This is a genomic window from Myxococcus sp. AB036A (assembly GCF_006547355.1).
GTDB lineage: Bacteria > Myxococcota > Myxococcia > Myxococcales > Myxococcaceae > Myxococcus > Myxococcus virescens.
This window is the reverse complement of sequence record NZ_VHLC01000071.1, coordinates 1-45,092: the sequence shown is the minus strand read 5'-3', so window position 1 is coordinate 45,092 and position 45,092 is coordinate 1. Positions and strand designations below refer to the sequence as shown.

Here is a 45,092-nt window from a genome sequence, read left to right as displayed (position 1 = left end):
GCCCACGCCCGCCCCCACCACCACGACGCGCCTGCCCTGTGTCGATGCACTCATGGCGTCCTCAGGCGGTGCGGTGGGCCAGCCGGGCGATGAGCGCGTCGAGCAGCTCTCTCACTCCGTTGGGATTGGGCAGCGACTGCAACGAGCGGCGGGCGGCCCGGGAGGCACGCACCACCATGCGCTCACATGCGGCCCGGCCTCCGCAGGACTCCACCAGCGCGCGGGCCCGCGCCAGCGCGGCGGCATCCTTCTGCTCCACCGGCAGCGCCCACAGCGCCTCCAGCTCCGTGCGCTCGGCCTCAGTGGCGCGCGCGAAGGCGGCCAGCACTGGAAAGGTTCGCTTGCCTTGGAGGAAGTCGCCGTCAGCGGCCTTGCCAGCGACGTTCGAATCACCAAAAAGGCCCAGCAAATCGTCCCGAAGCTGGTAGGCAAGACCGACGTGACGGCCCACGCGCTCCAACCCCTCCACCAAGCCGCTACTGGCACCGCCGAGCATGGCCCCGCACACCAGCGGGGCGCAGAAGCCGTAGCGCGCCGTCTTGAGATGCGCCACGCGCAGCGTCTGGAAGAGCGTCACCTCCGCCAGCGGCGCGCGGCCCAGGTCCAGGTCCAGGTACTGCCCGGCCGCCGTGTGACGGCACACGCCCAGGTAGTACTGCACCACGCCCGCGACGCACGTCAGCCCCGAGCCCAGCATGGCCTCCAGGGCCCGCGCGAAGAGGTGGTCTCCCACCACCACGGCCAGGTCCTCGCCCGCGCGTCCAGGCGCCAGCATCCGGTGCAGGGACGCGGCGCCCCGCCGCAGCTCCGCCTGATCCGCCACGTCGTCGTGGATGAGAAGGAAGGTGTGCAGCAGCTCCAGCCCCGCGGCGAAGCGCCACAACCCGGAGGGCACCACCGCGCTCCCACGCGCCAGGCAGTGGCCGGCCATCACCAGCGCGGGGCGGAGCCGCTTGGCGGGCCGCAGGGTATACGCCCGGGCCTGCGTCAGTGCCTGTGTCCAACGAACGTCCAGGCCGGCCTCGTCGGGAAGTTCGAACAACTCCGCCAGCGAGGTCTCCACCTCCGCCTGGACCAGTTGCAGCCAAGCCTGCTCCAGAGGAAGCAGGCCCGTCGGCGACTGCGCATCGGGAAGCGTGAGTGCCATGCTTCTTTCCTCCGAAGAACCCGTCCTTTGCTTCCTAGAGGTAGCGTTTGCGTCCAGAGCTTGTCAAGGGTATGTCTAAGGTTTGCGATAACCTTGTACACAGAGGTCCCCTCATGAAGGCGTGGATCGCAGGTGCGCTCTCCATCTCCCTGGCAGCGGGAAGCGCCCTGGGCGCGGCGCCGGCCCCGGAGCAGGTGGACGCGACGTTACGCACCTCCGCGGGAAAGGAGGTCCGGCTCTCCAAGTGGCGCGGAAAGCCGGTCATCCTTTTCTACGAGGACAAGGACTCGACCAAGCTCAACTCGACCCTGAAGAAGGAACTGTTCGCCCGGGGGCAGGAGCGCGGAATCCTGGATGCGGCCTGGGTGCTGGCGGTCGCAAACCTTCAGAATTTCGACTTTTTTCCGGCCCGGCAGATTGCCCTCTCCTTCGTCCGGGACGAGGAGAAGAAGGTGGGCGTGCCTATCCTGGTGGATATGGATGGAGCACTGGGAAAGGCGCCGTGGAAGCTGCCGCTGAAAACGTCCAACATCGTGCTGCTGGACGCCGAAGGGGCCCTGGTCTACCGGCACTCCGGCCGGATGAAGCCAGATGAGCTGAAGACCTTCTTCGCCGTCCTGAGCCGCCTGGTGGGCGTGGACCTGAACAGCCCGGCGCCCTCGGAGCCCTCCCCGTGAAGGTGGCCGTCACCGGCGCGACCGGCTTCCTGGGTCCAGGGCTTGTCCAAGGTTTGTTGGAGCGTGGACACCAGGTCCACGTCCTGGCCCGGAACGTTGAACAGGCCCTGGCCCGCCTGCCCACCGGTGTGACGGGAGCGCCCTTTACCGCCGGCTCGCCCCTGCCCCCGGAGGCGCTGGCGGACGCGGAGGCCGTCGTGCACCTGGCGGGCGAGCCGGTGGCCCAGCGCTGGACGCACGAAGGCAAGCACCGCATCCACGACAGCCGGGTGCTGGGCACGCGCGCGGTGGTGGCGGCGATGCGGGGCGCGGGGACGGTGCGGCGCTTCGTGTCGGTGTCCGCCATTGGCTACTACGGCGGCACGCGCGGCGCGGAGCCGCTGACGGAGGAGAGCCCTCCGGGTGACGACTTCCTGGCCCGCGTGTGCGTGGACTGGGAGGCGGAGGCGATGCAGGCGCGCGAGTCCAGCATCCCCACGGCGGTGGTGCGCATGGGCGTGGTGCTGCACCCGGAGGGGGGCGCCCTCCACAAGATGCTGCCCCCCTTCCGCGTGGGCGCGGGCGGCCCGGTGGGCAGCGGCGAGCAGTTCGTGAGCTGGGTGCACCGTGACGACGCCAGGGACTTGCTCCTCTTCCTGCTGGCCCATCCCCAGGTGGAGGGCATGGTGAACGCCACCGCGCCCACGCCGGTGACGAACGCCTTCTTCGCGCACACGCTGGGCCACGTGCTGGGCCGGCCGTCCGTGGTGCGGATGCCCGCGTTCATGCTCAAGGCGGCGCTGGGGGAGATGGCGAAGGTGGTGCTGGAGGGCCAGCGCGTGCTGCCCCAGCGCGCCCAGGAGGCGGGCTTCGTGTTCCGGTACCCGGAGTTGGAGGGCGCGCTGCGCGACCTGCTGGCCTAGGGTGCGCGGATGGACGCGAAGACACTGGAGGCGCGGGCCCGCGCCGAGGGAACGCCCGTCATCGAATCGGACACCGCCACCTTCGTGTGGCGAGGCCGGGGCCCCATCTGCCTCCAAGGTGACTTCCAGGACTGGCGCGGCAAGCCGCTGCCCTTCAAGCGCGTGGCGCCCGGACTGTGGGCTCGCACGCTGACGCTGCCCGCGGATGCCTACGTCGAATACGCGCTGGAGGACCCGCGCGGCCAGCGCGTGGAGGACCCGCTCAACCGCCACCCTTCCGACAACGGCTTTGGCGGCATCAACCACTCGTTCCACATGCCCCAGGCCCGCTCGTCCCTGCCCGCCCGGCACCCGCGCGGCGCGCCTCGGGGCCGCGTCACCCGGCACGTGGTGGACACAGGAGACGTGGACCTGCCGGGCCAGCGCCGGGTGTACCTGTACGCGCCGCCCACGGACGCGCCGGTGCCCTTGGTGGTGGTGTACGACGGCGAGGACTACCTGCGCCGCGTCCGCCTTCCGGAGCTGGTGGACACCCTGGTGGCCGAAGGCCGCATGCGCCCGGTGGCCCTGGCGCTCGTGTGCCATGGCGGTGAGACACGCAGCATGGAGTACGCCTGCAGCGAGTACACGGTGGGGCTGTTGAAGTGGAAGGTGCTGCCGCTGGCGCGCCAGAAGCTGTCGCTGGTGGACGAGCGGCGCAGCCCCGGTGCCCACGCGGTGCTGGGGGCCTCGCTGGGCGGGTTGATGGCGCTCTACACCGGCCTGCGCATGCCGGACGTCTTCGGCCGGGTGCTGTCGCAGTCCGGGGCCTTCACGGTGGAGGGCCATGACTTCGTCGTCTTCGACCTGGCGCGGCCTCCACCCCGCCGCCCGCTGGACATCTGGCTGGACTGCGGCCGCTTTGAAGGCTTGCTGGAGGGCAACCGCCGCATCGCTCCCGTACTCTCAGAAGCCGGGCATCAGGTGGAACTCCGGGAGTACAGCGGTGGGCACAACTACCCTGCGTGGCGTGAGGACCTGGTACACGGCCTGGAGCGCCACTTCCCTCCCCTGCCCGCCAAACGCCGGGAGTCATTGCGTTTTTCCGGGCGATGACGCGGGCGCGCCCGCCCTGCGGGGACACTCCGGCGGACGCACGTTAGAGGTGGGACGCAACTGGAGACACACCGCGCCCGATAACCTACATGGGAATTCCCGGAGCTCTGTCCGCGCCGGGCCCCATCCCTGGAGCCCCCATGTCTCGCATTGATGGTGGTAACCGCCCGTCCTCGCCCAAGGGCCCGGCGCACGAGCGCGCCAGCGCTCCGGAGCAGCGGCCGGCCTCCGGCACCGCCACCCAGGGGGCGAAGGGCGTCCAGGCGCACCGCACGGTGCAGACGTTCCAGGGCCGCAGCGACTTCGAGCCCGACCGGCGCCCCGCCCAGCGCGGCGTGACGGCGCCGCCTCCGGACGCCACCGCCATCGCGGGTGCCGACGCGGAGCTGGAGCTGCTCTCCGAGTTTCCCGACCAGGCGGATGCCCAGGGCGGGCTCGCCTCCGCCATGCTGCACGCGCACGCGAACGAGCCCGCCTCGCAGGCCCGCATCGTCGAGCGCCTGAAGCAGGACGGCCGCCTGGAGTCGCTCTTCGGCGAGGTGTTCCGCGAGGGCAATCCCTACGTCGAGCAGCCGCACCGCAACGCCGTCGTGCGCGCGCTGGGGACCGCCCTGGCGCGGGGCACGGTGACGTCCGATGACCTGCGCGCCTTCGCTCGCGGCGCCTACGCGCAGGAGTGGCGGCAGATCGGCTCCGAGCTGACGACGCCCCGCCCGCTCACGGAGAAGCCTTAGCGCACGCGCCGGATGCACCCATGAAAGCTCTTCGTCGACGCACCCCCGGCGCGGGCCGCAGGAAAACCATCAGCCGACGCTCCCGCTCGGCCCGGCGCGCGCATGGCACATACCGGGCCCGGCTCAGGACGCGCCCGCCCAAGAAGTACCGGGTGCGGCTGCGGACCGCCCGCCGCACCCTCTGACTGAACAGGCCCTGATGCCCGGCTCAGGGCAGCGCCACTTGCCCGGGTGACGAGCGGTGCCCCGTGGCGCCCAGGCCCAACGAGCCGTAGAGGCTGGAGCCCCAGCTCAGCACCGTGCCGTCGCGCTTCATGGCCAGGGAGAAATCCGCCCCGCCCGACACCACGGTGACGTCCGACAGCTCCCGCACGCGCTGGGGCTCCGTCCGGTTCGTGTTGTCCCCCAGCCCCAACTGGCCGTGCGAGTTGCGTCCCCACGTCCACACCGTGCCCTTGAGCGCCGCGGCGAACGTGTGGCGAGCCCCCGCGCCCACGGCGGACACCGAGGACAGGTTCGGCACCGGCCGGGGAACCAGGCGCATCCGCGTGCCGCTGGCGCCGTCCCCCAACTGACCGAACGCGTTGTCGCCCCACGTCCACACGGTGCCGTCGCCCCGCAGCGCCACCGTGTGCGTCGCGCCCGCGCGCACGTCCACCACGCCGTCCACGCCCTTCACCACCACGCGCGAATAGCGGGTGGTGCCGGTGCCGTCTCCCAACTGGCCCGACGCGTTGTTGCCCCACGCGGACAGGGTGCCGTCCGAGTGCAGCGCCAGCGAGTAGTGGTCTCCGCCCGCCACGGCCACCACGCCCTCCAGCCCCTCCACCCGGGTGGGCAGGGAGCGCGACTCCGCGGTGCCGTCACCCAGTTGGCCGAACGCGTTGTAGCCCCACGTCCACACCGAGCCATCCGAGCGCACCGCCAGCGCGTGGTAGCCCCCCGAGCCAATGGCCACCACGTCCCCCAGCCCTGCCACCTGCACCGGCCTGGTGCGCGGAGTGGACGTGCCATCCCCGAGCTGACCGAAGCCATTGGCGCCCCACGCCCAGACGGTGCCGTCACTGCGCAGCGCCAGCGAGTGCCAGGCGCCCGAGGACACGGCCACCACGCTCGCCAATCCATACACCGTCAAGGGCACCGCGCGGCGCGTGGTGGTGCCGTCTCCCAGTTGGCCGAACGTGTTGTCGCCCCACGTCTGCACGGTGCCGTCCGACATCAGCACCACCGCGTGCTGGCCCCAGGCGCGCACGGTGCGCACGGGCGGGCGGATTTTCGGCCCTTCGATTTTCACCGCCATCGGCGTCAACTGCGGGCCCGTCTTCCCATCACCGAGCTGGCCGTACTCGTTGCTTCCCCAGGCGCGGGCGGTACCGTCCAGCAGCACGGCCACGGTGAACTGCTCTCCCGCGGCCACCGCCTCCACGCCTCGCAGCTCCGGCACCTGCCGGGGCCACATCCCCGTCGGCGAGGACGAGCCATCCCCCAACTGCCCCAGCGTGTTGTCGCCCCACGTCCACACCGTGCCGTCGGTGCTCAGCGCCACCACGTGGTGGGCCCCCGCGGACATGGCGCGGATGCCCTTCAAGGTGGTCACCTGATTTGGCACGCTCCGCGCGAGGTTGGTGCCATCGCCCAGTTGGCCGGACGGGTTCGTGCCCCAGGCCCACGCGGTGCCGTCGTCGCGCACCGCCACCGAGAAGGCACGTCCGGCCGCCACGGACGCCACGCGCTCCAGCCCCTTCACGCGCACCGGCGTCAGGCTCGGTACGGTGCCACCATCTCCCAGTTGGCCCGAGCCATTCGCGCCCCAGGCCCACAGCGCGCCGTCCTCGCCCACCGCCAGGGCGTGCGTTTCGCCCAGGGCCACGGCCACCACGTTGGAGAGGTACTTGAGGTGGGTCGGCAGGGGGCGGTCCGTGAGGGTGCCGTCACCCAGTTGGCCGCTGGCGTTGCCGCCCCAGCTCCACACGGAGCCATCCGCGCGCAGCGCCACCGACGCGTCTCCACCCGCCGCCAGCGCCACCACGCCCCGAAGCCCCTCCACCAGCCCCGGCGTCACGCGCGGGGTGGTGGTGCCATCGCCCAGTTGCCCCCGCCCGTTCGCGCCCCAGGCCCAGACGGTGCCGTCACACGCCAGCGCCAGCGAGTGCTGTACGCCACTGGCGACAGAGCGGACACAGGGCACGCCGAGCACGGACACCGGACCCGTGCGGAGGGTGGAGGTGCCGTCGCCCAGTTGGCCCGAACCATTCTCGCCCCAGGCCATCACCGTGCCATCGGCGCGCACCATCAGCGTGTGCGCGCGGCCGACGGCCAACCGGTCCACGCGGCCAATGCCACGCACCTGCACTGGCACGGCGCTCCAACCCGCGGCACCCAGGCCCAGTTGGCCGAAGCGGTTGTAGCCCCACCCGCGCAACGTCCCATCCGCGTGCAGCGCGAGCACGTGCAGGTGGCTGGGGTGGAGCGCCTGGATGCCAGTCAGGCCGGGGATGAGTGCGGGCCGCACGCGCGAGGTGAGCGTTCCGTCTCCGAGCTGGCCGTAACCGTTGTAGCCCCACGCGCGCACCGTGCCATCGCCTTGCAACGCCATGGAGTGGGAGCGGCCACCGCTGACGGCGGTGATGCCCTGCAGCCCCGGCACCTGCACCGGACGGAAGCGGTCCGCCCAGGAGCCGTCCCCGAGCTGCCCTTCCCCGTTGTCGCCCCATGCCCACACCGTGCCGTCGCCGCGCACGGCCAGCGCATGCGCGGAGCCCGCCGCCACGCGGGTGACGTTCGCCAGTCCCTCCACGCGCACCGGACTCAGTCGCTGCACGCCACCGCCGTCCCCCAGCTGTCCCTCGAAGCCCTCGCCCCACGTCCACACCGTGCCGTCGGACTGCAGGGCCATGGAGAAGTACGAACCGGCGGCCACCGCCACCACCGCACCGAGCCCCGACACGCGCACCGGCGTCAACCGGTCCACCGTCGTGCCGTCCCCCAGCTGTCCCAGCGCGTTGTAGCCCCAGGCCCACACGCTGCCGTCGCTGCGCAGCGCCAGGACGTGACTGCCGCCCGCGGCCACCGCCGTCACCGACGTCAGGCCCGACACCGCGACGGGCCGGGCGCGGTCGCGCGTGGTGCCATCCCCCAACTGTCCGGCGGCGTTGCGCCCCCATGCCCAGACCGTCCCATCCATGCCCACGGCGAGCGAATGGTGGGCGGCCGAGGCGACACTGCGAACGCCGCCGAGCCCCTCCACGCGCACCGCGGCGTGGCGCTCGGCCGTGCTGCCATCACCCAGTTGCCCATAGGTGTTGCGGCCCCAGGCCCAGACGGAGCCATCCCCCAGCGCGGCCAGGGAGTGGAAGCTGCCCGTCGCCATCGACGTCACGCCCGCCAGGCGCATCACCGGCGCGGGCACCACGTGGCGCTCGGAGCCGCCGTGGCCCAGCTGGCCCGACATGCCTCCGCCCCAGGCCCAGAGCGTGCCGTCTTTTCGCAAGGCCAGCGCGTGCTGCGCGCCGCCCACCACCGAGGCCACCGCATTCAGCCCCGGCACCGGTCCCGGCGTGGCGCGGTCGGTGGTGTCTCCATCGCCCAGTTGGCCGGAGCCATTGGCCCCCCACGCGAACACGTCGCCCGTGTCGAGCAGCGCCAGCGAATCCGAGTCCATGGAAGCCACGGCCTTCACCCGCTCAAGCTCCGGCACCTGCATGGGAACGGCGCGGTCATTCCACGTGCCATCCCCGAGCTGTCCGGAGGCATTGCTGCCCCACGTCCACACGCCGCCGTCCTTGGCCAGCGCCAGCGCGTGGTAGGTGCCCGCCGTCACCTCGGTGATGCCGCTGAGCTCGGAGACCTTCACGGGAGACAGGCGCTGGGTGAAGGTACCGTCGCCCAGTTGGCCGGAGCCGTTGGAGCCCCACGCGCGCACCGTGCCGTCCTCCAGTACGGCCAGGGTGAAGTCGAAGCCCGCGGCGAGCGCGACCACGCCCTGCAACCCGGGAACCCGCTCGGGCGTGAGCCCCGGCTGCGTGTGTCCCCGGCCGAGCTGTCCGTGGAAGTTCGTCCCCCACGCCCACACCGTGCCGTCCTCGCGCAGCGCCAACGAGTGGAAGTCTCCGGCGGCCACCGCCACCACGCTGTCCAGGCCGGCCACCCGCATCGGCGTCGCGCGATCAGTGGTGGTGCCATCACCGAGCTGCCCGGAGCTGTTGCCGCCCCACGTCCACACCGAGCCATCCGCGCCCAGTGCAAGCGAGTGGGCGTCTCCGGACACCACCGACACGATGTCCCCCAGCGCCGCCAGCCGCACTGGCGCCAGTCCCTGGAGGGACGTCTCCGCCCCGCCAAGCTGGCCGGAGCCATTGCCGCCCCAGGCCCACACGTCGCCTCCGGGTGACAGATACAGCGAGTGCTGGGCACCCGCGGCGATGCGCATCGGCGGGGCCGTGACGACCACGCGCTGGGTGCGCGTGGCGTGTGGCGTCTCCGGCATGGCGAGCTCCCCCGAGGGCTCGCAGCCAACCATCAGCAAGGCGCTCAACAGGCACGTCAACAGGCGGCGCGTTCCCGCCATCAGGTCAGGGGGCATGGGGGTCTCCTCGAGGAGGTGGTGCATGCGCGTCAGCCAGGCGGTTCGCCGTTACACACGCGGCAACCCTTCAGTGGCTTTCGGGCAGGCCGGTGTATACGGCCAACACGCTGTCACTTGTATCGCGAGAACGGCTCAGGCGCTCTCTTGGCTGCATGCTGCAATCGCATGCGACGTGGGTTCGGGTCGCGATTGCCCCAGCTGCGAACACCCCACGCGGATTGATGCGATGTCCGTGTACGAGGTGTTCACACTTCTTCACGCGGATTGCATTGTAGCGCGTCGCGCACGGGTCAGGATGGCGCACTGCATGGACACCGCGCGCTTCATCCTCTTCGCCCTCGTCACCGGCATCGCCACGGTCGCCGTCCACGTCTACCTGTACCGGCGCCTCTTCGCGGCCACGTCGGAGCACCGCGCATGGCGGCGCGTGGGCATGAGCGTCATGACGGTGCTGGGCACACTGCTGGTGCTGTCGTGGTCCGTGACGCGCTTCCTTCCCATGGACTCCACCTTCGCCGTGGCCACGGCGGTGTGGACGTGGATGGGCATGGCCATCTACCTGATGCTCGCGCTCGGAGTGTTGGGCGCGGCGCGCAAGGTGGCGGCACGGAGGTGGGGTTCGCGCGGCGAGACGGCGGTGGTGGAGCTGCGCGGTGGCGAGTCGGCCTCGGTGTCCCATGCACATGCGGTGGGTGGCTCGGCACAGGGTGGCGGCACGCTGGCGGCGACGGGCACGGAGTCCGTGTCAGTGACTCCGAAAGCCCTGGCGACCAGTGGACACGGCGCGGCGGCGACGCACGCCGAAGCTCCTCCGGTGGCGATGACGGAAAGGCCCGGCGGCGCCACGTCCGAGGCTCCATCACCGGTGGATGTGGAACGCCGACGCTTCCTTGCTCGGGCGACAGCCGGCGGAGCAGTGCTGGCCGCGGGTGGCGTGACGGGCTTCGGGATGTGGAGCGCCTTCCATCCGCCCGTGGTGAACGAGGTGGCGGTGAAGCTGCCGGGGCTGCCCAAGTCGCTGGATGGCTTCAGCATTGTCCACTTGAGTGACATCCACGTGGGCCCGGTCATCCGGCGCCGCTTCATGGACGAGCTGGTGCGCCGCTGCAACGCATTGCGCCCCGACCTGGTGTGCATCACGGGCGACCTGGTGGACGGACACGTCGCATCGCTGGCCCCAGCGGTCTCTGCGCTGTCCGAGCTGAAGTCACGCCACGGCACCTACTTCGTCACGGGAAACCACGAGTACTACTGGAGCGACGCTGCCTGGGCTGAAGCGCTGGAGCGTATGAATGTGCATGTTCTGCGCAACCGTCACGTGCGCATTGGCGACACGGCCGCGTCATTCGACCTGGTGGGTGTGGACGACTGGTCGGCGGGCAAGATGGGGTTTTCGCAAGGCTATGACTTGGCGGCGGCGACGGCGGGCCGGGATGTCGAACGGGCCTCGGTGCTGCTCGCGCATCAGCCGTCGAACTGGAAGGTGGCGGCGCGGGAGGGAATGGGCTTGCAGCTCTCCGGACACACGCATGGGGGACAGTTCTTCCCCTTCACGCTGGCGGTCTCCGCCATCTGGGAGCACGACGCGGGCTTGTTTCACGAAGGAGACCGGCACCTGTATGTCAGCCGGGGAACAGGCTTCTGGGGTCCGCCGCTCCGCGTCGGAGCGCCGCCGGAGATCGTCCGGGTGACACTCCTGGCGTGATGCATAGATTCGGCGGGTATGGCCAGGGAACCCGCCCAACGAGAGCTGAAACAAGAGCGTGCTGCGCGCACGCGCATGGACATTCTGGAAGCGGCCATCCACCTCTTCGCGAAGCGAGGCTTCCTCGCCACGACGATGGCGGACCTATCCCGCGCCATCCGGATGACGCCCGGAGCGCTGTACTGGCACTTCCCCACCAAGGAAGACCTGCTGCTGGCTGCGATTGAAGAGTTGCACCAGCGCTGTCTGAGAGCCTTTCAACTGCCTGGAGACGACCGCGAGCTTCCGGCGCGGGAGCAATTCCAAGCCATCTGCGAGCGGACACACCTCCTCCTTCGCGAGCACCGCGAATACGGAATCTTCTTCGCGATGCTCGCAGCCGAGGCCGCCGACTCCAATGACCAGGTAGCGGAGGCCATCCGAGACAAGCTGGCCCTCTACGCGACGACGCTGGAGCGCCTCATCCGTCACGGGCAGCAGTTGGGGGAGTTCCGGCAGGACGTGGACGCACTCGCCGCCGCGCACAGCCTCCTGGGCGGGCTCCTGGGCATGCTCGTGCACCAGAACCTCTTCCGCGCCTCCGTGGATTACGACCCGCTGTACCGCGCCGTCATGCTGATACACCAAGCGGGACTCGTGCAGACCACAGGCTTCGACTGCGTCAATGCCAGCCAGTCCTGACATCTCTGACGCGGCAATGCCAGCCAGTGCCCGGGCACATGCCCAGCTCAAAATGAAACGGGCGGAACCCCATCTCAGGGTTCCGCCCGCTTGAAACCTTACGGAGACAGGGCCGGCACTTCAGCCCTGTCCCCTTGATGCCTGGCGGCTACGGCTGCTCCGCCGGGCTCTGCGAATTCTGCGGCTGACGCGCGGTGCGGACAATGAAGTCGCTCCCGTTGTCGTCCATGTCATGGCCGTTGCCAGCCAGGGCATCGGCGCCGCCCTCCGCCATGGTCTCCGCAGTGGAGTTCGGACGCGCCTTGCGCTCGAGGCTGCCACCCGCGCCCGGGTGGGCGGGGGCCGCGCTGCCTTCGGGCTGGTTCGCAGTGCCGTAGCCCACCTTGTCCACCGTGTTTGGGTCATCCAGGCTGTCCGCCTTGAGGTTCGGGCCGATGCGGACATGGCCGCCACCCGACGCCGAGGCCGACATGTCGAAGGGGTATCCCACGTCCTTCGTGACCGTCCCGGTGTAGCCCGAGTTGTGCGCGAGGAGCAGGTAGCCGTAGGCCTTGATGACCGTGCCGTCCGGGATGTCCACCGAACCGGAGTAGTTCGACGTGCTCGCCGCGCTCTTGTACTGGACCTTCCAGCCGTTCAGCGTGATGTCCGCGCCCGTCGGGTTGTACAGCTCGATGAACTCATCGTTCTGAGCCGTCGCGCCGCGCGCGGAGATTTCACTGATGACGATATGGCCGACGGCGGGCCGGTCCGCGATGGTGATGTCCACCCCGCGGGTGACGCCCGCGTAGGACGCAATCAGCCGCCCCTGGGCGTCCTCGTCGCCCGCGGTGAACGTCACGGTGCCCGTCGTCTGGCCTTCCGCGATGCTCACCGTCGAGCTCGACAGCTCGCCCATGCCCGTGGCCGGCTCCAGCGCCACGTCCACCGTGATGCCACCCGCAGGAGCCCGACGGTCCAGCGCCACCGTGAAGACCTGCTGCGTGCCGAAGTAGACGGTGGCCACCGACGGCGTCACCGCGCTGAGCGCGGGCGGAGGCGGAAGCACCGTGAGCTCGGTGGTCTGGGTGATGCCGTACAGCGAGGCGTACACCGTGCCCGTGCCCTCGCCCTGCGCGTCCGCCGTGAAGGTGAAGGTCACCTCCGTGGCGCCCGCCGGAATCGTGGCCGAGGCCGGCACCGTGCCGTAGTTCTGCACGCCCGCCCCCGGCACCACCGCCAGCTCGACAACCGTGTCCTGCGCGGCCGGACGGTCCACCGTCAGGGTGAACGTCTGCGTCCCGCCCGCCGGAATCGTCACCGCCGAGGACGGCGACAGGGCCGTCAGCCGCGGCGCATTCTGGTCCAGCGTCACGGTGCCGCTCGCGCTGCTCGCGCCGATGCTCGCCGTCACCGTGCCGGGCTCGGTGGCCGTGGCCGCCGCGTCCGTGATGAAGGAGAACACCGCCTCCGTGGCGTTCTCCGTCACGGTGAGCGTGCCGTTCGCCGGAACGAAGGTGCCGAAGCCCGTCGCCGGATTCACGCTCAGCGCCACGGTGGCGTTGGCGGGCGCCGGACGGTCCAGCTGCACGGTGAAGACCACCTCGCCGCCGGGCACCATCGTCACGTCACCCGGGGTGACGCCTACCACCTCGGGCTGCTCGTCGGCCCCCAGCACCCGGATGGTGGCCGTCTGCGCGGAGCCGCCCAGCGTGGCCGTCAGCGTCACGCTCTGCGCGGGCGCCACCGCGTTCACCTGCACCGTCGCGGACGTCTGACCCGCGGGGATGGTGATGCGGCCGTCCTGCACGCTCAGCGCGCTCTCGTTGGAGGAGGTGATGACGACGTCGAGCGCCTCCGCGTAGGCGGACGACAGCGTCAGCGTCAGCGCCTGCGGGAAGGTGTTCACCGGGCCCGTGCCACCCACGCGCGCATAGCCGTTCGGACCGAAGCCCGTCAGCGACGGCGGCGGCAGCGGCATGTCCGCCTGGAAGCGCGGCACCAGCTTGGAGTCATTGAAGTTGTACGTCAGCACGCCGCGCAGCGCGCCGAAGCGCGTGCCAATGGACGGGACCGGGAAGGCATAGGCCTGGTCGTCAATCATCAGACCCGGCTGACCGGCGTCACCCGCCTCGTTCACCAGGAACTGGCCGAACTCGTCCACCCCCGTGTTGACCGCCACGTCGCGGACCTCCACGAGCACGCCTTCCAGCGCGGCGGCACGCGGGCCACCGGTGCGGATGTCGGCCGTCGTGACCACCACCGGCGCGGGAACCTCGTTGCCGGAGCTGCGCTTGACGTACTTGACCTCGGTCAGCTCGGGCAGGCCGAAGTAGACGGTCAGCACGCCCGTGGTGATGTCGATGCGATCACCCGCGGCGAGGTCGCCCTTGGGCGAGTACACGTAGAGACCGGAGTTATCCACGCTCGTGCCCGAAGGCAGCGGATACGTCTGCACCCAGTAGCCCTGGGAGCTCGCGCCGCCCTTCACCACACCGGTGACGACGACGTCCAGGATGGACACCGGCTTGCCCACCAGCGGCAGGCTGCCGCCCACGGGCGTCTTCAGCTCGTGAATGGTGGCGGGGCAGCCCAGGTCGCCCGGGTTCGGAACGCTGGAGCACGCGTCACACGCATCACCCTTGCCGTCGCCGTCCGCGTCCGCCTGGTCCGGGTTGGCAACGAACGGGCAGTTGTCCTGCCACGTCACGATGCCGTCGTGGTCATCGTCGCCCACGGTGAACGACGTGCAGGCGTCACCCGCCTCCAGCGGGCAGGGGTCGCACGCGTCGCCAATCCCGTCGCCATCCGAGTCCGCCTGCTTGCCATTGTCCATGGGGCGGATGGGGTTGAAGATGGCAGGGCAGTTGTCGACGGAGTCCACCAGCCCGTCCCCGTCCTTGTCCGCGGCGCGAACCTCACCGGTGTAGCTGGTGGAGTTGTTCACGACGGCCGGCCAGCGCGAATCCAGCGAGGCACGGCGGGGCGAGCACGTCGGCTCGTTCTCCGGCGTACCGCACGCGAACAGCGGGTACTTCGCCGTGGCGCCCGACGTCAGCGCCGCCAAGTTCTTGCCAATCTCGGACTGGAGGCAGACTTCCTTCGAGGCGCCGCACACGTCCAGCGTGTCGCAGGTGTCCGCGCCGCGGAGCCCGGCCATCAGCGCCTGGTCACCGTAGAGCGCCTTGCCACCCCGCATCGTGAGCACCACGTGCTCGGGGTTCGAGGTGATGACCGCGCGGTGCGGCGAGCGGGTGAAGGTCCGCAGCTGGAAGATGGCCAGGTCAGCCACCTTGCCCTCGGCGATGCGGCCCGTCTTCTCGAACGTGTCCACCAGGTCCGACGCGTTCGACGTCACCATGCGCCAGAGGTCCTGGTCGCTGAAGGTCCGCGCGTAGTGCGAAGTGTTGAGGTAGTCCGCGCACTGGAGCTCGCGCAGCAGGTTCATGGAACCGGAGCGCAGCCAGTCGGTGCCCAGCGCGATGGTGACGCCCTGGTTCTTGTAGGCCGACACCATGGCCGTGTCGCCGTACAGCGAGATGTTCGAGCGGGGCGACCAGATGAGGCCGGTGCCGTTCTCCGCCATGACGCGGATTTCCTTCGCCGTCAGGCCGATGCCGTGGATGACGGCGGTGCGCGGCTGCATCACGTTGTTCGGGCCCGTGGACAGGCAGAGGAACTCGTTCTGCGCCGCGGCGGAGATGCCCTCGGAGACGTGCGGCAGGTACGCGGCCGAACGCGGCAGCGAGCTCGTCGTCGGCATCGAGCCGTAACCACAGCCCGACGCAATCATGTTGCCGCTGGTGTCACCCAGCGGGAAGGTGTCGGAGTTCACCACACCCTCGCCCAGACCCTCCTGGAGCGCGGTGTTGTTCACGTCCACGTTGCGCAGCAGACCGGCCTGGCCACCCGCGCCCGCCATGGAGGTGGCGCCCGCCATCATCTGCCGCAGCTCGCCCCAGCGAACGTTGTCCGCGGCGCTGGCCGCGGGGCTGTTGATGCGCGTGTGGCCGTTGCGGCCCGTGCGCCACTCGTGGCGGTGCTCGTAGCGCTCCTCGGTGCCGACGTACGGCTCCATCGGATACGTGATGTGCTCGTGCGGATTCACCAGGCCCGGGGAGATGACACCACCGGGGCAGGACACCTGCGTGGCCTCGGCGGCGCCCGCCGTGGCGGAGCAGTCACAGGCGGCGCACTGGATGATGCCCTGTGCATCCACCAGCACCTGGCCGCCCACCAGCGTCTCGCCGTCCTTCAGCACCACGCCCGTGAAGAGGCGCGCGGCGGAGCCCTGCTGCGTCACCGCGCAGGTGGCGCCGTCGGGAAGCGCGGGCGCGTTGGCCGCGGGGCATTGGGTCAGCGTCAGCGAGCAGTCCGCCTGACAGCCATCACCGTCCGCCGTGTTGCCGTCGTCACAGACCTCTTCGCCTTCCAGCTGGCCGTTGCCACATACCGCGGCCGGCGCGGGCGTCCGCGTACAGTCGGACTCACAGCCGTCGCCGTCCACCTTGTTGCCATCGTCGCACTGCTCGCCCTGCTCCACGGTGTTGTTGCCGCAGACCGCTTGCGGGTTGCAGCTCGCACCCTCACAGCCAGGCTCGTCGCCGCATCCGGCGTGGAAGAGGAGGACCGCGCCTAGCGCGGCGAGTAATAAACGTGGGGACATTCGCATCTCGTGGGTCTCCCGGCGGAGCCGGCCGGAGGGAAGGTGACAGGTCCTTGGCACGCGAAGAGCGTACCCCTTGAAACATTTCAGCGACACCTGACCGCACAGGTCCAGTTCCCAAGCATCCGCGCACGCGAATGTGCCGTGGAGTACGCCGCTCACCTCACCTCAAGTACGGGGTGTTCAACGCCTACCTGTCGGACTGGCCCGCACCCTGCCCTTGACGCACCGCGAGGGCCCTGCGCGCAGGTGCCGCACGCGCTACAAGCCGCCGCACGTTTCAACACCGGGAGCCCACGTCATGGACGTCGCTGTCCTCACCTTCGAAGGCTTGCCTCAACTCGATGCCTTTGACGCATCGCTGCTGCCCGCGCTCGCGGCCCTGGGCGTGGAGGCCCGGCCCGTCGTCTGGGATGACCCGGCCATGGACTGGAAGACGGTGCGGCTGGCCCTGGTGCGCAACACGTGGGACAGCCACCTGCGCCGCGACGCCTTCGTCGCCTGGGCGGACAAGGTGGGCCGCCTCACGCAGCTCCACAATCCCGCGCCCGTGCTGCGCTGGAACACGCACAAGCACTACCTGCGCGAGCTGGAGGAGAAGGGCGTGTTGGTGACGCCCACCACCTGGGTGCGCAGGGGCGACACGCTCGATGTGGGCGAGCTGGCGCGCAGGCACGGCTGGGACGCGGTGGTGCTCAAGCCCGCCGTGTCCGCGGGAGCGCTCAAGACGCACGTCTTCCCGCGCGCGGAGGCCCACGCCGCCACCGCCCGGCTGGCCGAGCTGACCTGCGAGGGCGACGTCATGGTGCAGCCCTACCTCACCGCCTTCGAAACGGAGGGCGAGCGCAGCTACGTCTTCTTCGACGGCGTCCTCAGCCACGCGGTGCGCCGGCCCCCCACGCGGCTGGACGCGCCGCGCGGCTTCTCCGAGCCCACCGCCTTCACGCCCGAGGACGCAGCCGAGCTGCGGCTGGCGGAGTCCGTGCTGGAAGCGGTGGGCCGCCCCCTGCTCTACGCCCGCGTGGACGTGGCCACCGACAACGCGGGCCAGTCGCGGCTGCAAGAGCTGGAGGCCACAGAGCCGCGCCTGTTCCTGTCGCTCGACGCGGGGGCCGCGGACCGGCTGGCCCGCGCCATCGTCGCGAAGCTGTGAGGCCGGACTACAGGCCGCACACCGCCGGGGCCGCGTTGCGGAAGTGGCACAGCAGCTTCGGCAAGCGCCGCTTCCAGAAGGCCCAGTCGTGCTCGGCGCCGGGCTCGTTCCAGTGGGCCACGCCGTAGCCGCGGCCGCGCAGCGCCTCCACGAACTGCAGGTTGGACTGGCAGTCGTCCCCACCCTCCTCGCCGTCCCGCGTGCAGCCCGCCACGGGCGAGCCGTGGTCCACGTAGAAGCGCACCGGCACCACCGGCTCCTGGCTCGCGCGGACAATCATCGCGTTGCCGTCGTCGCGGTCCACCACGCCGTCATGGGGCCAGAACAGCGTGCCGGACTGGGAGCCCACGAAGCCGAACGTCTCCGGCATCTGGAAGCCCGCGTACACGGAGATGAGGCCGCCCAGCGACGCGCCGGCGATGCCCGTCTCCTGCGGGCCCGTCTTCACGCGGAAGGACGCCTCCACGCGCGGCATCAGGTCGTCGCGGATGAAGGCCAGGTAGTCATCCCCGCGCGGCGTGGGCCAGCCCGGCGCGCGCGCGGGCGGGAAGGTGTACTGCGCCAGACGCACGGACTGGTCCGGCAGCGCCACGAAGACGAGCACCGCCGAGTCCGCCGGCCGCGCCGCGTAGTGCGTGTCCGCCGCTTCCGCGAAGGACTCGCGCGTCAGGCTCTCGTTGCCGTCGTGGAGGTACATCACCGGCAGGGACGGGCACTCCGGCCCGTCATACGCCGCCGGCATGTAGACGAAGACGTCGCGCGCATCCCCCAACACCGTGGCGGGCACGCCGTACCACGCGGTGAGCCGGCCCTTCGCGGCGTCCTGGAGCTCTGGGTAGATGAGCGAGTTGAACTGCCCTACGTCGTGCCGGTTGAAGTCGTCCCACGCGACGTGGCGCGCGCCCGGGTCCGCGATGAAGTCGCCGTCCTTCACCAGCTTGTAGGGCTGCGGGCCGGTGCGCGGCACCTCCACCTCCGCCACGTACAGGTCGGTGTCCCGCACCTGCACCAGCGGCGTGGCCGTGGCGGACCAGCCGTTGAAGTCGCCGGCGACGAAGGTGTCCCGGCCCGCCTCGCCTCGCACGAAGAAGGCCACGCGAGGACGACCCGCGTTGACGTCACTCACCAGGGGCCGGCCGCCCTGCTCCTCCACCTCCGCCACGAAGCGGTCGATGGCCTCCGTGCGCTGCGCGGAGGACGTGGCGCGGCTCATCTCCAGTTGCAGCCGGGTGAGCAGCCTCATGGGCGCGTTGTGCACCGTCGTGCTCCGCTGGCAGGCCCAGGGCTCCTGGGTGCCCGCGTCCGGGCGCGTGCCCGCGTCCGGGTACGTCTCCGTGGAGGGAGGCGGCGGCGTGGGAGGCGGTGGGGAATCGTCTTCACAAGCCGCCAGCACGACGGCGGCGCAGAACACGGCGGCGAGCAGGCGACGCATCGAATCTTCCAGGAGGCGGGAATGCCTTGTCCGGGGGACAGGAGGCGGTCGCGGGTGTACTACAGGGGTCGGCCCGGGCGCGAGTGGGGCATCCCACCCGCATCTGGCCATTCGTTGACATCCCATGGCCCCCCACGCGCACCTTCTCGGGCCGCGACGGGGGAGGAAGGTTATTCAACCCGCATGGCTCGCGCACTGCTGCTCTCGCTGCTCGTGAGGCAGCACATGGCTCTCAAAGAGAAGTTTCGCGCCAAGTACCCACACCCGTGGCTGGTGTGGGAGGCGGGCGCTTGGAATGTCCCCGAAGTGGTGGAGGGCAACGTGGCCGCCACGCGGCTGCCGCTGACGGACCTGCGGGACTGCCTGCCCGCCGGAGATGCCCTGTGCTTCGAACTGGTGGGCCAGACGGACGGCAGCCCGCTGCGGCTGGGCCGGGCATCGAACAATGCGCTGGTCGTCAATGACGCCACCGTGTCGCGCGAGCAGTTCCACCTGTCCCCCACCCTGGAAGGACGCTGGACGGTGACGCGCGTGGCCGCTTCCCGGACGGTGACGCTGGGCGGCACGGCCCTGGAGCCGGAGCAGCCCACCGTGCTCCAGCCCGGCGTGCAGCTTCACGTGGGCGACGTGCGTCTCACCTTCCACGAGGCGGAGGACTTCGACGAGCGCATTGGCCGCATCGCCGCCCAGGTGCTCGCCCAGACGGCGCCGCCCCGCTGAGTGGGCGCAGGCCCCGCCTCCCAGGGCGGGGCCACCGCGACACCTAGTGCGCGACAGGGCGCTCGCGGCTCTTCTTGCCTGTGTCGCGCTGCGTCCCGGCTGCGGGCTTCTGCCGGGGCGAAGGCAGCGCCTTCACCAGCGGCACCTCCAACTCGGCGTGCTTGTCCAGGTCCACCATCCGCTCCAGCGGGGCATAGCCGGCCAGCTCCACACGCAGGCGCAGCGGCGCGGACTCACCGGACACCTGCTTCACCAGCGGCGTCACGCCCAGCAGCTCGCCCGTGTCCAGGCGCAGCACCTGCGCGCCCTCCGGGAAGGAGCGCACCGTGAGCGTGACGGGCGGAAGCAGTTGGGGCGCGGCGGCGGGCCGGCCCACGACTTCGGCCACCTGGGCCACTGGGGCCTCAGCAGGGGCGGGCTCCGGCTCCGGCTGCATGCCGGACCAGGTGACCACCGCGGCCACCACCACCAACGCCGCCGTCCCCACAGACACCACCGCCCGGCGGTGCCAGCGCCCCGTCACCGCCACCCGCACCTTGTGCGTGGGCCGCTCGGAGGCCTCCAGCGCCAGCTCGGCGGGCGCGGGCGTCAGCGCCTGGGCGGACGCGGGCAACAGGAGGAGCGCCGTCGTCACCTCCGCCAGGCTCTGCGGCCGGGCCTCGGGCTCCTTCGACAGGCAGCGCATCACCAGCTCCGCAAGCTGCGGCGGCACGGGCTCGCCGGACGGCAGGTGCGAGGGCAACGGCGGCGGCGGCTGGGTGATGATCTGCACCACCAGATGGCCGAAGGCCGGCGCCTGGAAGGGCGGCTTGCCGGAGATGAGTTCGTAGAGGATGTTGCCCACCGCGTAGATGTCGGAGCGCGCATCCACCGGAAGGCCCGCGGCCTGCTCCGGCGCCATGTACGCGGGCGTCCCGATGATGGTGCCGTCCACCGTCCCGGTGGTGCCCCCCTCGGCGGTGAGCAGCTTCGCCACACCGAAGTCCAACACCTTCACGAAGTCCGGCTGGCCCGCGCGGTGGATGACGAAGAGGTTGTCCGGCTTCACGTCCCGGTGCACCACGCCCACCTGATGGGCCGCACCGAGCGCCGCGCACACCTGCACCACGAAGCGCTGGATGCGCGCCAGCGTCAGCGGCTCCGCCTGCGCCAGTGAGCTCAGGCTCTGTCCGCGCAGCAGCTCCATCACGCAGTAGACGTGCCCGCCCGTCGCGCTCTCGTCGACGAAGTCGAAAATCTCCACGATGTGCTCGTGGTTGATTTGATTGACGGTGCGGGCCTCCTGGAAGAAGCGCCGCACGAAGCCGCCGTCCCGCGCGTGCTCCGGCCGCAGGACCTTGAGCGCCACCTGGCGCCCCAGCCGCGTGTGCCGCGCCTGGAACACCCGGCCCATGGACCCTTCGCCCAGGAGCTGCTCCAGCTGGTAGTTCCCCAGCGTGGAGCCCTCCTGGAGTTCGTCACTGGCTCGGGGCTCCGCGTCACTCACGGGGGCCTCGGCACTGGACTGCACGGTCTGCATGAAGGCGTCATCGGAGCCCATGATGAGAAGAAATTTCCATGTCCGAGGCAAACAGCAACCCTGGATCTGCACTCTGTCTTCCCAGGGACGCCACCCACCCTCGGTGAGTGCGGGATGGCGGACATTGACGCACGGGAGCCGATTTCATCACAGACAGACTCCGTTCGCCTGGCAGCGCGGATAATCGTTTTCGTCATTCGACCTGAGAGGCCCGCACTGTGTATTCGTGGGGCAGTCCACACGGTCCTGGCAGTCCGTGAAGCCGTCCCCGTCGTCGTCCTGGCCGTTGGCGCAGTCCCGCTCCTGACGGCGCACACACTCGCCATTCACGCAGTCCTGGAGGAAGGAACAATCGTTGTTGCAGGCGCCGCAGTGGCCCGGGTCCGTCTTCAGGTCGAAGTCCTCGTCCGCTGTCCCGTCGCAGTCATCATCCAGGCCATTGCAGATTTCAGTGCCGGGCAGCACCTGCCCCACACACGCGATGCTCGTCTCCCGGGTACAGATGGACTCACCGGCGTGACAGAGACCCACGTCGCGTGTGCCTTCCGGCCCCGTATAGCAGGCGGTCTCCAGGTTATCGACCAGGCCGTCGCAGTCGTCGTCCAGGCCGTTGCAGACCTCCGCGGGGTCCGGCAGGCAGCAGTACCGCGGCCCGTTGTCCGGCAGAGACGTGCAGACGTAGCCGTCACCGCCGCAGTCAGCGGTCTCCGTGCACGTGTAGGGCACGTCGTCCGGGAAATTCACCGTACAGCCCACCGCGCCCGCGACGAGCAACAGGCCACACCACACGCGCAGCCGGGATTCGAAGGTCTTCATAGGCTCTAGAAACTCCCGCCGACCATGATGTGCAGGGACGTGGAGGCGCCACCGCCGCTTCCGGGCGCCACGGACGTCGATGCGGGCGCGCTGCGCGCGGGCACCAGCACCAGCCACGCCACGCTGCCCGCCGTCACCGCGCCTCCGCCCACCAGCAGCGCCGTGGCCAGATTGGCCTGGGACTGCGCGTCCAGCCGCTCCTTGCGAGTGACGTCGAACATGCCGTCCCCATCCGCGTCGCCCCCGCGCTTCTCCACGTCCTTGGCGGCCATGCCCATCACCACACCCGCCCCCACCGCGGCCAGTCCCACCAGCGCGGTGTAGAGCGCGGGCCGCTTGAAGAGGGACTTGCGAGGCGCCTTCTGGGAAGACGCCACGCCGACCACGGAATCATCGGGAGGTCCATCCGGCGCCGGACCGGAAATCTCCAGCATGACGTCCACGGTCTCGCGCGCGCCGGGCATGAGGTCCAGGGTGCGCGTCTGGGTGCCGTACTCGTCCGCGGACACCTCCACCACCACCGCGCCGGGCGCCTGGCGCACCTCCACGCTGCCCACGCCCACGATGCGCTCGCCCACCTTCACCACCGACTGCGGCACGTTGACGTTCACCGTCAGCATCGCGCGCGGCCGGGCCAACGCCGCCAGGCGCTTGGACAGCATCGCGGCGGCTTCGTTCACGAAGTCCTCGTCGCGCGGGCTGCGCCCCGTCACGAAGTCCTCGTGCACCACGCGGAGGTCCCTGTCGTAGGTCCACGTCCGCAGCGTCCAGCCCGCATCCTCCAAAGACAGACGCGCGGTGGTCAGCAGGTCCGCGTCCAGCAACTCCGCGGGCTCGGCGAAGCACGCGGCCTCCGCGCAGCGCACCGCCGCGTCGTGGCCCTCCGCCAGCCGCTCACGCGTCTCCACCAGGTCCGACGCCTGCGCCACCATGGCGGAGGACAGCGCCCCGCGCGCCAGGGCCTCCAACCAGTTCGACGCCTGCTGCGCACCCGCGCGCTCCGTCGCGTACAGCCCCACCAACGCGAAGCGAGGCAGGAGGTCCGCGTTGGGGTTGCTGGGACGCAGGTCCAACCCCATGTCCATTCCCTGCTGCTCGGCGGGGGCGTCCGAGGTGAGGTCCAGGCCCAGCCCACCCTGTTCCTGAGCCCACGAGGGAGCAGCCAGCAGCGCGAGCGCCAGCAGGGCAGTGACGGGAGCAACGGAAATACGCATGGCTCCCTCTTGTATCGCGACGCTCCGCGCAACGGAATGCGGCGCCCGGGGCGCCCCCAGTCCCCGCAAAACCCGTCAACGATGCGCGGCCTGGCTGCCTGCCCTGCGCTCGGCGTGCGTGCGGCTCGTCTGGGGAAGCTTGCCTTGGCCCGGAGGGGTCCGCATCTCCCACTCTATAGCGCAAGGAGACGCACGACATGGCGAATGGGACGCTCTGGATTCTGGTGGGGAACGCAAGCCGGGCCCGCCTCTTCGCGACGGACGCGAAGGCGGAAGAGGACTGGCGGCTGGTGGAGGAGTTCCACCACGACGAGAGTCGGGCCCGTCAGGCAGAGCTGATTGAGCAGGCGGACAACCCCAATGCCGGCACCCTGCACGGCCCGCCGGCGGAGAACGAGCCCAATGGACGAAGGGAGCTGGAGCACGACCGCTTCGCCCGCGAGCTGTCCGTGTTCCTGGACAAGGCGCATGACCGGCACGACTTCGACAAGCTGGTCATCGCGGCGCCGCCGGGATTCCTGGGGAGGATTCGCCGCTTGCTGAGCGCCCGGGTCCGGCAGCGCGTCCTCCTGGACGTGGACTCGGACTACTCCAACGTCCCGGCGAAGGAGCTGCCCAACCGAGTGCCTGTCATCTGAACAGGCAGGCGCGGGGGTGCCCTGGAGACGCGGGGCTCTGGTATAGGACGAGGGCCGACCTTTCTGGGAGGCCCCCGCACGCTGCCCGCCGCGCCACATGGCCCTTTCTCTTCCTGGAACCAAGTCCCTTCGTGGACGCCTCACGCTCTACGCGACGCTGCTGTCGGTCGTCCCGCTGCTGACGCTGACCTGGCTCCATGCCCGCAGCGCGCGGCAGGTGATGGAAGAGCAGATTCACGCGTCGCTGCTGAGCGAGGCCGAAGGCGTGAAGGACCTGCTGGAGTCGACGCTGGCCGAACGGGAGGCGAGCGCCCGCGGCTGGGCCGAGGACCCCGCGGTCCGTGCCGCGCTGCGAGGTGACGTGTCGCCCGCCGACGCCATGCTCGGCGTGCTCCAGAGCCGCTACCTCACCCTCAACGGCATCGTCATCTTCGACGACACCGGCCGCGCCATCTCCGCCAATACTCCGGCCTTGCGCGACGAATACCTGCGCCGGCAGGACGAGGTGCGGCGCAGTCCCTGGTTCACGGAGGCCCAGCAGGGGCGCACCAGCAGCGAGGGCATCACCGAGGAGCACCCCATCTTCACCGGCCACGTGCTGTCGCTGGCCTTCCCGGTGCTGGACCCCATCTCCAAGCACCGGATGGGCGTGCTGCTCGCCGCCTTCGACTGGGCGCACGTGGACCAGTTGGTGCAGCCGGCGCTGGCCCGTGCCCATCAGCGCGCCCTGAAGAGCTTCGCGATCACCCTCCAGCGGCCGGACGGCACGCTGCTGTACGACTCGCGCGGCGCGAACGCCCAGGGCAATGACGCGCTGCTGGCCGTCACGGCCGTCAACGGCACGGACGTGCGCGACGTGGCCGACGGCTGGCACTTCGTGGCGCGCGTGGACCCGGCGGAGGCCTACGCCCCGGTGGTGCGCGTGAACCGGGTGGCGCTGCTGATGGCGGTGTGCTTCATCGTGCTGGCCGTCGTAGGCGCGTGGCTGCTGTCGCACCGCATCTCCGGTCCCGTGCTGGCCCTGCGCGCGGCGGTGACGCGGCTGGTGAGCGAGGGCGACCTCACGCAGACGCTGGACGTGAAGGCCGGAAACGACGAGGTGGGCGAGCTGGCCGGCGCCTTCGGCCTGCTGGTGTTCCAGTTGCGGGAGACGGCGCAGAGCCTGCACACCGGCACGCGCGTGCTCAGTGAGACGGTGGCGGAGCTGCAGACGGCGTCGACGCAGCAGGAGCGCAACGTGGCCCGTCAGGCCGCGGCCCTCCAGCAGACGCAGGTGACGGCGCAGGAAATCAAGCAGACGTCGATGCTGGCCTCGGAGAAGGCGGAGGACGTGCTCAATCGCGCCTCCGTGGCCGAAGAGGTGGGACGCGCGGGCGAAGGGGCCATCCGGGACAGCCTGGGCGGCTTCTCCGAAATCCTGTCCCAGGCCGAGCAGATGACGGAGCGCATCGCCCAGCTCAACGAGCGCACGCAGCAGATTGGCGGAATCACCCAGACAGTGAAGGACCTGGCGGACCAGTCCAACATGCTGGCGCTCAACGCCGCCATCGAGTCCGTCCGCTCCGGCGAGCACGGCAAGGGCTTTGGCGTGGTGGCGCGCGAGATTCGCAGCCTGGCGGACCAGTCCATCCAGGCCACGGACCGGGTGCGCGAAATCCTGGGCGATTTGAGCAGCGCCATCCTCTCCACCGCGAAGATGACGGAGCAGGGCTACACGCATATGGAGAACGGCCTGGAGCAGGTGCGCGGCACCGGAGAGCGGCTGAAGGAGCTGGCCGCCATCATCCAGGACAACGCCACCGCGGTGCGGCAGATTGCCGGCGCGGTGAGCCAGCAGAACGCGGGCATCGCCCAGATTTTCAGCGCGGTCACGGACCTGTCCTCCATGATGAACGACACCCAGGAGAGCCTGGCGGCCACCACCCGGGCGGCGAAGCTGCTCCAGGATGTGTCCGAGCAGATGCAGGACGTGGCCCGCGCTTATCGCATCTGAAGGAGCATGCATGGCGCAGGTGAAGGCAGTGCTGCTGGACCTGGGCAACGTCCTCGTCTTCCACGACAACACCCTGCTCTTCTCCCGGCTGGGCGCCCGCGCGGGCCTGGAGGCCGCGGAGGTGGCCCGGCGGCTGACGGGCGCGGGGTGGACGGACGCCAACCGGGGCGTGCTGGGCGCGGAGGGCATCCGCCAGGACGTGTGCCGCGCGCTGGACGTGGACCTGCCCATGGCGGAGTTCGCCCCGCTGTGGAGCAGCCACTTCACGCTGCATGATGCCGTGCTGCCGCGCATCGAGTCGCTGGTGGGCCGGGTGCGTTTGGGGCTGGTGTCCAACACCAACGCGCTGCACGTCGCCTACCTGCGTCCGCTGCTGCCGGTGCTCCAGCGCTTCGACAGCGTGGTGATGAGCTGCGAGGTGGGCCACGTGAAGCCGGAGCCGGACATCTTCCGGCTCGCGCTGGCGGGCGTGGGCTGCGCCCCGGAGGAGGCCGTCTTCTTCGACGACCTGGCCGAGTTCGTCCAGGCCGCCGAGGCCGTGGGGATTCAAGGCCGGCTCTTCACCACCGCTGACGCCTTCGACGCGCAGCTCAAGGCCCTGGGTCTATGAAGCTGGGCGGCTACGTCCTCCACCGGAACAACCGGGACACGTTGGAGCCGTGCCTGCGCGGGCTGCTGGCGCTCTGCGATGACGTGGTGGCGCTGGACTCCGGGGCCACGGATGGCTCGGCGGAGCTGGTGCGTTCGCTGGGCGCGCGCTCCGTGCCCCATGCGTGGCGAGGCTACGGCGCCGCGCGCGAGGCCGCGGTGAACGCCCTGGCGCCCTGTGACTACGTCTTCTTCCTCGACTCGGACGAGCTGCTGGGCCCCGAGGCAGTGGAGACACTGCGCGCGTGGAAGACCTCGTCGCCCACGGAGGCCGTGTACCGGCTGCCCCGCCGCGACTGGGCCGAGCTGGGGGCACACCGCTTCCGCTACCGCACGCAGTGGCGAGCGCGGCTGGTGCGCCGGGACAAGGCCGTGTGGCGGCCGGAGCAGATTGTCCACGAGGCCCTGCCGAAGCTGGCGGGCGGACGCGTCCGCGCCTTCATCGAGCACCGCTTCGCCACGTCGGTGGAGTTCCGCGCGCAGAAGGAGGACCGCTATGCCCTGCTGTGGGCCCTGCGCGCCCATGCCGAGCAGCGCGGCCTCAAGCCCGTGGGCGTGCAGCGCCTGGCGTCCTGGGCGCGCGACTGTCTGCTGAAGGGCGCGCTGTGGCGCGGCGGCGCGGAGGCCTCCCGCCTGGCCTGGGCGGTGGCGGGCTACCACGCCACGAAGTACGCGTACCTGCGCGAGCTGCGCCAGGGCCGCTACCCGGAGCTGGTGCAGCTCTACGCGGAAGGCCGCTACGACGCGCTGTTCGCGCGCGTGCGCGACGGCGCGCTGAGCTGACGGCCATGACCAAAGCGTGACGAAATGACCGCACCGCCATGGCCCTGGCGGTGCGCGGGTTCCCTACGGTGGCGTCCTCTCCTCGACGTCCTCCGAAAGGTCTGCTCGTGATGTCCCCTTCCCGTCTCCCCCGGCTGTCGATGTGGGCGGCTTGCTCCGCCCTGGGTCTGCTCGGCGCGTGCACCAGCGTGAACACCGCCCCCGCTGCCGCGTCGCTGTCCGTGCGTGAGCTGAACATCGTCGACGAGCACGGACAGGCGCGCATCCGCATCGCGGCGCCCATGCCCGACCCCAAGGGCCTCAAGCGCGCGGTGAAGGCCTACGGCATCCAGTTCATGAATGCGTCCGGGCAGGAGGTCGGCGGGCTCGGGATGCTCGACAGCATCGGCATCAACGGCCTCTGCTTCGACAGCGAGGAAGGCTACGAGGCGATGTGCATGGGGCTCATCCAGGGCAAGCCCAACATCACCTTCCGGCACGACTGGAAGGAGCGCATCGTCATCGGCGTGGAGGAGGGCGTGGCGAGCATCGTCCTGCATGATGCGAAGGGCACGCCCCACCTGAAGCTCGCGGTGGACAAGGACGGCGCCACCCGGGTCGAAGAGGTGAAGCCGGCCCCCGCGAGCAAGTAGCGCGCTGGGAGGAGGGCTCAGTCGTACTTCGGGATGCTGGGCTCGCTCCGCCCTTCCTCGGTCCACTTCTGGAGCGCGGGCAGCGCGAGCACCGCGTCGCGGTAGGCCGCGCTCACCGCGTCCAGCGCCACGTCATAGGTGACGAAGCGGGTGACGACGGGCGCGTAGAAGGCGTCCGCGATGGAGAAGCGGCCGAAGAGGAAGGGCCCTCCCTGGCCGAAGCGCCCGCGACAGTCATTCCAGAGGGCCTGGACGCGGGCGATGTCCTCCGCCACACCGGGCGCGCGGCCCTTGCCCGGGCTGCGCGCGCGCAGGTTCATGTTCATGTGCTGCCGGAGCGCGCCGAAGCCGGAGTGCATCTCCGCGGTGACGGCGCGGGCCACCGCGCGAGCCGCCATGTCCTGGGGCCACAGCTGGGCCTGGGGGAAGGCCTCCGCCAGGTACTCGCAGATGGCCAGCGAGTCCCAGATGGTCAGGTCGCCGTGCTGGAGCACCGGCACGCGCTTGCTGGGGGAGTACCGGGCAATCCGGTCCTCGGTGTCCGGAACAGCCAGCGGAATCACCACCTCCTGGAAGGGCTGTCCCGTGTGGGCCAGCGCGAGGTAGGGCCGCAGGGACCAGGATGAGTAGTTCTTCGAACCGACGACGAGTGTGAGCTGGGGCATGGGGCGGCCTCTATAACGCCGCTCGCCCAGGCCCGCCCGCGCTTGTGCGCGTCAGTTCGCCGCGCTCCGGCGCCCCCAGAAGGAGCGCATGCGCGACAGCAGCGGCATCCGGCGGCGGTGCTCGGGCGGGTCGATTCGGTAGACGGCCACGGGCAACCGGATGTTCTTCATCTCGCCACGGCCCAGGCGAACCGGCGGTGAAGCCAGGCGGCCTTCCACCTGACGCGCCACCGTCTCGCTGACATAGAGCGTGCCGGGGCGGGCCAGCGCCTCGATGCGCGCGGCCAGGTTGACGCCTTCTCCAAACACGTCCCCGTCGCGGTGGACCACCATCCCCAGGTGGACACCCACGCGCAAGATGACCCGGCGCTCGGCGGACACGTCTCCGTTGCGGGCATCCAGGACGCGCTGCAATTCCAGACCGAAGTCCACCGCCGAGGGGCCTCCCTCGAACTCCAGGAGGAAGCCATCCTCCAGCCGCTTCACCTCGCGCCCTCCATGGCGCGGCAACAACTCACGGACGAGCAGCGCATGCTCATCCCGCATGTCGTTCTGGAGCGATTCGTCACGCCATGAGAGCCCATCAGGGCCTTCAATGCCCGTGAAGAGAATCGCCGATAGTTTCCCGGGTTCTGGAGCCTCCACCACCATCGCGCATCTCCCCTTTCCCCCCGGCACTGTCAGCGATGCTACATCACACAGGGCCCCCGGTCCCAGCCGAGCCCCCCTCTCGGCTGGAACCGGGCCCTGGACGGCCGTCCGCCCCGGGGGGACGCGGCCGCACACGGTGGGTCCACCGGCGATGACAGGCTCCCCCCGAGGGCCCCTTGCCCTCCCTGTGCCCACATACGCTCGGTGTTGGACATGACATGAACCAGCGTGTCAGTCCTCATCAGGATACGTATTCCCTGACGCGCCGCACCAACGCCCTGTTGCGTCCTGTCCGGGCGTGTCGGGCCTCGAACTCAGCAGGTCGGGTTCGGTCCGAGTCCTGACAGGGCACGGCCCCACGGTCCTGTCAGGCTGTGACGCCCGCGAGGCCATCCTGCTGGCCAGGAGGCTCGGCTGGTCGCCCGAGGGGCGAGGCACGTTCTGGATTCAGTCCGAGCACGGCCTCGAGCTCGAGGCCCTCTCGCTCATCGCGCCTGACGCCTCCACGTAAGGAGGACGCTACTCCGCGCCAGCAGCGGGCGCGGCGTGCTTTCGGGACGCCTCCACGCGTGGATCCGGCCGTGGCCACACGGCGAAGGCCACGGCGGCGACGAGCGCCACCATCATCGCCACCGTGAGCGGCGTCAGCTTCCGCTTCGGCTGGGCAGCGAGCACGCCTGGCGAGGCGGACTGGGCCACGCCCGCCTTCGAGCGCAGCAACACGGTCGACCCCACCGCGTCCGCACCTGGCGAGGGCGGCCCATTCCGGGCAGCGACCGGCGCGGAGGGGCCTCCTGCCACGGGCGCCCGCGCGATGGGCGCGGGGACCACCTTCGGTGACGCGGCACCGGCCTGCGCGCCCCCTGCTGGCGGACGTACGGGTGGAGCGTCAGCGCCGCGCGGCAACGGAGCAGGCGCGAGGGGTTTCTCGGGCCCCCGAGACGCCGACGCGCCTCCGTCTGGCACCTGGGCCCCGGCCACAGCCCCGTCCCGAGGCGTCGGCTTCCGGGCGCTCGGCCCTGGAGGCGCAGCGGAGGGCGGCCTCGCCACGGGCGAACGGGCGATGGGCGCGGGCACGACGTCCGCGGGCACCACGACGGGCCGAGGCGGGGGCGCCTCCATCTCCGGCAAGGGCATCGCCTCGGCGATGGTCGCGGCGTCGTGGGACGGAGCCACCGCGGGCACCGGCGCGGACAGGCTGACCGTCTCCGACTCCCGAAAGGGCGGGTTCGCGTCCGGAGGATTCTCGTCGACGTCTTCATCCTCCGTCCCGCGTCCCGAGCGCCGGCCGGGCACCGTCTCCGGCTTCGACTCCGGAGCCAGCTCCACCGCGAGCCGCGGCGTGGTCAGCGGCGTGAGCATCGGCACCTCGCCCATCGTCTGGAGCGCGCGTCCCGTCAGCGCGAAGATGAAGCTGGCCACGTCCGGGAAGCGGTCCTCCGGGCGCTTCTCCAACGACTTCTCCACCGCCGCGATGACGTGGTCCGGCAGGTCCGGCACCAGCGCCTCCAGGGGCTCCGGCGGATCATAGACGATGCGGTAGATGAGCTCCGGAAGGTTGCCGTTGTCCCGGAACGGAAGCCGGCGCGCCAGCATCTCGTACACGAGGCACCCGAAGGCGAAGATGTCCGTGCGCGGGTCCACCTCGCCGTTCTTCCCGGTGGCCTGCTCGGGCGCCATGTACTGCGGCGTGCCCAGGAGGATGCCGCCCTGGGTGTGCACGCTCTGCGAGTCGATGACCTTGGAGATGCCGAAGTCGAGCAACTTCACGTGCTCCATCATCACGCCGCCCACCTCGGTGGGCACGAGGAACACGTTGCCCGGCTTGAGGTCACGGTGGACGATGCCCGCGCGGTGCGCGGCCTGGAGCGCCGAGCCCATCTGCCGCGCGCAGGAGAACACCTCCTCCAGCGTCATCGGGCCCTTGCGCAGCCTGCGCGACAGCGGCAGGCCGCGCAGGCACTCCATCACCATGTAGGGCGAGCCATCCTCGAGGCTGTCGAAGTCGAGCACCTCGACGATGTTGGGATGCCCCAGCTTCGAGGCAATCTCCGCCTCGCGCCGGAAGCGCACGAAGGCCTCGGCCCCCATGCCCGCGTCGTGGCGCAGCACCTTGATGGCCACCTGCCGTCCGCGCAGCCGCAGGTGGTTGGCCAGGAAGACGGTCCCCATGCCACCTCGGCCGAGGACGCCTGCAATCTCATAGGTCTCCCTCAGCACCGTGCCGAGGGGAATGTCATTGGGTTTGGAGGGAGCCATGAGTAACCGGTTTTCAGCTTTGAACCGGATTCTATCCTGCTCCCTCTGACATGCCTTGGCCACTGCGGCCAAGGCGTTCAGAAAGCCCAAATCCAATCCACAAGACCTCTCAGGTCTTGAGAACCGCGACTACTTCGCGGGCATGACCGCGGCGTCGCTGGCCGTGCGCAGCTCGTCTACCACGCGCCTGGCCCCGTAGACGTGCTCCAGGCCCGCCAGGATGCCCTCTCCGTGCACGGCGACCGCACGGTTCGTCTCAGGGACGTAGGCATAGCGGCCCCCCAACGAGTGCAGGTTCCCATCGAAGATGAGCCCCACCACGCGCCCGTCGCGGTCCACCAGGGGCGAGCCGGAGTTGCCGCCGATGATGTCGTTGGTGGTGGCCACGTCGAACGGCGTCTGGGGCGGCACCTTGCCGCGCGCCTTCAACCAGGTGTCCGGGAGCTTGTACGGCTCCTTGCCGGTGTGCCGCTCATACGCGCCGCCAAAGGTGGTGAGCGCGGCCACGGGGCGGCCATTCTCATCCCAGCCCTTCACCTGCCCGGCGTTGAGGCGGAGGGTGAAGGTGGCGTCCGGATAACCGGAGGTGCCGTACACCGCGAGGTGCGCCTTGGCGATGCGCTCGCCGTTGCGCTTGAGCACCGCCTCCACGGTGTCCTCGTAGCGCTTGCGCGCCGCGCGGGCCTCCGCGTCCACCTTGCGCGCGAAGAGAATCATCGGGTCCTTGGAGGCCTCCACCGCCGCCTTGCCACCCTTGAGCAGCGCGGCGCGCACCTTCACGTCCCGCAGCTTCGTGCCACGCACCAGGGTGCGCGCCAGGTCGGCGGGCGCCTCGCGTCCGAGCACCAACTGGACGAAGGGGTCATCCGCGCCCAGCGTCTCGCGCACGCGGGTGAGGCCGAACGTCAGCAGCGCCTGGTCCAGCTCGGGCGTCACCGGCGCGTCGCGCAGGAGCTGCTGCTCCAGCGTGGGGAGCTGGGACTGGGTGTACTCGCGCAGCCGCTCCGCGTTGGGCCGCTCCTTCTCCTCGGCCACGCGCACCAGGTGCCGGGCCATGCGGAAGAGCTCGGAGGGATAGGCGTCCCCGGCCTCCTTCATGCGGTAGTCGGGCAGCATGCGGCGGTACGCATCCAACGCCTGGGTGATTTCGTCCCACGCGCCGTCGGTGGCGGCCTTCACCTGCGCGTTGGCGTCCACCTTCTGGCGCAGCGCCGCCTCGTCCTGACGCTTGCCGGCCAGCAGCGCCGGGTCCGCCAGCGACTGGTGCCGCCCGCGCAGCGCCTTCAGCCCGTTCTCCACGCCGCGCAGCATGGAGCGCGTGGTGCGGTAGCGCTCCGCCGAACCCCCGGCGTACTCGCGCAGCATGCCGCGCAGCTCGGCGAGCTGGAGCAACGTGTACGGCAGGTTGACGTCGCGCTGGAACTCCAGCTCGGCGACGGTCGCCTTGCGCTCGGTGCCACCCGGGTGGCCGGAGACGAAGACGAGGTCCCCCTCCTTCGCGCCCTGCTTCGCCCACGGCAGGAAGTGCGGGCTCTTCGCGGGCGCATTGTCCTGCCACACGCGCAGGAAGGCCGCGTCGAAGCCGAAGCGCGGGAAGTTGAAGTTGTCCGGGTCACCGCCAAAGGCGGCCATGGAGAACTCGGGCGCGAAGACGAGCCGCACGTCCTGGAAGCGACGGTACTTGTACAGGTGATACTTGCCGCCGTTGAAGAGCGTCACCACGTCACAGCGCACGTCTCCGGACGTGGCGCAGGCGGCCTCCACCGCGGCCGTCTCCTTCTTCAACGCGGTGTTGAAGGCCGCGCCGGTGAGGCCCTTCGTCGCCGCGTTCATCTTCGCGGTGACGTCCGTCATCTCCACCAGCTGGTTGGCCTCCACCTTCGGGCAGCGCAGCTCCTGCGCGGCGCTCGACGCGTAGAAGCCCTTGGCCAGCAGGTCCTTCTTCGGCGAGGACAGGTCCTCGATGCAGCCGCGGATGCAGTGGTGATTGGTCATCACCAGGCCCTCTGGCGACACGAAGCTGGCGGAGCAGCCGCCGGCCAGTCTCACCGAGCCGAGCCGGACGTGGTCCAGCCACGCCTGCGTGGGCGTGAAGCCGTAGGCCTTGTTCACCGTGTCGGAGGGAAAGGCGTCGTAGGTCCACATTCCCTCGTCCGCCGAGGCGGGGAGGGACAGGAGCAGGCCGAGTGCGAGCAGTCTGCGATCCACGTGCGGGCGTCCTTCTGTCATGACTGGGAGTGGGGGTTGCCGGTTCTGAACGTGATGGCCGGCGCGCGTCAACCCCCGAGCGGAGGGTGCATTCCCCACGGGTATCATGCGCCGCGTCAGATATGGTGCGGGCAATGCCAGGCAAGCATCGCGTCTACCTCGTCCCCGGTTTCTTCGGCTTCATCAACCTGGGCGAGCTCATCTACTTCGGCCACGCCCTGGACTATCTGAAGGACGAGCTGGCCCGCAGGCAAGTGGAGGCGGAGGTCATCATCGTCCTCTCCCACCCCACGGCCTCCATCCGCACGCGCACCGCGGACCTGCTCAAGGCCGTACAGGAGACGGCGTCCGGAGACGACGGCCCCATCCACCTCATCGGCCACTCGACGGGCGGGTTGGACTCGCGCCTGTTCGTCAGCCCCGGCGCGCAGGTGGCGGAGGGCGTGGACCTGGAGCCCTTCGCCAGGCGCGTGCGCACCGTGACGTCCGTGTCCACGCCACACGCGGGCACGCCGCTGGCCACGTTCTTCATGGGCCTGTTCGGACAGCGCATCCTCAAGCTGCTGTCGCTCTTCACCGTCTACGTGCTGCGCTTCGGCAGGCTGCCGCTGCGCGTGGTGTTCCGCTTCGGCCACCTGCTGGCGCGAGCGGATGACCAGCTCGGGTGGAAGCCCACGCTGCTGGACCAGCTCTATGACCAGCTCCTGGGGGACTTCTCCTCGGAGCGCCGTGACGCGGTGTCGAAGTTCCTCAGCGACGTGGGCAACGACACCTCGCTGATTCCGCAGCTCACGCCGGAGGGCATCGACCTGTTCAACGCCAGCACGCTGGACCGGCCCGGCGTGCGGTATGGCTCGGTGGTGACGCAGGCGCGCCCGCCGTCGCTGCGCACGCGCATGGCGGCGGGACTGGACCCCTACGCGCAGCTCACGCACACCATCTACGCGCTGACGTACGGGCAGACGCAGCGGATGCCGCTCACGGCGCTGCCGCTGCACACGCCCGCGCAGACGGCGGCGCTGGTGCAGGCCTATGGCGCGATGCCCGGACCCACGGCGTGTGACGGCATCGTCCCCACGCGCTCGCAGGTGTATGGCCGGGTGCTGGCCGCGGTGCGCGCGGACCACCTGGATGCGATTGGCCACTTCGACCAGCCCGCGCACCAACCGCCGCACGTGGACTGGCTCATCTCCGGCTCCGGCTTCCGCAGGCCCCAGTTCGAGTCGACGTGGAAGAGCATCGTCGACTTCCTGCTGGAGGACGAGCGCCCTGTCTTCACGGGGTCGTGACGACCGCGAAGACCTCCACATCCGGCACGGTCAGTAGACGCCCATCAGGTGAATCTGCACGCGCGGATTCCCAAGGTATTCCTCCAGCCGCCATCGGCTGCGCATGCCGTCATCACGGATGCCCAGGCCGCCTCCGGGCTTCGGCGCTTCCGCGCTGGCGAGCGCGTCCCGGAGCTGGGACACGGCCCAGGAGTCGAACTTCGGGTCGCCGGAGCCTTCAATCACCTTGAGGTCGAGCAGCTTCCCGTCGCGCGCCTGCCAGACCTCGACGATGGCCGCGAGCGCGAGCACCGGCGTGGTGACATCCACCATGTACATGTTGGCCGCGCGCCCGGCCTCGACGGCCGCTTGCATGCGATTGCGCTGCTCCAACCGGTGGTCCCGGGGCTCGGCGGCGATGGGCGTGCCTGTCTTTCCGAAGCGCGCAATGGCATCCACCTGCTCGCGCTTCATTCGTGAGCCCAACACCTTCAGGTCCGGGGGTGGCGGATTCACCAACTGCTTCGCGAAGCCTTCCCGCAGCTTCGCGAAGTAGGGATGCGTGGCGCCGCTCGACGCGCGCGCCGTGGCGGCGGCGTCCTGGGCCCAGCCGTCCACACGCACCCGGGCCTCCTCGGCCTGCCGGGCCGCCAGGGCCTTCGGGTCGGGGCCTTCGCCAGGGCGGAGCGTCCGTCCCGTCGAAGGGGGGCCGCCGCCCAGCAGGCCGCCTCCCAGCAGGCCCTGTGGCTCCAGGTTGGGGCGCTGCTGTGGGTGAGGAACGTCGCGAGGGACGTCTTGCGCCAGGGCTGGCGCCTGCTCGCTGGAGCCAGTTGGGGCGACCTCGGACGGAGGTGCCTCGGACGTGTTGGGGGGCTCCGTCGTGGTGGGGCGCGGACGCTCCGCGTGACGAGGCGGGTCCTCCTTCTTCGGAGGCAGGCGCGGGGGCGCTTCGTCAGGAGGCGGCTGGCGGGGCTCCGGCGCTGGCGGCTCGGGGGGAGGCGTCACGTCCTGGTAGACGACCTCCATCTCGACGGCACGTGGTTCCACGCGGCGCTGGCGGTCCTTGGGCTCGCTGCCCGACAGCGCCACGAAGAGCGCGACGTGCAGGAGCCCCGACACCAGGAGCATGAAAAACGGTTGAGCGCGCCGCGACACGGCGGACAGCTTGCCTCGACGGGTCACCACAGTGAAGCAGCCCCTTTTGACGGGGCCGTCCCGAACTTCAGTGCCGTCGCCGCCTGGCCCCAGCGCAAGGGGGCAACCCGACGCCGCCTCAGGCCTTCTTCATCACCGCCAGGAAGCGGGCATCCGCGATGTGCGTGCCCTCGAAGTCCTCCAGGCGAACGGGAATCCACTCCTGGGCCTTGTCCCCCTTCTGCCGGAGCGCCGCGTCCAGGGTGTTGAACACCTCGGGAGACGGCTCGCAGATGGCGCGCACGCCACCCTTCGCCTTCGCCTTGAAGGACACCTGGAGTTCGTTCACCAGCGCCAGGTAGCGGCCCGGCGGGAAGCGGCGGAAGAGCCACACGCCCATGGTCAGCTCCATCACTGTCACCTGCACGCCCAGGTACACGCTGCCCACGTGGTTGCGCGTGCGCCGCTTCAGCGGCACGGACACCTGGGCCCGGGCATCCGATGCGTCCTCCACCCGGACGCCCATCACCGAGGACAGCGGGATGATGTTCTTCACCGCCACCGTCAGCAGCGCATTCGCCGCGCTGGGAGATACCTGGCGCAGCCGTTCCACGAGGTCGAGAGCAAGCATGGTCCGCCCATCATACCGACCGTGAGCCCGCCCGCCTGCCCCCCAGGCGCCACGCACGGGCTGGCATTCCCGGCAGGAATCCCCACCTTGGAATGACCTTCTGGAGGAACCGCGCACCATGAACTTTCCAAGCCATGTGAATCTCCCCACCGACGCACGTGAGGAGCTCATCGATTCGCTCAACACCCTGCTGGCCGACGCCATCGACCTGCATTGGCAAATCAAACAAGCGCACTGGAACATCCGCGGCCGGCACTTCTACAGCCGCCACGAGCTGTTCGACGACCTGGCCAAGCACGTCCGCAAGCAGGCCGACGAGTTCGCCGAGCGCGCGGGCACTCTGGGCGGCTACGCCGAGGGCACCATCCGGCTGGCGGCCAAGAACAGCGAGCTGCCCGAATACGACCTGAAGGCCGTGGACGGTGACGACCACCTCAAGGCCCTGGTGGACCGCTTCGCCCGCTACGGGGCCAGCATCCGCAACGGCATCCACCGCTCCGACGAGCTGAACGACCCCGTCACCTCCGACCTGCTCACCCAGACGCTGGGCGAGGTCGAACTGGACCTGTGGTTCCTGGAGAGCCACCTGCACGGCGAGCCCCGCGCGGGGGCGCGCCGCGGGGGGGACGTCCGGCCCCAGGACACCACCGCCAGCCCCTCCAACGCCTGAACGGAGCGTTGACCACCGGAAGGCCCCCGCGCGCCTGCTCAAGAGCAAGCGCGCGGGCGGGCTCCAGCGTATAGAAGGCGTCCTTTCGTGACGGAGGACGCCTTTTTGACTTCACAGACGCGCATGGATGGGAAGGTGTGCCTCATCACCGGGGCCACCGGCGGCATCGGCCTGGAGGCCGCCAAGGCGCTCGCGCGCATGGGCGCCACGGTGGTGCTGGTGGGCCGGGACGCGGGCCGCACCGAGGCGGCCGTGGCCGCCGTGAAGGAGGCCGCCCCCAACGCCCAGGTGGACTGGCTCCGCGCCGACCTCACCTCCCTGAAGTCCGTGCGGGAGCTGGCGCAGACCTTCCGCTCCCGCTACCCGCGCCTGGACGTGCTGCTCAACAACGCGGGACTCATCATCGACCGGCGGCAGGTGACGGAGGACGGGCTGGAGGCCACCATGGCCACCAACCACTTCGCGCCCTTCCTCCTGACGAACCTGCTGCTGGACGTGATGAAGGCCACCGGCCCGGCCCGCATCATCAACGTCTCGTCCGATGCCCACGCCGCGGGCAAGCTCGACTTCGATGACCTGCAGAGCGAGCGCGGCTTCATCGGCTTCCGCGTGTACGGCACGTCGAAGCTGGCCAACATCCTGTTCACCCGCGCGCTGGCGAAGCGGCTGGAGGGTACGCAGGTGACGACCAACGCCCTGCACCCCGGCGTGGTGCGCACGGGCTTCGGTCACAACACCCAGGGCTTCTTCCGCCACCTCGTCAAGCTGGGCGCGGCGTTCATGATTTCGGCGGAGAAGGGAGCGCGGACGTCCGTGTATCTGGCGTCCTCGCCCGAAGTGGAGGCAGTGTCCGGGCAGTACTTCTACAAATGCCGTCCGAAGAAGCCGTCCTCCGCCGCGCGGAACGACGCGCTCGCGGAGCGGCTCTGGCAGGTGAGCGAGCAGCTCACGGGAGTCAAGGGATGATCGACCTCTACACGTTCGCGACGCCCAACGGGCAGAAGGTATCCATCGCCCTGGAGGAGCTGGGCCTCCAGTACAAGACGCACGTGGTGGACATCACCAAGGGCGAGCAGTTCAAGCCCGAGTTCCTGGACATCAACCCCAACAACAAGATTCCGGCCATCGTCGACCACGCGACGCAGGACCACCGTCCGCTCAAGGTCTTCGAGTCCGGCGCCATCCTCATCTACCTGGCGGAGAAGACGGGCCAGTTGCTGCCCTCCAACCCGCGCGGCCGGGCGGAAGTGATGGAGTGGCTGATGTTCCAGATGGGCGGCGTGGGCCCCATGTTCGGCCAGCTCAATCACTTCGCCCGCTTCGCCCCCAAGAAGGTCCCCTACGGCATTGAGCGCTATCACGCCGAGTCCCGGCGGCTCGTCGGCGTGCTCGACGGGAAGCTGGGCTCCGGGGATTACGTCGCGGGCCGCTACTCCATCGCGGACATCGCGCTGTATCCCTGGGTGGCCAGCACCCGCGCGTACTTCCCCGAGCTGTTCCGGGGGTCCAGCAACATCGTGCAGTGGCTCCACCGCGTGGGCAGCCGGCCCGCCGTGGAGCGCGGCATGAAGGTCCCCCAGCTCAAGTAGTCCCACGCAGCTTCCCTGAAGCGCGGTGGCTGGATGGCCGCCGCGCTTCCATGTGTTCTCCCCCGTCATGGCCACGCTCGAACAGCTCCGCTTCGACAACACCTATGCCCGCCTACCCGCTGGGTTCGGCGCGCGCGTCCACCCCAGTCCCTTTCCAGACGCGAAGCTGGTGAGCGTCAATCCCGCCGCCTTGAAGCTCCTGGACCTGACGCCCGAGGAGGCGCAGCGGCCGGAGTTCGTCGCGGCGATGGGAGGCGCAAAGCCCCTGCCGGGGATGGAGCCCTTCGCCATGGTGTACGCGGGGCACCAGTTCGGCGTGTACGTGCCCCGGCTGGGCGACGGCCGCGCCCTGCTGCTGGGCGAGGTCCGCGACGCCGCCGGGGCGAAGTGGGACCTGCACCTCAAGGGCGGCGGGCCCACGCCCTTCTCGCGCGGAGGTGACGGACGCGCGGTGCTGCGCTCCACCATCCGCGAATACCTGTGCGGCGAGGCCATGCACGGCCTGGGCATCCCCACCACGCGGGGCCTGGGCATCCTCGGCAGCCAGGCTCCGGTGTACCGCGAGGCGGTGGAGACGGGCGCCATGCTGGTGCGCATGGCGCCCTCGCACGTGCGCTTCGGCACCTTCGAGTTCTTCCACTACACCGAGCAGACCGAGCACGTGGCCACGCTGGCCGACCACGTCATCACCGAGCACTTCCCCCACCTCGCGGGCCAGGAAGGCCGCTACGCGCGCTTCTACGCGGAGGTGGTGGAGCGCACGGCGCGGCTGATTGCGCAGTGGCAGGCGGTGGGCTTCGCGCACGGGGTGATGAACACGGACAACATGTCCATCCTGGGCCTCACGCTGGACTACGGGCCCTTCGGCTTCCTGGACGACTTCGAGCCGGGCTTCATCTGCAATCACTCCGACGACCGGGGCCGCTACGCATTCGACCAGCAGCCGCGCATCGGCCTGTGGAATCTCGCGTGTCTGGGCGAAGCGCTGCTCACGCTCATCTCGGAGGATGAGGCCCGCGCCGCGCTGGCCACCTACCAGCCCACCTACAACGCGCACTTCATGGACCGGATGCGCGCGAAGCTGGGCCTGCGGGAGACGCGCGACGAGGACCGCGAGCTGGTGAGCGACCTGTTCGCCCGCATGGCCGAAGCCCACGTGGACTACACGCGCTTCTTCCGCGCGCTGGGCCACTTCGCGTCGGCGGACGGCGCGGACACGCGTCCAGTACGTGACATGTTCTCCGCCCCCGAGGGCTTCGATGCCTGGGCCGGGCGCTACCGGGCGCGGCTGGCCGCCGAGGGCAGCGTGGATGCAGAGCGCCACGCGCGCATGACGCGGGTGAACCCGAAGTACGTGCTGCGCAACTGGGTGGCGCAGGAGGCCATCTCCCGCGCGGAGGCCGGGGACTTCTCGCTCGTGGACCGGCTGCTCGGCGTGCTGTCGGACCCGTTCGCCGAACACCCCGACGCGGAGTCCTACGCAGCGGCGCCTCCCGCCTGGGGCCGGCACCTGGCGGTGAGCTGCAGCTCCTGAGGCCGCGCCACGGACGAAGGTTGAAGAAGCGAAGATTCCGCCCAACCACGGTTGCCGGAACACGCGGCAGGCGCAACCTTTGCTGTCTATGGTGACGGACCTCACCCGGTTGCCCCTGCGAGGGAAACAAGGCGCCTTTCACGTCATCGTCGAGTCTCCCCGAGGCTCCACGCTGAAGCTCAAGTACGACACGGCGCTCAAGGCCTTCAGCCTCTCACGGCCGCTTCCCAGGGGCCTGAGCTATCCCTTCGACTGGGGCTTCATCCCCTCCACCCAGGGGCCGGATGGGGACCCGCTGGATGCGATGGTGTACTGGGACGACGCGAGCTTTCCCGGCGTGGTGCTGCCCTGCCGTGCGCTCGGCGTGCTCCAGGTGGAGCAGAACACAGGCGACGGCGGACGCGAGCGCAATGACCGCATCCTCGCCGTTCCCATCACCCCGTCCCGCGCCGGACACCTGACGGACTATCAGCAACTGCCACAGCGCGAGCGAGAGGAGTTGGAGCACTTCTTCCTCGCCGCCGTGCGCTTCGAGGACAAGGACGCGCGCATCCTGGGCTGGGAGGGGCCGGAGGGTGTCGAGCGGATGCTCCGCCAACACGCACGCACGGAGGAATAGATGGCCCAACCCACGCCCATCCGAGGGCTCGGGCCCGACAGCCGCCTGGGAGACGCCGCGCGCCGCATCCTCGCGGGCCGGCTCGCGGACGTTCGCAAACCGGAGGCCGGCTTTCAGGACGCCGTGGATGACGAATCTGTCCATGACATGCGTGTGGCCACCCGGCGGCTTCGCGCCGCCCTCAAGGTGTTCCGCTCCCTGGGCGGAATGAAGAAGCTGGAGCGCGACGTGAAGCGCATCCAGGACGCGCTGGGGGGCGTTCGGGACGTGCACGTCCAGGCCGCATGGCTGGAGAGCGTGGCCCGGAAGGCGAGCAAGAAGCCCCAGGTGCGCGCCGGCATCCAGACCCTGCGCAAGAAGCGGCTGTCCGAGTTGGAGACGCACGAGACGCGCCTGCACGCGGAGCTGGAGCGATGGGTGGACAGGACGGTGCCGCGGCTCTTGCGCAAGCTGGACGGGCTCAATGACGTGCACCGCTTCGCCGGCCGCCGCGTCCGGGACGCGCTGCGCCAACGCCTCAAGCGCGTGCAGAAGCGAATCGACACGTACGTGGACGCGGCCGACGCGGCGTCCGCCCACGAGCTGCGCAAGGAGCTGAAGCGGCTGCGCTACGAGCTGGAAATCTTCCAGCCTGCCTTCCGCCGCACCCTGGACGCGCTGCTGGAGGTGCTCGTGCCGCTCCAGGACGGCCTGGGCGAGCTGCACGACGCCGACGTGCGCCTGGAGCTGTTCGAGCGGCTGGCCGCGGAGTCGGCGCCGCGCGAGCGCAAGTCCGCGCGGGCCCTGCTCCCCCTGGTCCGGGAGGAGCGAACGAAACGCGCGGCGGAGATTGCCCGCGAGGTCCAGCGGTGGCGCACGGAAGAGATTCCCAAGCGCTTACGCCGCATGTTGACCTGAGTCCCTGTCAGCCGCCGCGCCTCACGGCTCCTGCGGACCCCCAGGGCCCGGACAGTCTGTCTCATCATTCATCGCGCATTCCGTTACATGTAATTGAAGGGCATGGCGACGGAGAGCGTATGGATGAGCTGCTCGGTCTCCGCATAGGGCCTGCGCGTGAAGACGTTGAGGTAGCCCACCTCCACGGAGGAGTGGTCCCCGTACTTCCAGCCCGCACCCACGAACACGCGGTTCATGTCGAAGCCGGCGCTGGGGCCATTCGCCACCGAGCTGAGGTGGTAGAAGACCTCATCCCAGACAATCAAAGACAGCCGCCCCTCCGCGGCCACGGGGTGCGCACCGCGCAGCATGACGCGGCCCCGGTGGGAGACCTCCGTCGTGCCGGGCAGGAAGCGCTGCTCCAGACGGGCGCGGAGCGTGCCCCGGACCTGGCCGAACTTCGGCGTGTAGATGAACTGCTGGAAGAGCCGGCTTTCACCCTGACGCAAGGCCGGGTCGCCCTCCCAGCGCCACGATGGAAACCAGCCCTGCCCCAGCCACAGCGACATGTCCTGGGCCAACCGCACACCTCCCGCCGAGCGGAAGACGGCGCGGGCGTCGTCCTTGCCGAAGCGCGGCTGGGCTTCCAGGTAATAGAGGAGGTGTTCCCCGATGCCACCCTGCGCCGACACCGTGTACCAGAGCTGAGCTTCCGCGCGGACGGGACGGGCCTCCACGGAGTGGAAGGGGATGACGAGCAACAGACCGATGAGGGGAAGCCAATTCTCGGTGCGCATGATGCGAATGCCTAGAGCACGACATGCGCACTGGCTCAACTGGGCAAAGCGCGAGTGCGGTCTGACCGACGATGCCGCGGCCGCTTCGCACACCCCGAGGCCGGAATGGCGCGTCCGCCCTTCACCGTGGGGGAAGGACGGACGGTCCCTGTCGCCTACTGCGTGGGCTGCTGGGAGCCCGGGGTGGACTGGCCACTCTCCGGCGCGGCCGGCGCCGTGGGCTGGACCTGGGAGGTCGCCTCGATGCGCACCGCCTGGGGCTCTCCGCTCTGCTCGTCGGTCCGGTACGAGGCCCGGACCTGACTGCCCTCCTGGATTTCCCCAGCGCTGGCCTGGCGCCCGTCCACCATGACCTGCGTCTGCGGTGACACCTGCAGGCGCAACTGCGGCTCGCCCTGTGAGCTGAGCAGCAGCTCGTCATCATTGGCGCGCAGCACCTCACCGACGATTTGCTGCTCCGAGCCCTGCTGGGCCTGGGCCCCCTGCTGCTGCTGCGCCTGGGGCGCGGGCGCCGCGGCCACTGGCTGCTGTGTCTGCTGACGAAGCTGCTCGGACTGCTGACGAGCCTGCTGGTTCTGCTGCGCCAGCGCGTCGCTCTGCTGTCTCTGGGCCTGCTGTGCCTCCTGCTGGGCCTGCTGCGCCTCTTGCTGGGCTTGCTGCGTCTGCTGCTGGGCGCGCTGCTGGGTCTGCTGGGCCTGCTGCGAGGCCGACTGCGCCTTGGCCTGGGCCTCCTGGTACTCCCGCTGCTTGTTCTGGAGCTCCTGCTGGGCGTCGGCGGCCTCTTTCTGCTGACTGCTCGCCTGCTCCTGAGCCTTGCGAGCTGAGTCAAAAGCGTTCTCCGAGCGCTGCTGGGCCTGCGCCACCTGGTCGTTCACCGTGGGCTGCCCGCTTGCCTGCCCTGGGGTCCCCCGGTCGCGTTCTTCACACGCCGTCCCCAGCGTCAGCGCCGCGGCGCCCGCCAACAACCATCCCGCGCGAAATCTCATTGGCTGCCTCCCGTCTCCATGCACGTCCCAGAGGAAAGATGGCGAGCGGCGTCCTTGCGCCAACCCGCATCCAATCCAGGCGTCCGCCCTCCTGGCCGCCCTCCTCCCACGGGTTGGTGCACGAAGCGCTACCCATGGATGGGGTTTAACGGTAAGGGGCGCCCCCCATGCGTGCGTGCGGACTCGATTTCGGAACCAGCAACACCGCCGCGGCCCTGCCTGACGGCACGGTGCTGTCCCTGCAACCCCATACCTCGGAGGCCCGTCTCTTCCGCTCCGTCCTCTTCTTCCCGGACGACGAGCAGGACATCTACGCCGGCGCCGACGCCATCCAGCGCTACCTGGAGGACAACACCGGACGCTTCATCCAGTCCGTGAAGTCCTTCCTCCACTCCAACTCCTTCCGCGCCACCCAGGTGAAGGGGCGCACCTACACCATCGAGGAGCTGGTGGCCGTGCTGCTGCGCCGCGTGCGGGACGCCGCCGCGAGCTCCATGGGTGGCGCGCCCGAAGCCGTCGTGCTCGGCCGGCCCGCCGTCTTCACGCCGGACCCGGAGGCGGATGCCCTGGCCCAGCAGCGCCTGCTGCGCGCCGCGGAGCTCGCCGGCTTCCAGCACGTCCAGTTCCTCATCGAGCCCATCGCCGCGGCGCTCGCCTATGAGGCGCAGCTCACGCGCGACGAGCTCGTGCTGGTGGCGGACTTCGGCGCCGGCACCACGGACCTTACGCTGATGCGCCTGGGCCCCAGCCGCCGCGGCAACCCGGACCGCCGCCAGGACGTGGTGGGCTCCACGGGCGTGCGCATCGGTGGTGACCGCTTCGACGCGGAAATCATGCGCAACAAGCTGCTGCCCCGCTTCGGCGCCGGCTCCACCTACCAGGTGCGCGGTTTCAGCGACAAGCGGCTGCCCATTCCCCAGCACATCATGGCCAAGCTGCTCACCTGGCACGAGATGTCCTTCATCCGGGAGAAGTCGACCCAGGAGCTGCTGGAGACCATGCTCAACACGAGCGACCGCAAGGCCGAAATCCAGGCCCTGTACGACCTCGTCATGGACAACCTGGGCTACCGCCTCTTCCGCGCCATTGAAGCGGCCAAGGTGCGCCTGTCCCAGGAAGACACGGCCACGGTGGACTTCGAGGAGGCCCGCATCACCCTCCACGAGCCCATCACCCGCGAGGAGTTCGAAACCTTCAGCCAGCCGCTGCTGGACGAGCTGGACGCGTGCACCGCGGGCCTGCTGGAGAAGCACGCGGAGGCGAAGGACATCGACGCGGTGTTCCTCACCGGCGGCTCGTCACAGATTCCCGCGGTGCGCCAGCTCTACATGCGCCGCTTCGGCGAGGGGCGCGTGCGCACCGCGGATGCCTTCACCTCCGTGGCCGAAGGGCTCGGGCGCGCGGCGGCGCACCTCTCCGTCTGAGCCGGACGCCCGGGGCGGGGCCTACGGGCCCACGTCCACGGTGCGGCTGAGCCACCCCACCC

The 45,092-nt window shown here is 70.1% G+C and carries 36 protein-coding genes; 21 read left to right on the top strand and 15 right to left on the bottom strand.

All coding sequences use genetic code 11. The annotated features are described in order from the left end of the window. Window positions 1-61: 61 nt before the first annotated feature. Complete coding sequence (locus FL344_RS25790; protein ID WP_141592924.1) at window positions 62-1,147, bottom strand: polyprenyl synthetase family protein; 1,086 nt, start codon at window positions 1,145-1,147, stop codon at window positions 62-64. Between the two features lie 113 nt (window positions 1,148-1,260). Between FL344_RS25790 and FL344_RS25785 the strand changes: the two genes are divergently transcribed. The 4 genes from FL344_RS25785 (at window position 1,261) to FL344_RS25770 (ending at window position 4,555) form a co-directional block, all read left to right on the top strand. Continuing rightward, window positions 1,261-1,824 (top strand): peroxiredoxin, encoded by a 564-nt coding sequence (locus tag FL344_RS25785; RefSeq protein WP_194858570.1) that lies wholly within the window; start codon window positions 1,261-1,263, stop codon window positions 1,822-1,824. After that, window positions 1,821-2,726 (top strand): TIGR01777 family oxidoreductase, encoded by a 906-nt coding sequence (locus FL344_RS25780; RefSeq protein WP_141620391.1) that lies wholly within the window; start codon window positions 1,821-1,823, stop codon window positions 2,724-2,726. The genes FL344_RS25785 and FL344_RS25780 overlap by 4 nt, the downstream gene beginning before the upstream one ends. Window positions 2,727-2,735: 9 nt before the next feature. After that, window positions 2,736-3,821, top strand: a complete 1,086-nt coding sequence (locus FL344_RS25775; RefSeq protein ID WP_141620390.1) for an alpha/beta hydrolase-fold protein — start codon at window positions 2,736-2,738, stop codon at window positions 3,819-3,821. Window positions 3,822-3,961: 140 nt separating this feature from the next. Next, window positions 3,962-4,555, top strand: a complete 594-nt coding sequence (locus tag FL344_RS25770) for a hypothetical protein (RefSeq protein ID WP_228558352.1) — start codon at window positions 3,962-3,964, stop codon at window positions 4,553-4,555. Between the two features lie 208 nt (window positions 4,556-4,763). Here the strand turns inward: FL344_RS25770 and FL344_RS25765 are convergent, their stop codons facing one another. Then, window positions 4,764-9,137 carry a chromosome condensation regulator RCC1 gene (locus FL344_RS25765; protein WP_228565373.1) on the bottom strand — a complete coding sequence of 1,458 codons (4,374 nt, stop codon included), beginning with the start codon at window positions 9,135-9,137 and terminating at the stop codon, window positions 4,764-4,766. Between the two features lie 310 nt (window positions 9,138-9,447). Between FL344_RS25765 and FL344_RS25760 the strand changes: the two genes are divergently transcribed. Beyond that, window positions 9,448-10,845, top strand: coding sequence for a metallophosphoesterase (locus FL344_RS25760; RefSeq protein WP_141620388.1), 1,398 nt, complete (start codon window positions 9,448-9,450; stop codon window positions 10,843-10,845). 75 nt (window positions 10,846-10,920) lie between these two features. Further along, a complete protein-coding gene (locus FL344_RS25755; RefSeq protein WP_228565372.1) occupies window positions 10,921-11,526 on the top strand; it encodes a TetR/AcrR family transcriptional regulator in 606 nt (201 codons plus the stop codon). 148 nt (window positions 11,527-11,674) lie between these two features. On the opposite strand, the gene FL344_RS25750 is transcribed toward FL344_RS25755, so the two are convergent. Next, window positions 11,675-16,177, bottom strand: a complete 4,503-nt coding sequence (locus FL344_RS25750) for a lamin tail domain-containing protein (protein WP_194863253.1) — start codon at window positions 16,175-16,177, stop codon at window positions 11,675-11,677. Window positions 16,178-16,472: 295 nt separating this feature from the next. Between FL344_RS25750 and FL344_RS25745 the strand changes: the two genes are divergently transcribed. Further along, a complete protein-coding gene (locus FL344_RS25745) occupies window positions 16,473-17,324 on the top strand; it encodes a RimK family alpha-L-glutamate ligase (RefSeq protein WP_194863252.1) in 852 nt (283 codons plus the stop codon). A gap of 7 nt (window positions 17,325-17,331) precedes the next feature. On the opposite strand, the gene FL344_RS25740 is transcribed toward FL344_RS25745, so the two are convergent. Next, complete coding sequence (locus FL344_RS25740) at window positions 17,332-18,756, bottom strand: esterase family protein (protein WP_141620385.1); 1,425 nt, start codon at window positions 18,754-18,756, stop codon at window positions 17,332-17,334. Window positions 18,757-18,981: 225 nt separating this feature from the next. On the opposite strand from FL344_RS25740, the gene FL344_RS25735 reads away from it, so the two are divergent. Next, window positions 18,982-19,476: an FHA domain-containing protein gene (locus FL344_RS25735; protein WP_228558354.1), complete on the top strand. Its 495-nt coding sequence runs from the start codon at window positions 18,982-18,984 to the stop codon at window positions 19,474-19,476. 43 nt (window positions 19,477-19,519) lie between these two features. On the opposite strand, the gene FL344_RS25730 is transcribed toward FL344_RS25735, so the two are convergent. From FL344_RS25730 to FL344_RS25720, 3 genes are all read right to left on the bottom strand, one after another. Further along, window positions 19,520-21,016, bottom strand: a complete 1,497-nt coding sequence (locus FL344_RS25730; RefSeq protein ID WP_141620383.1) for a serine/threonine-protein kinase — start codon at window positions 21,014-21,016, stop codon at window positions 19,520-19,522. A gap of 126 nt (window positions 21,017-21,142) precedes the next feature. Further along, window positions 21,143-21,811, bottom strand: a complete 669-nt coding sequence (locus FL344_RS25725; protein ID WP_141620382.1) for a MopE-related protein — start codon at window positions 21,809-21,811, stop codon at window positions 21,143-21,145. Between the two features lie 5 nt (window positions 21,812-21,816). Beyond that, window positions 21,817-23,094: a hypothetical protein gene (locus tag FL344_RS25720; protein ID WP_141620381.1), complete on the bottom strand. Its 1,278-nt coding sequence runs from the start codon at window positions 23,092-23,094 to the stop codon at window positions 21,817-21,819. Between the two features lie 128 nt (window positions 23,095-23,222). Between FL344_RS25720 and FL344_RS25715 the strand changes: the two genes are divergently transcribed. The 5 genes from FL344_RS25715 to FL344_RS25695 all read left to right on the top strand — a co-directional run bounded on the left by FL344_RS25715 (window position 23,223) and on the right by FL344_RS25695 (window position 27,719). Continuing rightward, entirely contained in the window at window positions 23,223-23,663 is a 441-nt protein-coding gene (locus FL344_RS25715; RefSeq protein WP_140860638.1) for a host attachment protein, read from the top strand. 97 nt (window positions 23,664-23,760) lie between these two features. After that, window positions 23,761-25,656, top strand: coding sequence for a methyl-accepting chemotaxis protein (locus tag FL344_RS25710; RefSeq protein ID WP_141620380.1), 1,896 nt, complete (start codon window positions 23,761-23,763; stop codon window positions 25,654-25,656). 10 nt (window positions 25,657-25,666) lie between these two features. Continuing rightward, window positions 25,667-26,266: an HAD family phosphatase gene (locus FL344_RS25705; RefSeq protein WP_090485523.1), complete on the top strand. Its 600-nt coding sequence runs from the start codon at window positions 25,667-25,669 to the stop codon at window positions 26,264-26,266. After that, entirely contained in the window at window positions 26,263-27,087 is an 825-nt protein-coding gene (locus tag FL344_RS25700; protein WP_141620379.1) for a glycosyltransferase family 2 protein, read from the top strand. The genes FL344_RS25705 and FL344_RS25700 overlap by 4 nt, the downstream gene beginning before the upstream one ends. Window positions 27,088-27,125: 38 nt before the next feature. Continuing rightward, window positions 27,126-27,719, top strand: coding sequence for a hypothetical protein (locus tag FL344_RS25695; protein ID WP_141592941.1), 594 nt, complete (start codon window positions 27,126-27,128; stop codon window positions 27,717-27,719). Between the two features lie 17 nt (window positions 27,720-27,736). On the opposite strand, the gene FL344_RS25690 is transcribed toward FL344_RS25695, so the two are convergent. From FL344_RS25690 to FL344_RS25670, 4 genes are all read right to left on the bottom strand, one after another. Continuing rightward, entirely contained in the window at window positions 27,737-28,384 is a 648-nt protein-coding gene (locus FL344_RS25690; RefSeq protein ID WP_011550995.1) for a glutathione S-transferase family protein, read from the bottom strand. A gap of 51 nt (window positions 28,385-28,435) precedes the next feature. After that, the gene (locus FL344_RS25685) at window positions 28,436-29,035 is read right to left on the bottom strand and encodes an adenylate/guanylate cyclase domain-containing protein (protein ID WP_011550994.1); all 600 of its coding nucleotides are present in this window, start codon (window positions 29,033-29,035) and stop codon (window positions 28,436-28,438) included. A gap of 519 nt (window positions 29,036-29,554) precedes the next feature. Further along, on the bottom strand, window positions 29,555-31,294 hold the full coding sequence (locus tag FL344_RS25675) for a serine/threonine-protein kinase (protein WP_141620377.1): 1,740 nt from the start codon (window positions 31,292-31,294) through the stop codon (window positions 29,555-29,557). Window positions 31,295-31,423: 129 nt separating this feature from the next. Then, window positions 31,424-33,502, bottom strand: coding sequence for a S46 family peptidase (locus tag FL344_RS25670; protein ID WP_141620376.1), 2,079 nt, complete (start codon window positions 33,500-33,502; stop codon window positions 31,424-31,426). A 134-nt stretch (window positions 33,503-33,636) separates the two neighbouring features. Between FL344_RS25670 and FL344_RS25665 the strand changes: the two genes are divergently transcribed. Further along, window positions 33,637-34,791: a triacylglycerol lipase gene (locus tag FL344_RS25665; protein ID WP_171445062.1), complete on the top strand. Its 1,155-nt coding sequence runs from the start codon at window positions 33,637-33,639 to the stop codon at window positions 34,789-34,791. 30 nt (window positions 34,792-34,821) lie between these two features. Here the strand turns inward: FL344_RS25665 and FL344_RS25660 are convergent, their stop codons facing one another. Beyond that, a complete protein-coding gene (locus tag FL344_RS25660; protein ID WP_228565370.1) occupies window positions 34,822-35,898 on the bottom strand; it encodes a ferrichrome ABC transporter substrate-binding protein in 1,077 nt (358 codons plus the stop codon). 145 nt (window positions 35,899-36,043) lie between these two features. Next, window positions 36,044-36,535: a DUF4442 domain-containing protein gene (locus FL344_RS25655; protein ID WP_228559172.1), complete on the bottom strand. Its 492-nt coding sequence runs from the start codon at window positions 36,533-36,535 to the stop codon at window positions 36,044-36,046. 118 nt (window positions 36,536-36,653) lie between these two features. Here FL344_RS25655 and dps point away from each other — a divergent pair, with 118 nt between their 5' ends. The 6 genes from dps to FL344_RS25625 all read left to right on the top strand — a co-directional run bounded on the left by dps (window position 36,654) and on the right by FL344_RS25625 (window position 41,844). Further along, complete coding sequence (gene dps, locus FL344_RS25650; RefSeq protein ID WP_090485546.1) at window positions 36,654-37,205, top strand: DNA starvation/stationary phase protection protein Dps; 552 nt, start codon at window positions 36,654-36,656, stop codon at window positions 37,203-37,205. A 123-nt stretch (window positions 37,206-37,328) separates the two neighbouring features. After that, window positions 37,329-38,171 carry an SDR family oxidoreductase gene (locus FL344_RS25645; protein ID WP_141620392.1) on the top strand — a complete coding sequence of 281 codons (843 nt, stop codon included), beginning with the start codon at window positions 37,329-37,331 and terminating at the stop codon, window positions 38,169-38,171. After that, window positions 38,168-38,794 (top strand): glutathione S-transferase N-terminal domain-containing protein, encoded by a 627-nt coding sequence (locus tag FL344_RS25640; RefSeq protein WP_141592948.1) that lies wholly within the window; start codon window positions 38,168-38,170, stop codon window positions 38,792-38,794. The genes FL344_RS25645 and FL344_RS25640 overlap by 4 nt, the downstream gene beginning before the upstream one ends. A gap of 67 nt (window positions 38,795-38,861) precedes the next feature. Then, window positions 38,862-40,328 carry a YdiU family protein gene (locus tag FL344_RS25635; protein ID WP_141620373.1) on the top strand — a complete coding sequence of 489 codons (1,467 nt, stop codon included), beginning with the start codon at window positions 38,862-38,864 and terminating at the stop codon, window positions 40,326-40,328. An 88-nt stretch (window positions 40,329-40,416) separates the two neighbouring features. Next, window positions 40,417-40,947, top strand: a complete 531-nt coding sequence (locus FL344_RS25630) for an inorganic diphosphatase (protein ID WP_140787570.1) — start codon at window positions 40,417-40,419, stop codon at window positions 40,945-40,947. Beyond that, window positions 40,948-41,844 (top strand): CHAD domain-containing protein, encoded by an 897-nt coding sequence (locus FL344_RS25625; protein ID WP_141620372.1) that lies wholly within the window; start codon window positions 40,948-40,950, stop codon window positions 41,842-41,844. It abuts the gene before it with no gap. Window positions 41,845-41,927: 83 nt separating this feature from the next. On the opposite strand, the gene FL344_RS25620 is transcribed toward FL344_RS25625, so the two are convergent. Both FL344_RS25620 and FL344_RS25615 read right to left on the bottom strand, forming a co-directional pair. Further along, window positions 41,928-42,620, bottom strand: coding sequence for a DUF2490 domain-containing protein (locus tag FL344_RS25620; protein ID WP_141620371.1), 693 nt, complete (start codon window positions 42,618-42,620; stop codon window positions 41,928-41,930). A gap of 155 nt (window positions 42,621-42,775) precedes the next feature. Further along, complete coding sequence (locus tag FL344_RS25615) at window positions 42,776-43,606, bottom strand: hypothetical protein (protein WP_141620370.1); 831 nt, start codon at window positions 43,604-43,606, stop codon at window positions 42,776-42,778. 167 nt (window positions 43,607-43,773) lie between these two features. On the opposite strand from FL344_RS25615, the gene FL344_RS25610 reads away from it, so the two are divergent. Continuing rightward, on the top strand, window positions 43,774-45,030 hold the full coding sequence (locus FL344_RS25610) for an Hsp70 family protein (protein ID WP_141620369.1): 1,257 nt from the start codon (window positions 43,774-43,776) through the stop codon (window positions 45,028-45,030). Window positions 45,031-45,092 lie beyond the last annotated feature (62 nt).

Excerpts from the sequence above, each read along its gene's own strand:
- FL344_RS25790 (WP_141592924.1), bottom strand. The coding sequence starts at position 1,147 with ATGGCACTCACGCTTCCCGATGCGCAGTCGCCGACGGGCCTGCTTCCT.
- FL344_RS25785 (WP_194858570.1), top strand. The coding sequence starts at position 1,261 with ATGAAGGCGTGGATCGCAGGTGCGCTCTCCATCTCCCTGGCAGCGGGA.
- FL344_RS25775 (WP_141620390.1), top strand. The coding sequence starts at position 2,736 with ATGGACGCGAAGACACTGGAGGCGCGGGCCCGCGCCGAGGGAACGCCC.
- FL344_RS25770 (WP_228558352.1), top strand. The coding sequence starts at position 3,962 with ATGTCTCGCATTGATGGTGGTAACCGCCCGTCCTCGCCCAAGGGCCCG.
- FL344_RS25765 (WP_228565373.1), bottom strand. The coding sequence starts at position 9,137 with ATGCCCCCTGACCTGATGGCGGGAACGCGCCGCCTGTTGACGTGCCTG.
- FL344_RS25760 (WP_141620388.1), top strand. The coding sequence starts at position 9,448 with ATGGACACCGCGCGCTTCATCCTCTTCGCCCTCGTCACCGGCATCGCC.
- FL344_RS25755 (WP_228565372.1), top strand. The coding sequence starts at position 10,921 with ATGGACATTCTGGAAGCGGCCATCCACCTCTTCGCGAAGCGAGGCTTC.
- FL344_RS25750 (WP_194863253.1), bottom strand. The coding sequence starts at position 16,177 with ATGCGAATGTCCCCACGTTTATTACTCGCCGCGCTAGGCGCGGTCCTC.
- FL344_RS25745 (WP_194863252.1), top strand. The coding sequence starts at position 16,473 with ATGGACGTCGCTGTCCTCACCTTCGAAGGCTTGCCTCAACTCGATGCC.
- FL344_RS25740 (WP_141620385.1), bottom strand. The coding sequence starts at position 18,756 with ATGCGTCGCCTGCTCGCCGCCGTGTTCTGCGCCGCCGTCGTGCTGGCG.
- FL344_RS25735 (WP_228558354.1), top strand. The coding sequence starts at position 18,982 with ATGGCTCTCAAAGAGAAGTTTCGCGCCAAGTACCCACACCCGTGGCTG.
- FL344_RS25730 (WP_141620383.1), bottom strand. The coding sequence starts at position 21,016 with ATGGGCTCCGATGACGCCTTCATGCAGACCGTGCAGTCCAGTGCCGAG.
- FL344_RS25725 (WP_141620382.1), bottom strand. The coding sequence starts at position 21,811 with ATGAAGACCTTCGAATCCCGGCTGCGCGTGTGGTGTGGCCTGTTGCTC.
- FL344_RS25715 (WP_140860638.1), top strand. The coding sequence starts at position 23,223 with ATGGCGAATGGGACGCTCTGGATTCTGGTGGGGAACGCAAGCCGGGCC.
- FL344_RS25710 (WP_141620380.1), top strand. The coding sequence starts at position 23,761 with ATGGCCCTTTCTCTTCCTGGAACCAAGTCCCTTCGTGGACGCCTCACG.
- FL344_RS25705 (WP_090485523.1), top strand. The coding sequence starts at position 25,667 with ATGGCGCAGGTGAAGGCAGTGCTGCTGGACCTGGGCAACGTCCTCGTC.
- FL344_RS25700 (WP_141620379.1), top strand. The coding sequence starts at position 26,263 with ATGAAGCTGGGCGGCTACGTCCTCCACCGGAACAACCGGGACACGTTG.
- FL344_RS25695 (WP_141592941.1), top strand. The coding sequence starts at position 27,126 with ATGGCCCTGGCGGTGCGCGGGTTCCCTACGGTGGCGTCCTCTCCTCGA.
- FL344_RS25690 (WP_011550995.1), bottom strand. The coding sequence starts at position 28,384 with ATGCCCCAGCTCACACTCGTCGTCGGTTCGAAGAACTACTCATCCTGG.
- FL344_RS25685 (WP_011550994.1), bottom strand. The coding sequence starts at position 29,035 with ATGGTGGTGGAGGCTCCAGAACCCGGGAAACTATCGGCGATTCTCTTC.
- FL344_RS25675 (WP_141620377.1), bottom strand. The coding sequence starts at position 31,294 with ATGGCTCCCTCCAAACCCAATGACATTCCCCTCGGCACGGTGCTGAGG.
- FL344_RS25665 (WP_171445062.1), top strand. The coding sequence starts at position 33,637 with ATGCCAGGCAAGCATCGCGTCTACCTCGTCCCCGGTTTCTTCGGCTTC.
- FL344_RS25660 (WP_228565370.1), bottom strand. The coding sequence starts at position 35,898 with ATGCTCCTGGTGTCGGGGCTCCTGCACGTCGCGCTCTTCGTGGCGCTG.
- FL344_RS25655 (WP_228559172.1), bottom strand. The coding sequence starts at position 36,535 with ATGCTTGCTCTCGACCTCGTGGAACGGCTGCGCCAGGTATCTCCCAGC.
- dps (WP_090485546.1), top strand. The coding sequence starts at position 36,654 with ATGAACTTTCCAAGCCATGTGAATCTCCCCACCGACGCACGTGAGGAG.
- FL344_RS25645 (WP_141620392.1), top strand. The coding sequence starts at position 37,329 with ATGGATGGGAAGGTGTGCCTCATCACCGGGGCCACCGGCGGCATCGGC.
- FL344_RS25640 (WP_141592948.1), top strand. The coding sequence starts at position 38,168 with ATGATCGACCTCTACACGTTCGCGACGCCCAACGGGCAGAAGGTATCC.
- FL344_RS25635 (WP_141620373.1), top strand. The coding sequence starts at position 38,862 with ATGGCCACGCTCGAACAGCTCCGCTTCGACAACACCTATGCCCGCCTA.
- FL344_RS25630 (WP_140787570.1), top strand. The coding sequence starts at position 40,417 with ATGGTGACGGACCTCACCCGGTTGCCCCTGCGAGGGAAACAAGGCGCC.
- FL344_RS25625 (WP_141620372.1), top strand. The coding sequence starts at position 40,948 with ATGGCCCAACCCACGCCCATCCGAGGGCTCGGGCCCGACAGCCGCCTG.
- FL344_RS25620 (WP_141620371.1), bottom strand. The coding sequence starts at position 42,620 with ATGCGCACCGAGAATTGGCTTCCCCTCATCGGTCTGTTGCTCGTCATC.
- FL344_RS25615 (WP_141620370.1), bottom strand. The coding sequence starts at position 43,606 with ATGAGATTTCGCGCGGGATGGTTGTTGGCGGGCGCCGCGGCGCTGACG.
- FL344_RS25610 (WP_141620369.1), top strand. The coding sequence starts at position 43,774 with ATGCGTGCGTGCGGACTCGATTTCGGAACCAGCAACACCGCCGCGGCC.